Raw genomic sequence first — 57,671 nt, 5'->3', positions numbered from 1 at the left:
TCGAACGCGTCCTTCGACCGGGCGAACATCGTCTTGTTGTCGAGGAATCCGAACCTGCCCAGGATTCCGGCTGCGGGCAGCTCGCGCCCGAGGAACATGTTCTGGACCGGGTTCAGGTGAGGTGCGAGCGCGAGGTCCTGGTGAACGGTCTCGATGCCCAGACGGCTTGCCGCAGAGGGCGAGTCGAGGTTCACTTGCTCCCCGTGGAAGAGCACCTCGCCCGAGTCGAGGGCGAGGTTGCCGGAGAGCGCTTTGACAAGGGTGGACTTGCCGGCGCCGTTGTCGCCGATGAGCGCTACCACCTCGCCGGAGTGCACGTCGAAGTCGGCGGCGGCCAGTGCCTGGACGGCGCCGAAGCTCCTGGTGAGGCCGCGCGCTTCGAGCACGGGTGTTGATGAGGTCACTGCACCGCTCCTTCATCTGCGGAAGCTGTCGGGATGGAATCGGTCGCGCTCGGCGACGGGTCGATATGGACGATCAGGTCCGCCCGCTCGCGGGTGCCGTCGACGACCGCCGCGTTGACCTCGTCGACGCGGCAGACCCACGCCTCCGCCTGGTCGAGGGAGTCCCCGTGCGACCGCCGCCTGTGGACCAGGCGCCGCCGCCGTTCGTCCGCGGGGACGTCGAGAAACCACACCTCGTCGAGGTGGCCTGCGATGGCGTCCCACCCGCACCGGTCGTAGAGCAGGTAGTTTCCCTCGGTGATCACCAGGGGTGTGTCGCGGCGCACCGCCACGGCGCCGCCGATCGACGCCTCGAGTGACCTGTCGAACTCCGGCGCGTAGACCACGTCCGACGTCTGCCCGCGCAGACGCTCCAACAGTGCCGCGTAGCCGCCGACGTCGAATGTGTCGGGTGCGCCCTTCCGATCCCGGCGCCCCAGACGGCGCAGCTCGTCGTCCGCCAGGTGGAACCCGTCCATTCCGACCAGCACCGACTGATCGCCCAGTTCTCGGGTCAGAACAGCGCAGATCGTCGACTTGCCGGCGCCCGGGGCGCCGACGATGCCCAGGATCCGCCGTCCGTTCGCGGTGGCGAGGGACCGAGCGCGCTGTACCAGCTCGTCGACGGTCGTCGGGCTCGGTCCGGTCGGGTGGGCGGACGCGGTGCGCGGTTGACCAATCACGTTGGTGCCAGTCCTTTGCGAGCGAGGTCTGTGCGCCTTCGACCTGGTCGTCGGCGACTGTGGTCGTCAGAAGGTATGTGACTCGTGTCACCGGTGTCAAGCGTCTGGATCATATTCGTGACACCGGTGACATGCGGGCCGGTACCGTGTCAGACTGCTGGGGCGCCATCGCGTGCGGCGCTTTCCCGGACCCCCGGTTCCATGTGCCGATTGCGACACAAAATTCATTACAACACAGGAGATTTCGAGATCAATGACAGACTTCGATGGGCGGATGGTTCTGGTCACCGGTGCCAGTGGTGGCATCGGAGGTGCTACCGTGCGCCGGCTCGTCGCGGCGGGTGCCGACGTGGTTGCGGCGGGCCGCAACGCCGAGGTCCTGGACGCGCTCGCAGCCGAGACCGGCGCGCGTCCGCTCGCATTCGACCTGGAGTCCGAGGACGCCGTCCGCGACGCCCTCGCGGGTCTGGCGCTGTACGGCGTGGTGAACTGCGGCGGGTTCGGCGGTGAGATCGCCACGCCGATGGAGACCGACATCGCGGTGTTCGACAAGGTGATCAGTGTCAACGCACGCGGAGCACTGCTGGTGACGAAGTACGCGTCGCGGGGGATGGTCGAACGGGGCGCGCCGGGGGCGATCGTCAACGTGTCGAGTCAGGCCGGTCTGGTCGCGCTCGCGGGGCACATCTCGTACGGCTCGTCGAAAGCCGCGCTGGACAACATCACCCGCGTCTCGGCCCTCGAGCTCGGCAAGTATGGTATCCGCGTCAACAGCGTGAACCCCACGGTCGTGATGACCCCGATGTCCGCCTGGTATTGGGGACGGCCCGAGATCGAGGGACCGTTCCTGGAGCAGATGCCGCTCGGCAGGTGGGCGACGGCAGAGGACATCGCCGGCCCCATCGTCTTCCTGCTCAGCGATGCGGCCGGGATGATCTCCGGCGTCTCGTTGGCGATCGACGGCGGATACTCGATCCGCTGACGTCCGTCGTCGGGACCCGATGGGATGGCATGATGACCGGAAGACGTGACGGCAATAGGCCTTCGAGGTCGGTGACACAGATGACGACGATGCGCGACGTCGCCGCGATCGCGGACGTGAGCGTCAAGACCGTGTCCCGGGTGTTCAACGGGGATCCACACGTGACCCCCGAGACCCGGGCTCGGGTCGAGGCCGTGCTCCGCGAACTCAACTATGTACCGAACACTCTCGCCACTGCTTTCCGGTCGGGTCGAGCCCCGGTGATCGGTATCGCAGTCCCCGACATCGTGGACCCGTTCTTCGCGGCGATCGCGCAGGCTATCGAAGCACAGGCCGCGGCGAGTGGTATGTCCGTGCTGGTCACGAGCGTGGGTGCGGACCCCGACCGGGAGGCCACCGTGGTCGAGGCACTGCTCAAGCACAGCTTGAGCGGTCTGGTGATCGCGCCGATCACCACCGACCAGTCCTATCTCAAACCGTGGACGGCCAATACCCCGATAGTGTTCGTGGACCGCGCTCCCACCCGGTTGGTCGCCGACTCCTTCACCGAGGACGACACGGGGGGTGCATTCGATGCGACCTCCCATATCATCGGTCACGGCCACTCCCGGATCGCCTTCCTCGGCGACACGAACGAGATCCCCACCACGCAGGGCCGGATCGCCGGATACGAGGCGGCGCTGGCCTGCCACGGGATTCCGGTGCGCGACGAGCTGGTCGCGATGGGCGTCCGCGATCGCAGGTCCGCGGCCGACGCGATCGCGGGGCTCGCGTCGCTGCCCACGCCGCCGACGGCGGTGTTCTGCTCGAACGCGCGCTGCACGATGGCGGCGATTCCGGCCCTGAAGCCTCTGGGCTGGGCCGTCGTCGGGTTCGGCGACTTCCCGATGGCAGACCTCTTGACCCCGTCGATCACGGTCGTCGACCAGGATCCGTCCGCCCTGGGATCACTCGCGGCGGGCCGGATCCTCGACCGGATCGACCACCCCAACCGCCGGTACCGCAGGCGCACGGTCCTGCCGGTCACGCTGGTGACCCGCGATTCCTGCGCCGCACCGGCGGGCAGCTGCGCCGAACGGCGCGCCCTCGGCGCGTAGCCGCAGCACCGTCACCTCACGCCCGGGCGCCCAGCCGCGCTCACACCTCCACACCGATCGAAGGGACCGCGGACCCATGACCGCACTCAACGACTCCACGCTGTCTCGGCTCGCGGCCCGGGTGAGCGTCCCGGCCTACGACCGCGCCCGGGTCCGCCCCGCCGTCGTGCACATCGGCGTCGGCGCGTTCCATCGGGCACACCAGGCAGACTACCTCGACCGGGCGTTGCGGCAGGGCCACCTGGAGTGGGGGATTCGGGGCGTCGGCCTGCTTCCCGGCGACGCCGCCGTTCGCGACGCCCTCGCTCCCCAGGACCACCTCTACACGCTGGTCGACCTCGACCCCACCGGTGTGGCGCGGGCGCGCGTCGTCGGGTCCATCGTCGACTACCGCTACGGCCCCGACGCGCCGGAGGCGCTCTGCGAGGTCCTGGCCGGCCCGGAGACCCGGATCGTGTCGCTGACCATCACCGAGGGCGGCTACAGCCCACGGTCCGGTGCGGGCACGCCGCGCGGCGCGAACGTGTTCGCCTACATCGTGGACGCACTGCGCTGTCGCCGCGACCGCGGCCTCGCCCCGTTCACCGTGATGTCCTGCGACAACGTCGAGCACAACGGGGATGTGGCACGCCGCGCGGTCCTCGACCACGCCGCCACCGTCGAACCCGCGCTGGCCGACTGGATCGCTGGCCACGGGGCGTTCCCGAACTCGATGGTCGACCGGATCACGCCGTCGACGACGCCCGAGGTGATCGCCGCGGTCCGCGACGACTACGGGATCGACGACGCCTGGCCGGTCCGCTCGGAGTCGTTCACCCAGTGGGTGATCGAGGATCGCTTCACCTCCGGCCGGCCGCCGCTCGAGGACGTGGGCGTGAACATCGTCGGCGATGTCGCGCCCTACGAGATGATGAAGCTGCGGCTGCTCAACGCGTCCCACCAGATCATGAGTCATCTCGGGCTGCTCGCCGGCCACCGCTACGTACACGAGGTGATGGCCGACGACGTACTCGGCCCGTACGTGATGTCGTACATGCGGAACGAGGCGGTCTCCACGCTGCAACCCGTGCCGGGGATCGACCTCGACGCGTATATCGATCAGCTCGGCCGGCGGTTCTCGAGCAGCGCGATCAGCGACACCCTCGAGCGCCAGGTGGTCGACGCGTCGGTCCGGATCCCGAAGTTCGTGTTACCGGTCATCCGGGATCGGCTTGCCGCGGGTGCTCCCGTCGGGCATGCAGCACTCACCCTCGCCGCGTGGTGCGCGGCGTGCGAGAGCAACGACCACGCCATGCCGGACCGGCTCGGCGCGACGCTGCGACGCCTGTCCTGGGCGGACCACGATGCCCCCGGCGCCTTCCTCGAAAACCGCGAGGTATTCGGCGATCTCGCCACTACGACGGTGCGGCTCCGGGTCGCCTACCAGCAGGCCAAGCGTGATCTGCAGGATCTCGGTCCCCGCGGCGCGGCGCGGGCACTGCTCGCGGGCACAGCGGTCGGGAGGGTCTGAGGTGCCGACGTTCGCCGTCGACGCGCTCCTGTTCGACGCGGACGGCGTGCTGGTCGACTCGGTCGACGCGGCGGCGCGGGCGTGGAACGGTTGGGCGCGGCGCTGGGTCCCGGGGTTCGATTTCCACCGCGACGTCGAGCACGGCCGGCGGCTCGCCGACTACGTCGCCGAGCTCGTGGGTGCCGAACGCGCCCCGGCGGCCACCGCGGAGCTGATCGAACTGGAAAGCCGCCCGCTGTGGCCGTCGATGAGGTCCCGGGAGCGGCCGCCCTCACCCGGTCACTGCCGATGGACCGATGGGCGATCGTCACGTCGGGTACGCGCGCCATCGCCGCAGCGAGACTCGCCGCCGCGGGAATCACGACCCCGCACGTCGTGGTCACCGCCGAGAACGTCGCGAACGGGAAGCCGGCGCCTGATCCCTACATGCTGGCGGCCGCCCGGCTGCAGCGCCCGCCGGCGATGTGCGCGGTGTTCGAGGACGCGCCGGCCGGGGTCACCGCGGCGCGCCGAGCCGGGGTGCGGACGGTGGTGGGCGTGGGCGCAGCGCTGAGCGGTACATGTGTCTCCGTGGTGGTGGACGACCTGCGCGGCATCGTCTTCGACGGCACTCACCTGCGCATCCCGGAGTAGGCGCGCGATCAGCCGGCCTCGAAAGCGGCGAGCACCAGATCCACCAATTCGTCCGTGCCGGTGGTGGCGTCGAGCTCGAGATGGGGGATTGCGGGCCGCCGGTCCGGGGAGGTGGCGGCCACGCGGTGACGGTCCCGCTCCGCTCCGCGCTGCCGGCGGCGCTGTTCGAACACCGTGGCGGGACCGGTGAGATACACGACTCGGACCTCGCGCGGCCACACCGAACCCATGAGCGCCGCCCACTCGTCGCCCCCGGCCAGCTCGCGGGTGAACGGCGCCACCAGCACCGGTCGCTGGCCGACGGACACCAGGTCGCTCGCGGCCGCGCGCAGCGACGCGTACCGGCCGCGCCTGATCCGCTCGGACATGGGGCCGGGGCTGTTCCAGTGCTCGGAGCCGAGTGCCGGCCCGAGCTCGTCGAGCAGTGGATTGGTCATGGAGTCGAGATCGATCAGTGGAGCCCGCAGCGCCCGTGCCAGCGCCCGACCCAGCGTGGACTTGCCGGATCCGGCGGCTCCGGTCACCACCAACACGGGGCTGTTCGCACCTGCCTGCATGTCGCGAGAATCCTTTCCTGACAGCGTCTTACCGGATGACAACGTTGCCATCGCCGCGCTCCCCATAGTACTATGACAACGTTGTCATCGAAGGTCGACTGTTCTGGCGGTAGGAGGTGCCTCAGGTGTCTGGTCGCGCCGGCATCAAGGACGTCGCGGCTCTCGCCGGGGTCAGCATCAAGACGGTGTCTCGTGTGGTGAACGCGGCCGAGACGGTGAGTCCCGAGCGGCGCGCGCGGGTCGAGGCCGCGATAGCCCAGTTGGGGTATGTGCCGAACTCGGCGGCGAGGTCGCTCAAGTCCGGTGCGGGCCAATGGATCGGCGTGCTGGTCGACTCCATCGACGACGTCTACTTCGCGTCGTTGGTCAGCGAGGTCGAGGAGTGTGCGCTCGAGCGTGGGCTGTCGGTGATCGTCGCGAGTACCGGCTTCGATACTGCCCGCGAGTCCGATCAGCTGCTCCGCATGGCCGGCCGCAACGTACGCGGCCTGATCCTCGCGCCCGTCGGTGACGACCAGACGTTCCTCGTCGAACAGGGGACGGCGCTTCCAGTCGTCACCGTCGACCGCTCCGTCGAGGAGTTCGACTCCGTGACCACCGACGACTACGCGGCCGCGGTGTCCGGTGTCGAGTGCCTCCTACGCTCGGGGCACCGCCGCCTCGCGTTCGTCGGACTGGACGACCGCCTGCAGACGTCGCGCCGACGCCATCGCGGATACCTCGATGCCCTCGCCGCGGCGGGGGTGCCGGCCGATCCGGCTCTGTCCCCGCAGGTGCCCCACCGCGCGGAGGCGGTCCGGCCGGTCGTCGATTCTCTTTTGGCGCTGGATGATCCACCCACCGCCCTGTTCGTCTCCAATGCGCGCCACGCCACCGCGGTGGTCGCGTTACTACACGCCATAGACCGAAAGGACCTCGCCATGGTGTCGTTCGGAAACTTCGATCTCGCCGATGCGGTGACTCCGGCGGTCACCTGCATCGACCAGCACCCCCGGTCGATCGGTCGGCGCGCTTTCGAGCGCCTGACCGCGCACTTCGTCGACGCCGATCTTCCCGTTCTCCATCAGGTCGTCGAATCCACACTGGTGCAGCGTGATTCGGACTCGATTCCGGCGGCGCCGGGAACCGTGTCGATCCGGGGCCGGTCGACCCGGTGAGCGAATTCCACACCCTTGGAATCGATATCGGCAGCACCGGCATCAAAGCCCTCGTGGTCCACGACGGCCGCGAGGTCTTCGTCGCACAGTCACCCACTCCGTGGCGGCACGGGCCGGGCGGCACGACGGAGATGGATGCCGACCACCTCATCGACACCGTCCGCGGGTTGCTGTCACAGGTGGATGTGTGGCTCGAATCCTGTACTCCCCCCGCGCACGTCGCCGCCATCGGGATGGCCGGGATGGGCGAGACCGGATTCGTGCTCGACGCCGGTGCGACCGCGGTGGCGCCCGCGTTCGCCTGGTTCGACCCTCGCGGGGGCGACCGGGTGGCCGCGATGCCGGGCTGGTTGCGCAGTGAGTTCCCCGGCCGCACAGGGCTTCCTGTGGGTGTTCAGGTATCGGCGACCAAGATCGGACTGCTCGCCGACGGGGGCGTGACACTCGCCGGACGAGTCTGGGCGAACCTGCCGGAGTTCGTGGCACATGTGCTGGGCGGCACCCTGGTGAGTGACTACTCGCTCGCATCCCGAACCGGGATCCTCGATCAGGACTCCGGTCTCGCGTGGCCCGAGATGTTGGAGTACCTAGGAGCGCCCCAGGACTTCCTGCCGCAGCTCACCGACAGTGGCACAGATCTCGGCACGGCGCGGGCGTCGTGGCTGCCCCGCTCACTCGCCGGTGCGCGGCTGACGGTTGCCGGCCACGACCACCTGGTGTCGGCTGCAGCGAACGGCGCCACGATCGCCGACCGGTACCACGTCTCGATGGGCACGGCGGAGGTGTTGCTACGCATCCTCGACGGTCCGCCGGACGCCGACGCCCGAGCACGACTCGCCGAGTACTTCATCAACTCGGTCCGACACGTGGTGCCCGGGCAGCACGTCCTGGTCGCAGGCGTGAAGACCGGGCTGTTGATGCGCAGAGCGCTGCAACTGTGCGGCATCTCGGACCGCGCGGGCCGAGACGGGCTCGACGCGCGGGTGTGCGAGGTCGTCGACGCGGACCCCGACGCATCCCACGGGATCGACATCACAGGCGCGCGGAACGACGACGGGGTACTCGGCATGACGATCCGCAGCGACGGAATCGGACCGGCCGAGATGTTCCACGCGATCCTCGACCACGGGAACGACGAGATCAAGATCCTCGTCGACGCTCTCGACAAGGAGATCCCCCCGGCTCGCAGCACCCTCCTCACCGGGGGCTGGGCGAGCATGCGCTGCGTGCAGCGCGCCCGCGGCGCGGTGCTTCCCGACGTGCAGGTGTCCACGCGCAGCCAGGACACCGCCTACGGCGCCGCGATCTTCGCAGCGCGACTTCTCGACGACCACCCGAACTCGACGACCATCCGCTCGACAGGAGAAGAACAATGAACGAACTCACCACCCGTGAGAAGCGTGGGCTAGCCGCGATCTCGACCGCCGACGGCCACATGCTGATCGTCGCCGCCGACCAGCGCAACGGAATGAAGGCGGTGATGAACGACGCGCCCGGCGGCGCGAGCTCGGTCACCGCGGATCAGCTCGCGGACGCCAAGTCCGACCTCGTCCGCTACCTGGGCAACGCCGCGCCCGCGATCCTGCTCGATCCGCAGGTCGCAGTGCCCCGCATCGTCGACGACGGGACCCTGGCGCGCAACACCGCGCTCGTCGTGGCGCTGGACGCATCGGGCTTCGAGGAGGTCGACGGTCTGCGCTACACCCGCTTCGTCGAGGGCGCGACGCCGCGCGCACTTCGCCGACTCGGCGCCGACGCCGCCAAGATGCTCTGGTACCTGCGGGCGGATCGCCAGGACGCCGGTTCCCGGGTCGCGAGCGAGATCCGTGACCTCGTCGCCGCAAGTAGCGAAGAGGGCCTGCTGCTGATCGTCGAGATCCTCGTCTACCAGCTCGACGGCGAGTCCGACGCCGACTACGCAGCCGCCTTCCCCGGGCTGGTCGCCGGTGCCGCGCGTCTGTCCGTCGAATGCGGCGCAAAGGTTCTCAAGCTCCAATACCCCGGATCTGCCGAGGCCTGCGCTGCGGTCACCGAGGCGGCCGCAGGCGTGCCGTGGGCCGTGCTCTCCGCCGGCGTCGATCACGCGACCTTCATCGAGCAGGTGCGCACGGCGGTCGCCAACGGCGCCAGCGGCGCCATGGCCGGACGGTCACTGTGGAAGGACTGCCTCGGCATCTCGGCGGACACCCGCCGAAGCCTCCTCACCGAGCGCGCCCGTCCGCGGCTGCAGGAGCTCGCAGCCGCCGTCGACCGGGCGTGATCCGCCGCCGGCGCGTAGACCCGCACGGGTCGATCTGAGGACGCTGGTGTTGCGGGGCCGGCGCGCAGCCGGCGTTCGAATCCAGCCGAGCACAAGGCTCGTATAGCTGCCGCGGTGCTGGCATCGTGCCGGGTGGGCGGATGTCGCCCTGGAAACCGGACAGCGTTGCAAGGAGCCCGAGTGGACGAGTGGGATCTGACCGCCGACGTACTGGTGGTCGGTGGTGGGCCGGCCGCCACGTGGGCCGCCCTCGCGGCGGCGCGCAGTGGTGTGGACGTGGTGTTGGCAGACAAGGGGTACTGCGGGACCAGTGGCGCGACCGCGTCTGCCGGCACGGGGGTCTGGTATGTCGCGCCGGACCCGGCCGCGCGGGAGGCGGCCATCGCGGATCGGGAGGCCCGCGGTGGGTATCTGGCCGACCGCCGGTGGTCCGCGCGCGTGCTCGACGAGACGTACCGCCGGATCAACGAATTCGCGGAGATCTCGCGGTACCCGTTCCCCGTCGGGCCCGACGGGCGCCAGCTGCGCAACGGCCTGCAGGGACCGGAGTACATGCGGCGCATGCGGATCCTGATCCGCCGGGCCGGTGTCCGGATCCTCGACCACAGCCCGGTGACCGGGCTGCTCGTCGGGAACGACGGCGCCGTGGCCGGCGCGGTCGGGCACCGTCGGCGGGAGGGGCGGGACTTCCGCGTCCGGGCGGGCGCCGTAGTCCTCGCGACCGGGGGCTGCGCCTTCCTGTCGAAGGCGCTGGGGTGCGACGTGAACACCGGTGACGGAACGCTGTTCGCCGTCGAGGCGGGTGCCGAACTGTCCGGCATGGAGTTCTCCAACGCCTACGGCATCGCGCCCGAGGGCACCTCCGTCACCAAGACCGCCTTCTACGGGTTCGCCACGTTCTACACGCAGGAGGGCGCCGTGCTCGCCGGGGCGAGCGGCCAGAGCAGGTCGCCGATCGCCGCGGAGCTGTTGCGCGGCAGGGTCTTCTGCACATTGGACCGCGCCGATGAGGCCGCCCGCGCGGCGATGCGGCTCGCGCAGCCCAACTTCTTCCTGCCGTTCGACCGGCTGGGGATCGATCCGTTCACGGAGCGCTTCCCGGTGACGCTGATCGCCGAGGGGACGGTGCGGGGTACGGGCGGGATCAGGGTCGTGTCGGACGACTGTGCGACGACGGTGCCCGGCCTGTTCGCGGCCGGAGACGCCGCGACCCGGGAGCTGATCTGCGGCGGCTTCACGGGCGGCGGCAGCCACAACGCCGCCTGGGCGATCGCGTCCGGCAACTGGGCGGGCTCGGGAGCGGCGCGGCACGTCAGGTCGGTTCACGGCGCGGATCAGGGGCCGGCGCGGCGCGAGGTGCACGTCGCCGGGGACGCCGGGGTCCGTCCCGCCGGCCGGGGCGGCCTCGATCATCGCGACGTCGTGGCGGCGGTGCAGGGGCAGGTGCTGCCCTACGACAAGAACTATCTCCGCACCGGAGACGTCCTCGAGGCGTCGGTGGCCGAGCTGGACCGCGTGTGGGAGGCGGTCCGGGGGGCGCTCGGCGGTCAGGGGATCGACGCCGTGCGGTCCCGACAGGCGGCCGCGATGACCGCGCACGCCCGGTGGATGTACCGGGCGGCGTTGGCGCGCACCGAGACCCGGGGGATGGCGAAGCGGCTCGACCACCCCGGTGAGGACCCGCGACAGCATCACCGGCTCACCGTCGGCGGCCTCGATCGGATCTGGGTGCGTCCGGAACCCGTGGCATTCCCCGAGGCGGTCGCCTCGTGATCGAGCTCGTCGCGGCCGAGCGGTGCATCGCCTGCGACAAGTGCATCGACGTGTGCCCCACCGACGTGTTCGACCGCGGAGTCGACGGCGTGCCTGTGCTCGCACGACACCAGGACTGCCAGACCTGCTTCCAATGTGAGGCGAACTGCCCCGTCGATGCGCTCTTCGTCTCGCCGCTCACCACGCGCGACCCGGGGGTGGGTGACATCGAATCAGTGACGCGCAGTGGACTTCTCGGCAGCTATCGCGCGCGAATCGGGTGGGGAGCCGGACGGACTCCCGGTGCGCGGGTCGGCGTCGGTCCGGCGCTCGGCCCCGATTCCGTCGCGATCATCAGTTGAGCACTGACAGTCGATCGAACAGCGCGTCACCACAGGAGGTTTCATGACCGGTCAGCTGCATCTGAACGCCTTCCTCATGGGCGTCGGACACCACGAGGCGGCGTGGCGGCATCCGGCCACCGAGCCCGCGGATCTCGGCTCGGTAGCGCACTTCCAGCGGCTCGCGCAGATCGCTGAGCGCGGGACGTTCGACTCGGTGTTCCTCGCCGACAGCGTGCAGGTGGCAGGGGACGTCGAACACACCGCGGCGGAACGGTTCGAGCCGCTCACCCTGCTGTCGGCGATCGCCGCAGCGACCTCTCGGATCGGGCTGATCGGCACCGTGTCGACGGGGTACAGCGAGCCGTACAACCTGGCCCGACAGTTCGCGTCGCTCGACCACATCAGCGGCGGCCGCGCGGGATGGAACATCGTGACGACGGCCGGTGATCGTTCGGCGCAGAACTTCGGGCTCGACGGTGCCCGGGCGCACGCCGACAGGTACCGGCGTGCCACGGAGTTCGTGGACGTCGCCACGGCGCTGTGGGACAGCTGGGAGGACGAGGCGCCCGTGCGCGACCGCGCCTCCGGCCGCTACGTGGATCCGGAGCGGGTGCACGAGATCTCGCACGACGGCGAGTTCTTCCGCGTCCGTGGCCCACTCAACTCGATCCGCAGCCGGCAGGGGCGCCCCGTGCTCGTGCAGGCGGGATCGTCGGAGGACGGGAAGGCCTTCGCCGCCGCGCACGCGGAGGCGGTGTTCACCGCGCAGCAGACGCTCGGGGACGCGCGCGACTTCTACCGGGACCTGAAGGCGCGCGCCGTCGCCGCGGGTCGCGCACCGTCGTCGATCGCGGTGCTGCCGGGCATCGTCCCCGTGCTCGGGGCCACTGCGGCCGAGGCCGACCGGCTGGCGGCCGAGCTCGACGACCTGATCGTCCCCGCGCGGGCGGTCGCGCAACTGTCGGAGATGATCGGCGTGGACCTGTCAGGCCGCCCGCTGGACGCCCCGCTGCCGCCGCTGCCCTCGGTGGAGCGGATCAACGGTGCCAAGAGCAGGTTCGAGCTGGTGCGTGATCTGGCGGCTCGGGAGCGACTCACCCTGCGCCAGTTGCTCGGTCGGCTCGGCGGCGGCCGCGGCCACCAGGTGGTGGTGGGCACTCCCGAGCGGATCGCCGACCACATCGAGCAGTGGTACGCGGCGGGAGCGGCGGACGGCTTCAACGTGATGCCGCCGCTGCTGCCGTCCGGACTCGAGGCGTTCGTCGACAACGTCGTTCCCGAACTGCGGCGGCGCGGCCTGTTCCGCACCGAGTACGCCGGCACCACCCTGCGCGACCATCTCGGATTCGCCCGACCGGAGAATCGTTTCGCCCACGCGCAGGAGGGCGAGGGGCGCTCTGTCAGCGCCTGACGTGCTGTAGTCCAGTCGGACTATTTGAACGTGCGGGTGGTTTGTGCTGAAATCGCCGGATGGGCGATTTGTGGAGAAGGTCCGCTTGTGTGGCGGCGAAGGCTATCGCCGTGACTCTGGGGGTGTCGGTGGTCGCGTGCGGCGTCGCCGGCGCCGACGGAGCGTCGTCGTCGGGCCTGCCGTCGATCGGAATCGGCCCGCAGACGGTGCCCGGCGGCGGCTACACGGTCGTGCAGCCGGGTGACCCGACCCGCCCGCCGGTGATACTGATCCCGCCGTCGAGCGACTCGGACGGGTCACAGGTGCTCGCGCACCTCGGGACCGGCTTCCCCGACAACCCACTCACGGTGGTGAACTACCCGGCCGCCATCGGCTTCGGCTTCCGCGGCGTCGTGGTCGTGGATCTCGTCGGCACGGGCACCTACCAGCAGTCCGTCTCTGCGGGCGTCGACGGCCTGCGCCAGGCGATCGCCGCGCGGGGCGCCGGTCCGGTGGAGGTCCTCGCGATGAGCCAGGGCGACGATGTCGCCTACCAGGCGGCGCTCGCCGGGGTCCTGCCCGCCGGCAGCCGGGTGGTGACGATGGGGGATCCGAACCTGCCCAACGGGATCAAGCAGTGGATTCCGATCGGTACCCCGGGGGCGCCCTCCGGGCCGGTGGACTACTCGGCGCTGCCCACCGACGTCACCTACGACGACATCGTCGTGGTGGGCGACGGCGTCGCGGACATGAACAACCCGTTCACCGACCCCGTGGGATTCCTCGTCAACGAGCCAGCCGGGCTGCTCGTCGTCCACGGCCTCGTGTACAACACCGATACCATCGACGCGCTGATGGCGACTGCACAGACGGTGCCGGTCCCCGGAGCGCCGACCATGGTGGAGACGGTTCTCACGCCCACACTGAACGGGCGGGTCGAGTCGCCGAACGTCCTTGCGGTACAGCTGGTGGCGAACTCTCTCGGCGCGCAGTACCTGGGGACCGCGAGCCTGGGCGACCGACTCGTGCAGAATCCGCCGGTGTACGCCGTCAACACCGCGCTGGTCACGGTGGCGCCGCCGCAGGACCCAGCCGTGTCCGGCGGCCCGACCCTCGTCGGTGTCCAGCAGCGGTTGTTCGGTTCGGCCAGGTCTCCCGCCGCGGGTGCGTCTGTCGTGGCGCCCGCTGCGGCGCGCTGGTCGTCCGGGGCTACTTCAGGCCCCGCGCCGTCGGGCTCCGGTTCGCCGTCGGGCAGCGGTTCGGCGGCGAGTGCGGGGTACCCGTCCGATCGCACTACGTCGGGGGGTGGCACGGTACGGTCGCGCGGTACCGCGGCCGTCGGCGGTACCGCGGCAGCGGTCCGAAACATGGTCGGGGCGGTGACCGGAGGTCGCGCGTCGCAGGGGTCCGACGGTGGCGGGCACGCCTCCTCGTCCGGGAGCTCGGCCGGCGGGAACATCCGCTAGTGGTCACGCCCGTAAGTTCGTCGGGGGTTCAAATCCAGGCTGTTGGGTCGTTGAGGTAGAGCCCGCATGCGGTGTCGAGGGCGTCTTCGGCGCTGCCGATGGGTGAGCCGGTGGGTAGGAACGAGTCGGTGTAGTCGTTGTGGCTGGCGCGGTAGATGGCGAATCCCCAGTCGTGGGCGGAGCCGGTGTAGCGCAGTCGGCACAGCTTCAGGGTCTGTCCGTTGCCGGTGACGCCGTCGACGTAGGCGAATCCGCCGCGGTGCCGGAGCTGCACGCGTTGCAGTTCGGGCCAGCGGTCTCGCGCGTGGGCGGCCACCCGGTGCTGCAGGGAACGCTTGGTCGATTCGGGTGTGTTGGGCACATCGCTCATCTTGTCGGTTCGTTCCGCGTGTCGCACCGGTGTGCTGGCTTCGCTGGGCGGACAACTGGATTCATGGCGATGTCGAGCGCGTTGATGATCGTGTTGTCCCCGGTCGAGGAAGCGGTGCTGACCGCACGCGCCCGATCCGCCCGGGCTGCCCATCGTGATGTCGTCCGCGCTCGGATCGTGCTCGGCGCCGCGGACGGGGCCTCGAACGCGCGGATCGCCGCCGGGCTGGGCATCGGCGACGACACGGTCCGCAAGTGGCGTGGACGGTTCGCCGCCGAAGGGTTGGCCGGGCTCGAGGACCGGCCCCGCTCGGGTCGGCCGCGTCGGTTCACGCCGGTGCAGCGGGCCGAGGTGAAAGCGCTGGCGTGCACGCTGCCCGCCGAGACCGGGCAGCCGTTGTCGCGGTGGTCGAGCACCGATCTGGCTGCCGAGGTCGTCGGGCGCGGTGTCGCCGCCTCGATCTCGGCGTCGACGGTGCGGCGGTGGCTGCGCGGCGACGCGATCAAACCGTGGCAGCACCGGTCGTGGATCTTCCCCCGCGACCCGGACTTCGCCGCCAAGGCCGGCCGTGTGCTGGACCTGTACGCCCGCACCTGGGAGGGTCGACCGCTCGGCGATGACGAGTACGTGATCAGCGCCGACGAGAAGTCCCAACTCCAGGCCCTGCAGCGGCGCCACCGCGGCACGCCCGCAACTTCCGGTCGTGCCCGCCGTGTCGAGTTCGAGTACCGCCGCGGCGGTACCTTGGCGTACTTCGCCGCCTACGACGTCCACCGCGCCCGGGTGATCGGCCGGATCGCCCCCAAGACCGGTATCGCACCGTTCACCGAGTTGGTCGAGCAGGTGATGACCACCGAGCCGTACGCATCGGCGCGCCGGGTGTTCTGGGTCGTCGACAACGGCTCCTCCCACAGCGGATGGCGCTCGATCGAACGGATGCGCAGCGACTGGCCCACCGCCGAACTCGTCCACTTTCCCGTGCACGCGTCGTGGCTGAACCAGGTCGAGATCTACTTCTCGATCCTGCAACGAAAAGCGATCAGCCCCAACGACTTCGCCGACCTCGATGCCCTCGCCGCGCGGATCCTCCGATTCCAGGACCGCTACAACACCGCGGCCGAGCCCTTCACCTGGAGCTACACCCGCACCGACCTCAACAACTTCGTCAACAGCCTCGCCGAGCACGCAGCATGACCCCCGACGAACTTACGGGCGTGACCACTAGCCGAGCTGGGCGCGTAACGCGGCCAGCCAGGTCCGTGTCCCCTCCGCACGCCACTCAGGCTGCTCCCGCCCGTCGAGGTGGGCGTCGAGTCAGGTGAGCACCGGTCGGCACCCCGGGCCGTCGGGAAGGAACTCGACCGTGGTCACCGACACCTTCGCGTGGCGGCCCTCGGCCGCGAGCCGCGACGAGTACACGATGCGCCGACCCGGGACGATGTCGTGATAGGTCGAGGTGAACGTCACCTCGCGGCCGTCTGTCTCGGTCGTCGGGTTCTTCCCTTCGGTCGTCCGCCGCGCCCGCTGGGCGCGTCGTCGAGATGGTCACCGAGGGCGTCGAGGGCCCTGTCCCACGGCGACCGCTGATCGCGCAGCTATGCCTCCAGCTCGCGGCGGGCCGCGGGTTCGAGCCGGTAGGTGCCGCACCCCACCAGCTTCTGCGAGCGGACGATCCCATTCGCCTCGAGCACGGCCAGGTGCTTCATCACCGCCGGCAACGACATCGGCATCGGCTCGGCGATCGTGCTCGCCGGCAGTGGAGACCGCGACAGCCGCTCCACGATCCGTCGGCGCCCGGCATCGGCCAGCGCCTGGAGGATCGGGTCGACGATTCGGTTGACCACGAAGTCGACCATCTCAGGACGCGACACGAGTAAACCCTGCGGTTGACTTATTGTTCGCCAGGCTCTCGTCAGGGTCTGCCAGCCCTACCGGAGGTCGTCGTCCCCACGCTGCGTCGCCGTCCCTAGCCGGCTCGCGCCGTCGGTGGGGCTCCGGACGCAGCGTGGGGAGACGCCCCACCCCAGGGCCCTAGGCGCGCGCGATCTCCACGGCGCGGGCGATGTCGATGATCAGCGGCGCGCCGTGGCCGGGCGCGAGGACGTCGGCGTCCAGCGCCGCGAGGGCGTCGAGCGTCCGGGTGGCCTCGGCCGGGTCGGTCGCGAAGAACTCAGGCAGCAGCTGCGGGGTCTTCTTGCCGCTCAACGGATGTCCGGTCACCAGTGCGTCGCCGGTGGCGACCACGCCCGTGTCCGGCAGGTGGAACGCGGTGTGGCCCGATGTGTGCCCGGTGACCAGCACGGGGACCGGGCGTCCCGGAAGATCCAGCGGCACCGGCTGATCGGCAACGGGGAACGCCTCCGCGTACGGCAGCGCGGCGTGCGTGAGCGCGCCCGCCCGCATGATGTCGATCGCCCAGCGCATCGTCTGCGGCTTGTACGTCCGCACCACCACGTCGAGCGGCCCGGCGGACTCCCTACGCTCGCCGCGGGCGTGCCCGACCTCGCGCGGATGCGCGAGGACGGGGGTGCCGTGTCGGTCGTGGAACGCCGCGGTGCCGCCGGCGTGGTCGATGTGGGCGTGTGTCAACAGGATCGCGCGCACGTCCTCGGGCCGGTGTCCGAGTGCGCCCAAGGCGCGCTCGACACCGTCGACGTCGCGGGGCCAGCCGGCGTCGATGAGCGTGATGTCGGCGCCCTCGCGCAGGATCAGGTAGTTGACGTGGGTCCCGCGCGCGGTGAACACGTCCTCCGCGATCTCGAGGACCTCCGGCGTGATCTGGCGCATGTTACGCGGGCCCGGCGCCGTCGGCCTCCGGTTCCGCACTCGCGTCTGCGGCGGTCCCGGCAGCGGACTCCACCGCGGCGGGTGCGTCACCGTCGTACGTGAGCCACAGCGCCGAGTTCGCACCCAGCACCACTTCGCACGACGCGGGGCGACCGTGCCATGAACGGGCCTCGGCCCGTACGCCGCCCAGGTTTCCGGCGCCCTGACCGACGTAGTCGGTGGAGTCGGAGTTGAGGATCTCCGTCCATCGCCCGGCGAACGGCACGCCCACCCGGTATCTGTCGTGCGTGCTGCCCGAGAAGTTGTACAGGCACAGCATCACGGAGCCGTCGGAGCCCCACCGGAGGAAGCTGAGCACGTTGTTCTGCGAGTCGTTCGCGTCCACCCACTCGTATCCCGACGGCGTCGCGTCCTGGCTCCACAGTGCCGGGTGCGCCCGGTAGGCGGCGTTGAGATCCCGCACCAGGGAACGGATCCCGGCGTGCAGCTCACCCTCCCAGCCGGTCAGCGAATCCCAGTCGAGGCTGCGCTCCTCGGACCACTCCCGGACCTGTCCGAACTCCTGCCCCATGAACAGCAGTTGCTTACCGGGATGGGCCCACTGGTACGCGAGCAGCGCCCGCACGCCGGCGGCCTTGGTACGCGCATCGCCGGGCATGCGGGTCCACAGCGTGCCCTTGCCGTGTACCACCTCGTCGTGGCTGATGGGCAGCAGGAAGTTCTCGCTCCACGCGTACATCAGCGAGAAGGTGATCTCGTGGTGGTGGAAGCTGCGATGTACCTGGTCTCGGCCGATGTAGCCGAGAGTGTCGTTCATCCAGCCCATGTTCCACTTCATGGTGAAGCCCAGGCCGCCCAGATTGGTGGGCCGCGTGACGCCGGGCCACGACGTCGACTCCTCCGCGACGGTCACCACGCCCGGGAACTGCTTGTGCACAGTGGCGTTCATCTCCTGCAGGAACTCGACCGCCTCGAGGTTCTCCCGCCCGCCGTACATGTTGGGGGTCCAGCCACCGTCGGGCCGCGAGTAGTCCAGGTACAGCATCGACGCGACCGCGTCGACGCGGAGCCCGTCGATGTGGAACTCGTCGATCCAGTAGAGCGCGTTGGCCACCAGGAAGTTGCGCACCTCGCGGCGACCGAAGTCGAACACGTATGTGCCCCAGTCGAGTTGCTCCCCGCGGCGGGGGTCGGCGTGCTCGTACAGTGGCGTGCCGTCGAATCGGGCCAGCGCCCACGCGTCCTTGGGGAAGTGAGCGGGCACCCAGTCGACGAGGACGCCGATCCCGGCGCGGTGCAGGTGGTCGACGAACTCGCGGAAGTCGTCGGGTGTGCCGAACCGCGATGTCGGCGCGTAGTACGAGGTGACCTGGTAGCCCCAGGAGCCGCCGAACGGGTGCTCGGCCACCGGCAGCAGCTCGACGTGCGTGAAGCCGGTCTCGAGCACGTAGTCGGCGAGTTGCTCGGCGAGCTCGCGGTAGCTCAGCCCCTGTCGCCACGAGCCGAGGTGTACCTCGTACACGCTCATCGGCCGCTGAACGGGGATCTCCTTGGCGCGCTGCGTGATCCACGCGTCGTCCCGCCAGGTGTAGCTGCTCTGCGTGACCACCGAGGCGGTGGCCGGCGGCACCTCGGTGCGGCGGGCCATCGGGTCGGCCTTCTCGACCGGGCCGCCCTCGGTGAACAGCCGGTACTTGTACGTGGCACCGTCGCCCACGCCGGGGACGAACACCTCCCACACACCGCTCGACCCCAGCTCCCGCATCGGGTACGACTCGCCGGCCCAATACTCGAAGTCGCCGATCACCGTGACGCCCTTGGCGTTCGGTGCCCACACCGCGAACGAGGTGCCGGTCACCTCGCCGTCCGGGGTGGTGTAACTGCGCAGGTGCGAGCCGAGTACGTCCCACAGCCGCTCGTGCCGGCCCTCGGAGAACAGGTGCTGGTCCAGCTCGCCCAGCGTGGGCAGGAACCGGTAACCGTCGGCGATCACCTGCGGTTCGGAGCCGGGATAGGTGACCTCGTAGCGATAGTCGGCCAGCTCGGCGATCGGTACGACGGTGCCGAACAGTGCGCCCTCGAGCCGCGCCAGGGGATACCGCTCACCGCCGATCAAAGCGGCCACGTCGGTCGCGCCGGGCTTGAGGGTGCGCAGGGCCGTGCCCCGCTCACCGTCGGCGCCGGTCACCTCGTGCGCGCCCAGGACCGCATGTGGGTCGTAGTGCATCCCCGACAACAGTCGGCGACTGGCCTCGGGCTCGACGGCTGCGTCGGTGCCTGCGGAGTCGGTGGTCATCAACCCTCACCTCTCGTACTCATCTCGTGCCCTGGTGCGCCGTGAGCGCCTCGATCGCCCGCAGCGGCAGGCCGACCCAACTGGGACGATTCTGCGCCTCGTATACCGTCTCGTAGACCGCTTTCTCGACCTCGAACGCCCGGAGCACGGCCGGCGTCGACCTGGGGTCGCGCCCTGCGACCTCGGCGTAGCCGGTGCAGAAGGCGTCGCGATTGCGGCGCGTCCACTCCGCGGCGCGGAAGCGCAGCTGCTGTGACGGTGTCGTCAGGTGCATCAGCGGGTGTTGGCCAGCGTAGTCGAGTGAGCGCAGCACGCCCGCCACATCGCGCAACGGATGGTCCAGGGCACGCCGCTCGGCCGGGGAGGCCGAGGGCTCGCCCTCGAAATCCACCAGGAGCCAGCCCGACGGTGTCCGAAGCGCCTGCCCGAGGTGCAGGTCGCCGTGGATCCGCTGCAGGGTCCCGACTTCGGCGGACGATTCGGCCTCGCGGGCGGCGGCCTCGGCGATCGCGGCGACCTCGGCGCGGACTCGCGCCAGCGCGGGTACGACGGTGGCGGCCTCGTCCAGTTGGCTCGGCAGGGCCGCGAACCGCGCCCGGGGGTCCGTGAGCGGCGCGGTGCCGAGCGCGGCGGCGAGATCGGCGTGCACGCGGGCGATCGCCTCTCCGAGCCGTTCGGTCTCGGCCGCGAAGTCCGAACCCACCTCCTCGGCGAGCAGGTCGCCTTCGGCCATCAGGTCGCGGACGCTGTTGAGCGCCATCTGCCAGCCGTCGGACGCGTTCGCCGCGAACTCCTGGACCATCGCGAGCGTGGTCGGGGCGTCGGGCGTGTCCGCGGGCCCGAACCCGGCGAGGTCCACCGAACCGAGCAGGGGCGCCACCGCCGGGCAGCCGGCAGTGGTGAGCGCGGCCGTCACCTCCACGTCGGGGTTGGGGCCGGGGAAGATGCGGCGGAACAGCTTGAGCAGCGTGTGGTCGTCGAGCACGACCGACGTGTTCGACTGCTCCACCCCGAGCGGGTGCACGCGCCGGATGTCCGTCGCCCACCCGAGGCGCAGGGACTGGAAGCCGATCGCGCCCTCCGCGCCACCCGCCGCGACCCGGCGGGCGACGGCCAGCGCGCCGTCGGGGTCGGCGAGGGCGTCGGTGAGGGTCACGTCCAGCGCGGCAGGCACCAGCGCGTGCTCGGCGTGCCGCGGCAACGCGCCGCGCACCAGCAGCGGAACCTGGTATATCTGCGCTGCGGCACCGTCGAGCTCGACCTCCACCAGCAGCCATACGATGGTGCCCGGCTCGGGGGCGGCGAAGTCTCGGCGCACCACGACGCGCGCCCCGGTGATCGCGTGCGTCTTCGCGCCGAACCACCGCTGGGCGGGCAGCCAGCGCGCCACGGCGTCGGCCAGCTCGGCGTCGGTCGGCAGATCGGGTCCGCTCACGGGGTCGCCTCCTCTCGTGGGTCCGGGCGCAGCGCCAGCCAGTAGAAGCCGTGCCCGGGCAGCGTGAGCATGTAGTCCGACTCGCCGACGGCCGGGAACGGCACCTGGCCGGTGAGCTCGACGGGGATCCGCCCGGCCCAGCGCGCGAGGTCGAGCAGCGCGGCCTGGGGGAACCGAGACAGGTTGTGCACGCATAGGATCGGGTCGTTCGCGTCGGACCGATGCAGGTCCGGGTCGCCGCGATGGCCCGGGATCGACCGCACGTACGCGAGGATCGACGGGTTCGCGCAGCCGAGCTCGAGGTAGTCGCCGAGGCCGAACGCCGGGTGCTGCCTACGGACGGCGATCAGGCGGCGCGTCCAGTGCAGGAGGCTGTTGGTGGAGCCGAGCTGGGCCTCGACGTTGACCGCCTGGTAACCGTAGGTGGGGTCCATGATGACGGGCAGGTACATCCGGCCGGGGTCGGCGCGGGAGAAGCCGGCGTTGCGATCGGGTGTCCACTGCATGGGCGTGCGGACCGCGTCGCGGTCACCCAGCCAGATGTTGTCGCCCATACCGATCTCGTCACCGTAGTACAGGACGGGCGACCCTGGGAGCGACAACAGCAGGGCGGTGAACAGCTCGAGCTGTGTGCGGTCGTTCTCGAGCAGTGGAGCGAGCCGGCGTCGGATCCCGATGTTGGCCTTCATCCGCGGGTCCGACGCGTACTCGGTGTACATGTAGTCGCGCTCGGTGTCGCTGACCATCTCGAGCGTGAGCTCGTCGTGGTTGCGCAGGAAGATGCCCCACTGGGCACCGTCGGGGATGGGCGGCGTCTGCGCCAGGATCTCCGAGATCGGGAACCGCGACTGGCGCCGGACGGCCATGAATATCCGCGGCATCAGGGGGAAGTGGAACGCCATGTGGCACTCGTCGCCGTCGCCGAAGTAGGCGACCACGTCGGACGGCCACTGGTTCGCCTCCGCCAGCAGCACCCGACCGGGGTACTCGGCGTCGATCACCCTGCGGCACTTCTTGAGGAATTCGTGGGTATCGGGCAGGTTCTCGCAGTTGGTGCCCTCCCGCGCGTACAGGTAGGGGACCGCGTCGAGGCGGAAGCCGTCGATGCCGCGGTCGAGCCAGAACCGGAGCACGTCCAGCATCGCCTCGTGCACTGCCGGGTTGTCGTAGTTCAGATCCGGCTGGTGGCTGAAGAATCGGTGCCAGAAGTATTGGCGCCGAACAGGATCGAAGGTCCAGTTGGACGGCTCGGTATCGACGAAGATCACCCGCGCGTCCGGGTAGCCCGTGTCGTCGTCGGCCCACATGTAGAAGTCGCCGAACGGCCCGTCCGGATCGGTCCGCGACGCCACGAACCACGGATGGGCGTCGCTGGTGTGGTTCATCACCAGGTCGCAGATCACCCGGATGCCGCGCTCGTGGGCCGCGGCCACCAGCGCCTCGAAGTCCGAGGTGGTGCCGAATTCGCTCAGTACGCTGCGGAAGTCGCGGATGTCGTAGCCGCCGTCGCGCAGCGGTGAGTCGTAGAACGGCGGCAGCCAGAGGCAGTCCACCCCCAGCCAGGCCAGGTAGTCGAGCCGCTCCAGCACGCCACGGAAGTCGCCCGTGCCGTCGCCGTTCGAGTCTGCGAACGCACGGACCAGCACCTCGTAGAACACGGCTCGCTTGAACCACTCCGGGTCGTCGGCCGTCGACACCACCGGGTGCGGCGAGCCGAGCGGCCCGCCACCGTCGGCGCCGGGCGGGGAGTCGTGCCCGGCGCGCCCGTCGGGGCCCGACGGTGTCGGTCCAGCCGGCCCGCCCGTCACGGCACCCGGTAGGCGAGCGCGGTCCGCGCCGCGGCCTCGATAGTGGGCAGGGCGACGATGTGGGCGACATTGCGCCACGGCTCGAGGCGGACGTAATTCGCCTGGCCCCAGTGGAACTGCTCGCCGGTCACCTCGTCGCGCACGGTGAACCGCTCGTGCCAGTCCTTGCCGATGGCGGGCAGGTCGATCCACAGCGTGCCCGACTCGGCGCCGAACGGGTTGAGGTTCACCACCACCAGCACCGCGTCGCCGGTGCGCGGATCGAACTTGCTGTAGGCGATCAGCGCGTCGTTGTCGATGTGGTGGAAGTGCAGGTAGCGCAGCTGCTGGAGCGCCGGGTGGGCGCGGCGGATGTCGTTGAGCCGGGTGATCCACGGCGCCAGCGACTGCCCGCGGCTCTCGGCGCCCTTGAAGTCCCGTGGCCGCAGCTGGTACTTCTCCGAGTCGACGTACTCCTCGCTGCCCTCGCGCACCGCCTGGCCCTCGTACAGCTCGTATCCCGAGTACACGCCCCACGACGGCGACAGTGTCGCGGCGAGCGCGGCCCGCAGGGCGAACATGCCGGGCCCGCCGTGCTGCAGGCTCTCGTGGAGGATGTCCGGCGTGTTGACGAACAGGTTGGGCCGGCACACGTCGGCCTTCGCGGCGTGCTCGGCACCGAACTCGGTCAGCTCCCACTTGGCGGTGCGCCACGTGAAATATGTGTAGCTCTGGGTGAATCCGAGCTTCGCGAGACCGTACATGCGGGCCGGACGCGTGAAGGCCTCGGCCAGGAACAGCACGTCGGGGTGCCGCCGCTTGATCTCGGTGATCAGCCACGCCCAGAAGTCCGGCGGCTTGGTGTGCGGGTTGTCGACCCGGAAGATCTTCACGCCCTGGTCCACCCAGTAGAGCGAGACCCGCAGCAGCTCCCGGTAGATGCCCACACGGTCGTCGTCGAAGTTGATCGGGTAGATGTCCTGGTACTTCTTCGGCGGGTTCTCGGCGTACGCGATGGTCCCGTCGGGCAGCACGGTGAACCACTCGGGATGCTCTGCGGCCCAAGGGTGGTCGGGTGCGGCCTGGAACGCGAGGTCGAGCGCGACCTCCATGCCGAGCTCGCGGGTGCGGGAGAGGAAGTAGGCGAAGTCGTCTACGGAGCCCAGCCGCGGGTGCACCGCGTCGTGCCCGCCCGCCGCCGCGCCGATCGCCCACGGCGAGCCCACGTCGTCGGGGCCCGGGTTCAGGGTGTTGTTGCGGCCCTTGCGGTTCACTGTGCCGATCGGGTGGATCGGTGGCAGGTACACGACGTCGAAGCCCATCTCGGCGATCCGGGGCAGGTCCTCGGCCGCGGTGAGGAAGGTTCCGTGGACGGGCCTGCCCTCGTTGTCCCAGCCGCCCGTGGAGCGGGGGAAGAACTCGTACCACGAGCCGAACAGCGCCCGGTCGCGGTCGACCCAGATCCGGTGGGTGCGCGACTTGGTCACCAGTTCGCGCAGCGGGTAGCCGTGCAGCAGCTCCGCGATATGCGGATGCAGTGCGGGACCGGTCCGCTCGGCGAGGCTGCGCTGGCGGTCCCGGAGGGCCGCCGCCACGCCGTGCAGGCGGTGCCGGTCGTGCGGCGGGACACCCTCCGCGGCGCGGTCGAACATCCGAGCGCCCAGCTCGAGGTCGTTCGCGAGCTCGGCGGCGCCCTGGCCGGCGGCCAGCTTCTTGCCCACGGCGCTGCGCCAGGTGGTCACGGGGTCCGACCATCCCTCGATGCGCAGCGACCAGTAGCCCTCGGCCTCCGGCGAGAACAGTGCGTTGAACACGTCCGGCTGGGAGCTGGGCGTCATCGCGATGTACTGCGGTCCGCGGCCGTCCGGCCCGGTGATCACCAGTGTCGCGGCGACCGCGTCGTGGCCCTCACGCCAGACGGTCGCCGACACCGGCACCACCTCGCCGATGGTCGCCTTACCCGGGTATTGCCCCCCGGAGATAACAGGTTCGATGTCGTCGATACCGATCCGACCGCTCACGGGCCCAACCGTATCCGACGGCGACCGGCTTCGTGCGGGGAGTACGAGACCGGACACAACCGGGCATCTCGCGGCCTGGGAGCCGACGGCGGCCGCTGCGCGTCAGGTGTCCAGACGGCGCAACGCGCCGAGTACGACGGCCTTGTCGGTGGTCTCCCAGAAGGGCGGGAGCGTCGCGCGCAGGAAGCCGCTGTAGCGCGCGGTGGCCAGGCGCGGGTCCAGTACCGCCACCACGCCGCGGTCGTCCACCGAGCGCAGCAGGCGCCCCACCCCCTGCGCCAACAGCAGCGCGGCATGGCTCGCGGCCACCGCGATGAAGCCGTTGCCGCCGCGTGACTCCACGGCGCGTTGCCGCGCGGTCAGCAGCGGGTCGTCGGGCCGCGGGAAGGGGATCCGGTCGATGATCACCAGCGACAGCGACGGGCCGGGAACGTCGACGCCCTGCCACAGGCTCAGCGTGCCGAACAGCGACGTCGCCGGGTCGGCGGCGAAGTCCCGCACCAGCTGCCCGGTGGCGCCCTCGCCCTGACACAGGATCGGCGTGTCCAGCTTCTCCCGCAGGGCGGCCGCCGCGGCCTTCGCGGCACGCGTCGAGCTGAACAGGCCCAGCGTGCGGCCGCCCGCGGCCCCGATCAGTTCGGCGATCTCGTCGAGCATCTGCGGTGCTGTGCCGTCCCGGCCGGGCGGCGGCATCGACTTCGCGACGTACAGGATCCCGGCGCGGGCATGATCGAACGGCGATCCGACGTCCAGGTGCGACCACTCCAGGGTGTGTTCCGGGGTCTTGCCCGACGCCAGGGCGGGGTCGCGGGCGGGCTCGGCACCGTCGTCACCCGAGCCGCTCCGCCGCGGCAGGCCCCACGCGCCCGCGGCGCCGTCGAACGTCCCGCCCACGGCGAGCGTCGCCGACGTCAGCACCACCGTCGACTCGCCGAACAGCCGGCTGCGCAAGAGCCCGCCCACCGAGAGCGGCGCCACCTGCAGCACCCGCCGGAAGCCGCCGCGGGTGGGCACGTCCGCCGTCCACACCACGTCGCGGCGCTTGGCGTCGTCGGGCTCGTCGAACGTCGTCAGCACCCGGACGGCTGTGTCGTGCACCTCGTCGAGGGCCGTGAGCGCGGCGCTGCGGGCGGCGGACGCGTCGGCGTCCAGGTTCGCGCCGCGCGCGGGTCCGACGGCCGTGCGCGTGACCCATGCGGCGTCGCGCACGGCGGCCAGGGCGGCGCCGGCACCGTCGGGCAGCGACAGCCACCGGCGTGTCCCCACGTCGTCGAGCAGGCTGCCGAGGTTCTCGCCCGCGGACACCAGCGCGTCGGCGATCTCGTCCTCGACCAGCTTGCCCGCGCGTCGCGCCGCGGCGGTGATGGTGCCGCTGGCCAGCTCGGCGGTGGCGACCGACGTGACCCGGTCGACCAGCTCGTGAGCCTCGTCGACCACCACGGCGTCGTGGTCTGGCAGCACGTTGACCTCGGTCATCGCGTCGATCGCCAGCAGCGCGTGGTTGGTGACCACCACGTCCACGCGGCCGGTCTGCCGGCGCGCCTCCTCGGCGAAGCAGTCCTGCCCGTACGTGCAGTTCCCGGCGCCGAGGCACTCGCGGGCGCCGACGCTCACCAGCCGCCACGCCTGATCGCTCACGCCGGGCTCGATCTCGTCGCGGTCGCCGGTCTCGGTGTCGGAGGACCACTCGCGCAGGCGCTTGATCTCGCGGCCCATGCGCGAGGCCGCGAACGGGTCGAACAGCTCCTCCGAGTCGGGTTCGGACGCCGCGGAGCTGTGCAGCTTGTTGAGGCACAGATAGTTGCCCCGACCCTTGAGGATCGCGAATGTGGGCTCGCGGCCGAGATCGGACTTCAGCGCCTTCGCGAGGCGCGGCAGGTCGCGGTCCACCAGTTGCCGCTGCAGCGCGATCGTCGCGGTCGACACCACCACCGTCTTGCCGGTGGTCACGGCGTGCCGCATCGCGGGTACCAGATACGCCAGGGACTTGCCGGTGCCGGTGCCGGCCTGCACTGCGAGGTGCTCGCCGGTATCGAGGGAGTGGGCCACCGCCGCGGCCATCCGCACCTGCCCGTCGCGTGTGGTGCCGCCCAGGGCCTCGACTGCGTTCTGCAGCAGCAGCGGAACGATGGGCGGCTCGGGCACCGGGTGAGTTTACCCGCCGGTCTCGGCGAGGTGGCGCAGCAGCGTGGCGGCCATCGCGTCCGCCGCCGCCGACGGTGCCGCGCGTGTCGCGAGCGATAGCTGGTTGTGCTGCGAGCCTGCGATGTCGATCACCACCACGCCCGGCCGCGCGGCCATCGCACGCGTGAGCACGGCGACGCCGGCGCCGCGCTCGGCCAGGGCGATCAGCGCCTCGGGGGAGTGCGCCTGCACCGTGGGGACGACGGTGACGCCGGCCCGCGCGCAGGTGGCGTCGAACGCAGCGCGCGCCCCGGTGCCGGCCGGCAGCGTGAGGACGGTGGCGTCGGCGAGCTCGGCCGGATCGATCGTCTCGCGATCCGCCCACGGGTGGGTCGGCGCGACCACCACCGTCAGTGGCTCGGTGATCAGTGTCCGCGCGGCGATCCCACCGGGCAGCGGCTCGGCGTGCGCCAGCAGGGCGACGTCGAGTGCGCCCTCTGCCAGCCCCGCCGCGAGGACATCGGAATCGGACTCGCTCGCCTCCACGGTCACTCCGGGGTGCATCGCGCGGAACTCGGCGAAGCCTGCGAGGAACCCGGGGATCGTGCAGCCGATGACGGTGCCCAGCCGCACGTGCCCGCGCTGCAGGCCGGAGAGTTCGTCGGCCGCGGTTCGCAGATCGTCGACGGTGCGAACGGCCGCCCGCGCATACGGCAGCAGCGCCTCACCCGCCGGCGTGAGGGTGACGGTGCGGACCCGGTATCTCTGCGGCCCGCTCGCTGCGCTCCCGGCGCCGGGGACATGCGGCCCGCTCGCTGCGCTCCCGGCGCCGGGGACATGCGGCCCGCTCGCTGCGCTCCCGGCGCCGGGGCGGTCCAGCAGGCGGTGGCCGAGCTCCCGTTCCAGCTTCCCGACCTGCGCGGACACACCCGACTGGCTGACGTGCAGCGCATCGGCGGCGGCCGTGAACGAGCCGTGGTCGCTGACGGCGACCAGGTAGCGCAGCTGATGCAGCTCCATAGTCAATGATGCTAGATCCAAGCAGTATCAGCTGTTGTACTTCTAGGGCCGATGGTCCGACGATGGACGCATGACCGAGATGAGCATGCCCCGACAGATCGCCGAGCTCTACCTGGACTGCTGGCGACGGAAGGACTTCGGGCCCCTGCGGCCGTACATCGCCGACGACGTGACGTTCGACGGCGTCTTCGGTTCGACCCGCGGCACCGACGACTTCCTGGCCGGGCTCGCCGGCATGGCCGCCGGGACGCGCGAGGTGACGCTGGTGAAACGGCTCGCCGACGAGACGGATGTCATCACGTGGTTCGACCTCACCATGGGCGCAGCGCCCGCGACGCCGACCGTCAACTGGACCCACGTCGAGAACGGGCTGATCACCGCCGCGCGGGCGGTGTTCGATCCCCGGGGGATCCTCGCGGCGGGATAGTCGCACGAGATGGTGCGACACATCGGTAGGTCACGTGAATCCGTGCGAGTAGGCGGTCACCCGCGCACGACCTCGATGCCCGCCGCGGCCATCTCGGCCAGTGCAGCGGAGGTGGACTCGGGCGCGACGCCGGCGGTGTAGTCCGCGAGCACCCTGACCGTCAACCCCGCGCGGGCGGCGTCCAGCGCGGTGGCCCGGACGCAGTAGTCGGTGGCGATCCCCACGACGTCGACCGACGTGATCGCGTGGGCCGCCAGCCAGTCGGCGAGCCCGACACCGTCGTCATCGCCCTCGAAGCCCGAGTACGCGGCGGAGTAGCGCCCCTTGGAGAACACCGCGGTGCCCTCCGGCAGCGTGAGCGCGGGATGGAAGTCGGCGCCCGGTGTGCCGACGCGGCAGTGCGGCGGCCACGAGTCCACGAAGTCCGGGGTGGAAGAGAAGTGCGCGCCCGGGGCGATGTGCCAGTCGCGGGTCGCCACGACCGTCGGATACTGCGTCGCCAGCCCGGTGACGGCCGCCGCGACCGCGGTGCCCCCCGCCACCGCGAGCGACCCGCCCTCGCAGAAGTCGTTCTGCACGTCGACGACGATCAGCGCCCTCATGCCGGCCCCTCGTATCGCGTCGGCACCGCGGGCTCGCCGTGCGAGAGGCCGAGGCCCTCCCAGGGGAGCGATACCAGCGCCGATCGCAGTTGCTCGCGGGCTGCCTCCAGGGTGGGTAGGTCTGCCACCCGCTCGCCCCCGCGGACCAGTGGGATCTGCAGCGGCCTGGCGGTCAGGTGCCCCCGCACCGTCGGCTGCGTGCCACGCGGGGTGAGCACCTCCTCGACGATCGTGCCGGTGGCGCGCGCCAGTCGCACGGCGCGCTTCTCGCCGCCGTGCGTCTCCTTGTGCGAGCTGCGCTTGGCGACGGGCACCCCGTCGACCTCCACGAGCTTGTACACCATCCCTGCGGTCGGTGCGCCCGAGCCGGTGACCAGGGAGGTCCCGACGCCGTACACGTCGATCGGCTCCGCGCGCAGCGCGCCGATCGCGTACTCGTCGAGATCGCCGGAGACCACGATCTTCGTCCCGGTCGCGCCGAGGGAGTCCAGCTGTGCCCGGACCTGCCGGGTGATGATGCCCAGATCCCCGGAGTCGATCCGCACGCCGCCCAGCGCCGGCCCCGCCACCTTGACGGCGCGGTTGACACCCTCGGTGATGTCGTATGTGTCGACGAGCAGCGTGGTGGCCGGGCCCTGCGCGGCGACCTGCGCGGCGAAGGCGGCCTCCTCGTCGGGGCCGTCGGGCCCCGTGTGGAGCAGGGTGAACGCGTGCGCCGCAGTACCGCCGGACGGGACTCCGAAGGTGCGGGCCGCCTCGAGGTTCGAGGTGCTGGTGAAGCCGGCGAGGTAGGCGGCGCGGGAGGCGGCGACGGCTGCGCGCTCGTGCGTGCGGCGGGTCCCCATCTCGATCAGCGGCCGGCCCGCGGCGGCCGAGACCATCCGCGCGGCCGCGGCGGCGACCGCGCTGTCGTGGTTGAGGATCGACAGCACCAGGGTCTCGAGCAGCACCGCCTCGGCGAACGTGCCGCGCACCGTCAGGATCGGCGACCCGGGGAAGTACAGGTCGCCCTCGCGGTAGCCGTCGATGTCGCCGCTGAACCGATAATCGGCCAGCCAGTCGAGGGTCTCGGCGTCGAGGAACGTGGCGACCGCGGCCAGCTCGTCCGCGCCGAACGTGAACCGCTCGAGCGCGTCCAACACGCGCCCGGTCCCCGCCACCACGCCGTACCGCCGGCCGTCGGGCAGACGCCGAGCGAACACCTCGAAGACGCACGGCTTGTCCGCGGTCCCGTCGCGCAGCGCCGCTGCGAGCATCGTGAGCTCGTAGTGGTCGGTGAGCAGTCCGGTGCCTCCGGGTTCCGCGCCGCCGGGGGACGGGTGGAACGGGGCTTTTTTGTCGGAGGTCACACTGGGTACCCTAGAACCATGAGCAATCGGGGCGAAGCCGTGCCGGGCTCGGGCAGCGGCGGACCGGGTGGTCCCAAGGCCACACCGGGCTCGGCAGCACTGCTCGAGCGCGACGAGGACCAGTCGACAGACAAGCCGTGGCAGACCGTGGTCTGGGACGACCCTGTCAACCTCATGTCGTACGTGACGTTCGTGTTCCGCAAGCTCTTCGGGTTCAGCACTTCCAAGGCCAAGGAACTGATGATGCAGGTGCACACGGAGGGCCGGGCGGTGGTGTCCACCGGCGACCGCGACAAGGTCGAGGGCGACGTTCGCAAGCTGCATGCTGCCGGCCTGTGGGCCACGATGCAGCGCGACTCATAGCGTGCGTAACTGGTCGGTCAAGCGCGGCGGCGACGGCCCCCGCTACGCCTCCAAGATGGATGCCGACGAGGTCGGCCTCGTCCGCTCTCTCACCACGTCCATGATCGAGCTCCTCGACGAGCGCGAGTCGTCGGCACCGCACGACGAGCTCGCCGAGCTCACCGGGCTGCGGACGGGCCACCCGGATCCGCCCACCGAGGGCGCCCTCGCCCGGCTGCTGCCCGACTTCTACCGCATCGACCAGGCGGGTCACGACGGTGTCGCGCCCGAGATCGCGTCCGACCTCAACGCCGCGCTGCGGTCCCTGAACGAGCCCGAGATCATCGACGCGAAGCGCGATGCGGCGCGTACCGTGCTCCGGACGCTGCCCGCCAAGTCGGGAGGGGTGTCGCTCACCCCGGCTGAGGCTGCGGACTGGCTGACATCGATCAACGATCTGCGGCTGGCGCTCGGCACGATGCTGGGGATCACCGCCGACCAGCCCGACGGGCCGCCCTCGAAGGGCCCCGCGCGCGCCGCGCACGTCGACATCTACCACTGGCTGTCGGCGATGCTGGACGTGCTGGTCAGTGTCATGCTCGACCACACCGCGGACTGAGGGTGGATTCCGCTCACGCGTGAGCGGAATCCGCCGGGGCGGAATAGGGGCCCCGACGGTCGTGTTGGCCAGGTCGGTGGTACGCGATGCGGAGGTGGCGATGCTGACGATCCGGCGAGAGCTGGCGGACGCGATGATCGCGCACGCGCGCCGTGACCATCCCGACGAGGCATGTGGTGTGATCGCCGGCCCCGAGGGCTCGGACCGCCCCGAACGGTTCATCGAGATGCTCAACGCGGAGCGGTCGCCCACCTTCTACCGGTTCGACTCGGGGGAGCAGCTTGCGGTGTGGCGCGATATGGACGCCCGCGACGAGGAGCCGGTGGTGATCTACCACTCGCACACCGCGACCGAGGCGTACCCGTCGCGCACCGACATCAGCTTCGCGTCCGAGCCCGCCGCGCACTACGTGCTGATATCCACGCGTGACCCCGACACCGCCGAGCTGCGCAGCTACCGCATCGTCGAGGGTGTCGTGACCGAAGAAGACGTCCAGATCCAGCCCAGCTAGAGGAGAACCGATGCCCGTCACCGTGTCCGTCCCCACCATCCTGCGTCCGTACACGGGCGGCGAGAAGCGCGTGCCCGCGGCAGGCGCGACGCTCGGCGCCGTCATCGACGATCTCGAGACCCGGCACGCCGGCCTCAAGGAGCGCCTGATCGCCGACGGCAAGCTGCACCGCTTCGTCAACGTGTACGTCGACGACGAGGACGTGCGGTTCTCGGGCGGACTCGACACCGTCGTCGCCGACGGTGGATCCGTGACGATCCTGCCGGCCGTCGCGGGCGGGTAGGCGCGTGGCGCGGTTCGATTCGCTGCTCGCCTCGCTCGGCGGAACGCCGCTGGTGGGACTGCCGCACCTCTCACCCCGTTGGGACGACGGCGTGGGGCAGGACGGCGTGGGGCAGGACGGCGTGGGGCAGGACGGCGTGGGGAAGGACGGCGTGGGGAAGGACGGGGCCGCCGTCCCGCACGCGCGGTTGTGGGCCAAGCTCGAGGACCGCAACCCGACCGGATCCATCAAGGACCGCCCGGCGCTGCGGATGATCGAGGAGGCCGAGCGCGACGGCCGGCTGCGGCCGGGTGCCACGATCCTCGAGCCCACCTCCGGCAACACCGGCATCAGCCTGGCGATGGCCGCGAAGCTCAAGGGCTACCACCTGATCTGCGTGATGCCGGAGAACACCAGCGCCGAGCGACGTCAGCTCCTGACGATGTACGGCGCCGAGATCATTCCGAGCCCGGCCGCCGGCGGCTCCAACCGTGCCGTGGCCGAGGCCAAGAAGCTCGCGGCTGCGCATCCGGACTGGGTGATGCTGTACCAGTACGGCAACCCCGCGAACGCGGCGGCGCACTACGACGGCACCGGACCCGAGCTCCTCGCCGACCTGCCGGAGATCACCCACTTCGTGGCGGGCCTCGGCACCACCGGCACGCTCATGGGCACCGGGCGCTACCTGCGCGAACACGTACCCGGCATCGTCGTGATCGCCGCCGAGCCGCGGTACGGCGAGCTCGTGTACGGGCTGCGCAATCTGGACGAGGGCTTCGTGCCCGAGCTGTACGACGAGTCGGTGCTCACCACGCGGTACTCGGTCGGCGCGTACGACGCGGTGCGGCGGATGCGGCAGCTGATCGACACCGAGGGGATCTTCGCCGGGGTCTCGACCGGAGGTGTCGTGCACGCGGCGCTGGCCGCGGCGAACAAGGCGATCCGGGCCGGGGAGCGCGCCGACGTGGCCTTCGTCGTCGCCGACGCCGGGTGGAAGTATCTGTCGACCGGCGCGTACGACGGTACCGTGGAAGACGCGGAGGAGGCCCTCGACGGCCAGCTCTGGGCCTGAGCCGCACCGAGCGAGAGAAGGCGCCCTCGATGAGCATCCAACAGAGTCCGCGACCGGCGACACCGTCGTCGGGCCGCCCGGGGCTGGTCGCCGTCCGGACGGCCCTGGTGACCTCCGTCCTGTTCGTGGCCGCGCTCTGGTTGATCGAGGGGATCAACGTCCTCGATCACAACGGCCTCGACAGCTGGGGCATCGTGCCGAGAAACACCGACGGTCTGCGCGGCATCGCGTTCGCACCGCTGCTGCACGCCGGGTGGGGGCACCTCATGGCGAACTCGGTGCCGGCGCTGGTCCTCGGATTCGTGGGCCTGGTCGCGGGCGCTGCCCGGTTCCTCTCCGCGACGGTCCTCGTGTGGGTGGTCTCCGGTATCGGCGTGTGGCTGACCGGAGGCTCGAACACCGTCGTGATCGGATTGTCCGGCGTGCTGTTCGGCTGGATGACGTACGTGGTGCTGCGCGGGTTCCTCAGCCGCGATCTGCTCTGGTCGCTGGTCGGCGTGGTGTTGCTGGTGCTCTACGGTGGCATGCTGTGGGGAGTCATCCCAGGTCAGGTGGGTATCTCGTGGCAGGCCCATCTGTGGGGCGCGATCGGCGGCGTGCTCGCCGCGGTGCTCCTGCGGCGCCGTCGGCCGGTCGAGCGCGCGAGTGCCTTGCCCGACATCCGCTGAGTTGACGCGATCGCCCACAGACGATGCGTGATCTGGCAGCATAGGCGACATGCGTCTGGAGATACTCGGGTGTTCCGGCAGTGTCGGCGGACCCGGTGCTGCATGTTCCGGGTATCTCCTCCAGGCGGACGGGCACGAGCCCGTGGTGATGGACTTCGGGCCCGGTGTCCTCGGGCAGCTGCAGGCGCTGGTCGACCCCAACTCCGTGACCGTCATGCTGTCGCACCTGCATGCCGATCACTGCCTCGACATGCCGTCGCTGCTGGTGTGGCGGAGGTATGCGCCGGTCCCCGCAGTCGGGCACGCGCCGCTCTACGGGCCCGTGGACACCGTCGAGCGCATCGGCCGCGCGTCCGCCGAGACCGCGACGATGTTCGACGACATCTCCGACACCTTCGACTTCACGCCGTGGCAGGAAGGGGTCGACTTCGAGATCGGCGGGTTCTCCGTACGGCCTTTTCGCATGTACCACCCGCCGGAGTCGTATGGGCTGCGGATCACGTCACCGTCGGGCGGCGTACTGGCGTTCAGCGGCGACACGGGTGTCTGCGACAACCTCGTCGAGGTGGCGCGGGACGCAGACCTCTTCCTGGCCGAGTCCAGCTGGACCCATGACCCCGAGAACCGGCCCGCCGGCGTGCACATCTCGGGCTACGAGGCGGGGGAGGCGGCGGCGAAGGCCGGCGCGAAGCGCCTTCTACTGACGCACATCCCACCGTGGACCGACCGCGATACCATGATCGCCGAGGCCCGGTCGAGCTTCGACGGGCCGGTCGATGCGGTGCGCGGAGGCGACCGGTTCGACTTCTGAGCGCGACGGTGCCGGATCCTCCGGCTGCGCCGGACCCGACACCGTAGGGTGGGAGCGTGAGTAGACGCGCAGACGGCAGGGCCGACGACGAACTCCGTCCCGTGAGCATCGTCCGCGGATTCACCCAGAATCCGGCGGGCTCGGTGCTGGTCGAGTTCGGCAACACCAAGGTGCTGTGCACCGCGAGCGTCGAGTTGGGCGTGCCGTCGTGGCGGCGCGGCTCCGGGCTCGGCTGGCTGACCGCGGAGTACGCGATGCTGCCGGGCGCGACGCACGAGCGGTCGCGGCGCGAGTCCACGAAGGGCAAGATCTCGGGGCGCACGCACGAGATCTCCCGGTTGGTCGGCCGGTCGCTGCGCGCCTGCATCGACCTCGCGGCGCTCGGCGAGAACACCATCGCCATCGACTGCGACGTACTGCAGGCCGACGGGGGCACGCGGACGGCGTCCATCACGGGCGCGTACGTCGCGCTGTGTGACGCCGTCACATACCTCGGCGCGGCCGGCAAGTTGAGCGACCCGCAGCCGATCTCGTGCGGGATCGCCGCGATCTCGGTGGGCGTGGTCGACGGCCGCGTGCGCCTCGACCTGCCGTACGAGGAGGACTCGCGCGCCGAGGTGGACATGAACGTGGTGGCCACCGACACGGGCACCCTGGTGGAGATCCAGGGAACCGGCGAGGGCGCGACGTTCGCGCGCACCACCTTCGACTGGATGCTCGACACCGCGCTCGCAGGCTGCGAGAAGTTGTTCGCCGTGCAGAAGGAGGCGCTCGCTGCGCCGTACCCCGGCGTGCTCCCCGAGTCGGACGGTGACGCCAAGAAGAAGTTCGGGTCCTAGGGCGGTGGCCCAGGTCCTGCTGGCATCGCGCAACGCGAAAAAGCTGCGTGAGCTGCGTGCCGTGGTCGAGCGTGCCGGGATCGTCGGGCTCGAAGTGGTCGGGCTCGACGACCTGCCCCCGTTCGAGGAGCTTCCCGAGGACGCGCCCGACTTCGCCGGCAACGCGCTGATCAAGGCGCGTCAGGGCTTCGCGATGACGGGGTTGCCCTGCCTCGCCGACGATTCCGGCATCTGCGTGGACGCCTTGAACGGTATGCCGGGGCTGCTGTCCGCGCGCTGGTCCGGACGGCACGGCGACGACCAGGCCAACCTGAGGCTGCTACTCGACCAGCTCTCCGATGTCCCCGACGCGCGGCGCGGGGCCCATTTCCTGTCGGTGTGCGCCCTCGTCGGCGACCCCGGTCGCGTGCCGGGCGGTGCCGTCACCGTCGAGGGCGTGTGGCGGGGGACGCTGCTGCGTGCGCCGCGGGGCGACGGTGGCTTCGGGTACGACCCGATCTTTCTGCCGGACGGTGCCGGGGCCGACGGTGCCGGGGCCGCCCGTCTGACGGCCGCCGAGATGACGCCGGAGGCCAAGAACGCCGTGAGCCACCGGGCCCGGGCGCTCGCGCAACTGGTGGAGCCGCTCCGCGCCCTGGCCGGATGAGGCGCTGTCCGGGTGGGATCGCGGTCTGGATCACATCGCACTCCTGAACGGGCCGGTTCGCCCGAATGCGGTCGGGCATACCGCGCGGGATCACGGATTCCGCAAAGTCCTCCGCTAATGTGGCGCCGTGGAACGTCGGTCATCTGGTCTCGGGATGGGGCGCGCGCTGCTCTCGGTGCTCGCTGTCATCGTGCTGGGCGTGACCGGATTCGCCTGGTGGAGCACAGGTCTGGTGGTCGGCGGCTTCAATGTGTCGGCCGCGCTCGCGGACCCGAAATTCGCGAAGTCTACCGGTGGTGCGACCAACATCCTGGTGATGGGCCTCGACACCCGAAAAGACCAGGACGGCAACCAGCTGCCCGAGGACGTGCTCGCGCAGCTGCACGCCGGCGACGGCAACGAGGGCGGTTACAACACCAACACCCTGATCCTGGTGCACGTCCCCGCCGACGGTAAGGACATCAAGGCGTTCTCGATCCCCCGCGACGACTACGTGCGTGTCTCCAACATCCAGGGGTACACCCACGCCAAGATCAAGGAGGCGTACGGCCTGAAGAAGGCCGAGGTCGAGGACCAGCTGGTGGCCCAGGGGATGACCGACCGCAAGGAGATCGAGACCGAGAGCCGCGAGGCGGCACGTAAAGAGTCCATCGCCACCGTCGAGTCCCTGGTCGGGGTGCCGATCGACCACTTCATCGAGGTCAGCCTGGTGGGCTTCTACGACCTCGCGAAGGCGCTGGGTGGCGTCGAGGTGTGCCTGAAGCACCGTGTGCACGACAGCTATTCGGGCGCGAACTTCCCCGCCGGGCGGCAGCATCTCAACGCATCGCAGGCGCTGGCCTTCGTGCGGCAACGGCACGGCCTGGACAACGGCGACCTCGACCGCACCCATCGGCAGCAGGCGTTCATCGCGTCCGTCGCGCTGTCGCTGCAGCAGCAGGGCGTGTTCAGCAACATCAACCAGCTGCGCAACATGATCGCGGTGGCGCAGAAGGACATCGTGATCTCGTCCGGGTGGGATGTCGAGGCGTTCGCGCAGCAGATCGGCGACATCGCCGGGACCAATCTGACGTTCACCACGCTCCCCGTGAAGGCCTACGGGGTGGTGGACGAGCAGGACGTGAACATCATCGACCCCGCCCTGATCCGCGCGACGGTGCAGAAGGCGTTCGGACAGTCGATCCCCGACGACGGCACGTACACGGATGACGATGCGTCGTCCGACGTGTCGCCCGTGGCGGCTGCGGCCGCGCTGCCTGGCCAGACGTCCGCACCGCACGCCGCGAGCCCGACGGACTCGGGCTCGGGGTCGGATTCCGGCTCGGACTCGGGTTCCGACTCCGACTCGGGGTCGGATTCGGGACCCTCGCCCGATGCGGGCAGTGTCGTGCGCGGCGGACAGGTGCCCTGCGTCGATTGACCGGCGCGGTAGGCGTCCATTCGACCGAGAGTGCCCGGAACACGCTGCTGAGCATTGTGTTCCGACAGATGCGGCGGCGTGATTCACTAGGGTATGGGATTCTTCTTTCGTAAGTCCGAGTCGTTCGGGCCGTTCCGGTTCACCCTGTCCAAGTCGGGCCTGTCCAGCAGCGTGAAGATCGGGAACACCCGCTTCACGAGGCGCGCGGACGGCCACACGACCAAGACGACGAAGCTGGGCAAGGGCACGTACCTGACCCGCCGCAACTGACGCCGTCCGTCGCCGGCATTGGCGCCGACCGGCGCACTAGATCCCGTCGTGATGTCGAGAACCGCACAGGATCCGGATCTCCCCACGCGATCCCGTGTGGTTCTCCGCACCAGGTGTGGCTTTCCGGATGTCCTGAGGTCAGCGGCGGCGGAGTCGCAGCGCAGCGGCGATCGCGCATCCGGACACCGTCGCCATGTACGTCCCAAAGGTTCCCGAACGGTTGCTGTGCTGGTGCGCCCGGGGGGACTCGAACCCCCACGTCCGTAGACACTGGAACCTAAATCCAGCGCGTCTGCCAATTCCGCCACGAGCGCTCGTACCGCAGGTCAGCCTACCTGCGGCGTGGACCACACGGCAGGGACGGGTACCGTTTAGGCGTGAGTTCCCCCCGCCAGCACCGTCCCGCCGTGATCCTCTTCGTGGTGATCGCGGCGATCGTGTGTCTGCTGATGGGCTGGTGGCAGTGGGACCGCTACCAGTCGTCGTCGGGAACGGGGCAGAATCTCGGGTACGCGCTGCAGTGGCCGCTGTTCGCCGTCGCCTGCATCTGGGGCTACCGCCGGTTCGTCCAGCTCGAGGCCGAACAGGCCGAGGAGGACGCCGTCCTCGCTGCGCACGCCGATCCAGAGACGGACCACGATGCCGCGGACGTCGCGACTCCCGCCCCGTCGGCGGTCGCCGACGACGCAGCGGTCAGGCGCGTCGCGATGCGCCGCGCACAGGCGCCGCTCAGCGAGATCCCCGCGGACTTCCTCCCTGGACGGGCGGCGCCGTCGGCGCCCGCCGATCCGGACCGCGGAGACGAGACCCAGGACGACTACAACCGGATGCTCGCCGAGCTGGCGGCGAGCGACGCACGTCAGGAGCGACAACGTTGACTCAGACCACTATCACGCCCGAGCAGCTGGCGCAGAAGAAGCGGAAGCGGGTGCGCGGTTCGTTCGGCCGCTACCGGTTCATGGCCTACTTCACCGGCGTGTTCCTGCTTCTGCTCACGGTCGAGGTGATCTACACGTACCTGATCATCGCGCACTCGTCGGACGCGCCGAAGTGGTTCTGGTATGTCTACGCGATCCACGGCTGGGGCTACATCGTGTACCTGCTCGTGACCGTCGACCTGGGGCTCAAGGCGCGCTGGAGGCCGATCCGGTTCCTGCTCACGCTGATCGCGGGCACCATTCCGTTCGCCTCGTTCTACTACGAGCACATCAACGCCCGGGAGATCCGGCAGCAGTTCGACTTCTGAGCATCAGCGAAGGCCCCGTCCGACGGACGGGGCCTTCGCTGTGCGCGGCTACGCGGCTGTCAGGCGAGCTGGGTGCGCAGGCTTTCGACCTCGGCATCCTTCTCGGCTTCGAGCGCGACGATCGCCGCCACTGCGGCCAGCACCTCGTCCACGCGGTGCGGCGGGATGACGATGGCGCCGTCACCGTCGCAGGCGACGATGTCGCCGGGGTTGACGACCACCCCGCCGATCGCGACGGGTTCGCCGATCGCGCCGGGGCCGTTCTTGAAGGGCCCGGCCGGTGTCAGCCCGCGGGCGAACACCGGGAACCCGAGGCTCTCGATGATGTCGCGGTCTCGGACGTAGCCGTCGACGACCGCGCCGACCGCGCCGAAGACGTCGAATCGCTGGGCGAGATTGTCGCCGATGATCGCCCGGCCGTCGTAGCCGAAGGCATTGATCACCATGATGTCGCCGGGTCGGATGTGGTCGAGCGCGGCGATGACCGCCTTGTTGTCGCCGGCGACGGTGAGGACCGGCAGTGCCGTACCGACGGCCTTGGCGCCGGGCCAGATCGGCGCGATGCCACCGTCGAGGATGTTGAGCCGGTCCAGGGCGTCGCCCAGGTTGGCCACGGAGTGGGCTCGGAGCTGCTCGAGCACCGATTCGTCCGGTCGGTCCCAACCAGCGGTCACGCGGACGTTGTCTGTGGTCATTCGTGCTCTCCTCGACGATGGGTAGAAGTAAGAATCCGTTCGCACTTCGGTGACCCAGTGTGCGCCGTGTCGCGGTTGCGCGCAAGCGTCGCTCGACGACGAACGCGCGGGCGACACCACGGCTGACGTGCCGATTCTTTACTCGATGCATAGACGTTAGGGGCCCTCCAGGCGGCTCGACGGAACCCCTTGACGGACCTAAAGTGTGACGATATTCTCATTTGAGATTCACCTCGCACCAGACTCGTAGTGCCTCCCGCGAGCTCCGGTCGTCCCCCTGTCGAACAGCCACAGAGCGCGTCCACACGGCGCACGCTGTTGTTGCAGTCTCGATCGCCGGATCCGAACCCCTGAGAGAAGACCAATGACTGCTCCGGAACGCCTCGACACGGCCGAGGTCAAGATCATCACCGCGGACGGCTCCGTCGTCCGAAGAGCCACGCTTGCGGGTACGGTCGGCTCGTTCGTCGAGTGGTACGACTACGGCGTATACGGCCTGCTCACCACGTATCTCGCCATCAGCCTCATGGGCGGAGCCTCGGCCAGCGGGTTGCTCGCCACCAACGTGGGCTTCCTCGTGAGCTTCATCGCGCGCCCGTTCGGCAGCGTCATCTGCGGCTACCTCGGCGACCGACTCGGTCGTCGATCGCTGCTGGCCGCCCTGCTGTTGCTGATCTCCGGTTCGACGGCCGCCACCGGCCTCATCCCCTCCAGTGCGGCGATCGGGGTCGCCGCCCCGATCCTCCTCATCGCGCTCCGCATCCTGCAGGGCGTCTCCGCGGGGGGCGAGGTCGCCGGCGCGATGTCCTTCGTCGGCGAATACGCCCACAACGCCCGGCGCAACTTCGCGATGAGCTTCATCGCGGTCGGCTCGTTCGCCGCGCTCCTGTTCGGCAGTGCGTTCTCGGCGGTCCTCATCACCGCCCTCGGTGACAAGGGCATGACCGCGTGGGCGTGGCGCATCCCGTTCCTCCTGGCGGCGCCGCTCGGCTACATCGGCTTCTACATCCGCCGGAAGATGGAGGAGACGCCGTATTTCGAGGCGCTGCGCACGCGAAACATCGTCCAGCGAAACCCCCTCGCGGCGGTGTTCACGTCGAAGCGGCACCTCAAGGCGATCGCGATCACCATCTTCCTGCCCGCGCTCAACGGACCCGGGTACTACCTGCTGTTCGCGTACATGCCCACATACCTGAAGACCTCGCTCGGCGCCGAGCACAACTTCACGATGGTCCAGGCGTTCGTCGTCACGGGGTTCAGCCTCGTGTGCATCATCATCGCGATCCCCCTGATGGCGCGACTGTCGGACCGCATCGGACGCCGGCCGGTCCTCGCGATCTCGTCGATCGCCGTCGCCGTCGTCTCGTTCCCGATGTTCCTGCTCATCACCACCGGCAGGTTCTGGCTCGCTTGTCTCGGTACGAGCGTGCTCGCGATCGCATTCGCCGGCCACGCAGCGGTGGTGCACACCGTCCTCACCGAGATGTTCCCGACGACGGTGCGGTACAGCGCCTACAGCATCGGCTTCAGCATCTCGACGATCATCTTCGGCGGCAGCGCGCCCCTGGTGATGACGGCCATCATCCACGCCACCGGGAGCAGTCTGGTTCCTGCCTTCGCGTCCGTGATCACCGCGATAATGACACTCGTCACGCTGGCCTTCGTGAAGGAACGCAAGGGCATGCCGCTCGAGTCCTACTGACCGTTCCACACCACCTGACCCGTTCCACACGACATCATCCGGGAGAGATCATGGGAATCAACTCAGTCGCCGTCGTCGCAGATCTCGGCGAGAGCTTCGGCAACTACACGATCGGCGACGACGCCGCGCTGCTGGGACTCGTCACCGCGTCCAACATCGCCTGTGGTTTCCACGCCGGAGATCCGCGGGTCATGGACGCGACGGTCGCCGAATGCGTCGCCCGCGGAATCGAACTCGGCGCACACCCCGGCTACCCCGATCTCGTCGGGTTCGGTCGGCGTCTGATCGAGGCGAGCGAGGAAGAGATCCGCACCGACGTGATCTACCAGATCGGCGCGCTCGACGCGTTCGCCCGCATCCACGGCGGCAAGATCAGCCACGTCGCACCCCACGGCCGGATGGGCAGCATCGCCCAGTCCGACGCCAAGCACGCTCGCGCGATCACCGATGCGGTCGCCGCCTACGACCCGTCGTACATCGTCATCTGCCAGCGGGGCCTGCTGGCAGCGGAGGCGCAGAAGCGCGGCCTCGCGGTCGGATACGTGTTCCTGGCCGACCGTGGATACGGCGACGACGGCATGCCGGTGCCTCGCTCGCACGAGGGCGGCCTCATCTACGACCCGGAGCTCATCGGCGAACGCTCGGTGCAGGTGGTCACCGAGGGCACGGTCCGTACCGTCGGCGGGAATGTGGTGCCGCTGGGGCACGACGCCGATGTGCTGCTCCTGCACGGTGACCACCCGACTGTTCTGGCGAACGGCACCGCGCTGCGGGCCGCACTCGGCGACGCCGGCGTCCGCGTCACCGGACTGCAGGATGTCCTCGCCGAGAAGGCCGCCGCCGCCGTCAGCCACTGAGGGGCGGATCGACGATGACATCGAATCCACGATGAAGGCGAATCCTGTGCCGATCGCCGTCGAGTCGTACGGCGACTCGGCGGTGATGGTCACCGTCGACCACGACCGTCCGGCGACCCGCCGAGCCGGAATCGTCGACTTCCGTGCTCGGTTCCTCGCCCGTCGGCCGCCGGGCGTACTCGACGTGATCTCGGGGCTGGAATCGCTGCTCGTCGAGTACGACCCCCTGGTCACCGGTCCGGGGCACATCGAGTACGCCGCCCGGCTGATCGACGACCTGCCGCCGGAGCCGCGATCGAGCGGCGCTCCCGCGCCCGCCCGGTTCCGGATCCCCGTCGTCTTCGACGCCGAGACCGGACCCGACCTCGCGAACGTCGCCGACGAACTCGGGCTGACGACCGCTGAAGTCATCGACACGATGGTCTCCTCGACCTTCACCATCGCGTTGCTGGGCGCGGCGACGGCGCCGATGATGGACGGCCTGGCGGTGCCGAAGCCCGTGCGTCGCAGGGCCGAACCCCGCACCGACGTCGTCCCCGGCTCGATCATGATCGCCGGAACCAACGCCATCATCCAGCCGTTCCCCGGCCCTACCGGGTGGCGAGTGGTGGGGCGGACGCCGCACGTCATCGTGGACATCACCCGCAGCCGCCCGATGTCGTATTCGACGGGCGATGTGGTCCGCTTCGTCCCGATCACCGCCGACGAGGCACTCGCGCTCGACGGCACCTTCCTGCTGCCCGAGGGGGGCGACGCGTGAGTCCGATCGAACTCCGGGTCACCGCCGCCGGGTGGCTCTCGACGTTCCAGGACCTCGGCCGAGCCGACACCGAGCGGCTCGGCGTCCCGACCGGCGGCGCCGCCGACCAGTACTCCGCAACGGTGGCCAACCTACTGGTGGGGAACGCCCGTGGCGCCACGCTGATCGAGAGCCTCGGGGGCGAGTTCGCATTCGTGCCCGACGCCGCCGTCCTGGTAGCCGTGACCGGGGCACCTGCACGGGTCACCGTGGCAGACGCCCCCGTCGACGGCTGGGCACCCGTCGTGGTGCCCGCCGGACATGAACTGCGGGTCCGTGACATCCGCGTCGGCGCCCGCATCTACGTCGCGGTCAACGGCGCGCTGGTGGCGGAGACGTTCCTCGGCAGCTCGGCACCAGACGCTCGAATGGGATTCGAGCAGAAGGTGATCCGCGGCGCCGTGCTATCCGTGCGTTCGCGGTTCCGGACCTTTCCCCGGTACTCCTTCGGCCATCCGCTGTTCCGGTTGCGGACGCCCCGCCTCCGACTCGCGGAGGGGCCCTGGGACATCGACGTGGTGGAGAGTCGGGCAACGAACACGGTGCCCGGGCTCAGAGACCTCATCGCGGAGTCGACGTACACGGTGACCGACCGCTCGAACCACGTGGGCCTGCGGCTGAGCGGACCGGTACTGCACCCCGACGGCGACGCGGAGATCGTCTCGCACGGCGTGCCGATCGGGGCCCTGGAGATCCCGCATGCCGACGAGTTGATCGTGCTCGGTCGCTACCGCAGCCTGACGGCCGGGTATCCGATCGTCGGGTTCGCGTCCCGCGCATCGCTCTCCCTGCTCGGGCAGGCCGGACCGGGTCGCGAGCTCAGGTTCCGATGGGTCGATCGCGAAGCGGCGGTGCGGAGGCACGCACAGCGCGAAAGGGAACTCCTCGCGCTCGAGCGGACCGCCGGTGCCGCTTTCGAAGCCCGGGGATTCACCCCGGGCCCACTACCCGGATCACGTACGACGAAGGAAAGCGAACGGTGACCACCTTGGACGGAAAGACCTCGGCTGGAAAGGGTTTGGCCGGTAAGATCGCCCTCGTCACAGGGGCGGGGAGCGGCATGGGGCTCGAGACGGCGCGCGCACTCGCGGGCGACGGGGCCACGGTGGTCCTCGTGGGCCGCCGTCAGGACGCACTCGACGCGGTCCGGACAGCCATCGCCGCCGACGGCGGGACCGCTCACGCCCGCGCCGCAGACATCACCGACGGCGCCGATGTGGAGCGCGTGATCGACTGGGTCCACCGGGAACTCGGACCTGTCGACATCCTGATCAACAACGCGGGCAGCGCGTCCACCGTGCCCAACCCGCTGTGGATGCCGATGGACGAATGGCGCCAGGTTCTGGAGGTCAACCTCACGGCGGTCTTCCGGCTCACGCAGGCGGTGCTCCCCGACATGCTCGACAGGCAGACCGGCACCGTGGTCACCGTCTCGTCGCTCGCCGCGGTGACTCCGAACCTGCTCGGCGGGGCCGCCTACGGTGCCGCGAAGGCCGGTGTCCGCAACTTCATGAGCTTCCTGCATACGACGTTCCGCAACCAGGGGTTGCGGGCGATCACCGTGCTGCCGGGGGAGGCGGACACTCCGATCCTCGACTCCCGGTCGCGGCCACCGACGCCCGCCGAGCGAGCGAACATGCTGCAGCCGGAAGATGTCGCCGACGCCATCCGACTCGCGGTGACGCTGCCGCAGCGGATCGCACTCCAGGAGATCGTGGTCGCCCCCACCCGGCAGCGCGACGTATCCCTCGACCTCGATGTCGCCCGCTGGGTCGGAGCGCCCGAGAACAAGCTGCCGCAGGCATAACGAAACCGACGAATACCTAAGGAACGCAATGACACTCACCACGAATGCCGCGTTGGACGTCGCACCGTCGGCAGCCGTTGCGCGCGTCGTCGCCGCCTCGCGCCGTGTGCAGCAGCCGCAGTCCTCGGGTGAGCTCGTGTCGCTCGCGATGGGGGAGCCCGACTTCGATACCCCTGAGCGGGTCACCGAAGCGGCGATCGCGTCGTTGCGCAGCGGCCGCACCCACTACTCGCCGCTGTACGGCGAGAACGATCTTCGCGAGGCCCTGGCCGAGCGGCTGAACGCGTCGGGTGCCGAGGGCGCCTCGGCCGCGGACGTCCTGATCACACAGGGCGGAACTGCGGGGCTCGCTGCGGCGATCCTGAGCATCGTCGACCCGGGGGACCGGGTCGTGATCCCCGACCCGACCTACTCGCTGTACGCCGACCTGGTGAGCATGGCGGGCGGGGTGACCGTGGGGGTGCCGCTTGCGGACGACCTGCACTGGGATCTCGAAGCACTGGCGGACGCTCTCAGCGGGGCGAAGCTCTTCGTGTTCTGCAACCCGAGCAACCCGACGGGGATCGCCCACACTCGCGAGGAACTCGAGGCACTCGGTGCGATGCTGGACGGAACCGACACCGTGGTCATCTCCGACGAGGCGTACGCCAGTCTCACGTTCACCGACCGGCGGTTCACCTCGGCGGTCGAGATCGACGGCCTACGGCTGCGGACGATCTATTGCCAGACGTTCTCGAAGAGCTACGCGATGACCGGATGGCGGGTCGGATACCTGTGGGGCCCTAAGGCGCTCATCAGCGCGGCCGCACGGGTCCACAACACCTTCAACGGCTCGGTCAACACCTTCGTTCAGGACGCCGCGCTGGCCGCGGTACAGACCTGCGACGCCGACATCGCTCGGATGCGCGACGCGTACCGCCGTCGGGGCGAGATCATGCGCGCCGGCCTCGCGGCGATCCCCGGCCTGACGCTCAGCGTCCCGGAGGGCGCGTTCTACCAGTTCCCCGGCTACGACCTCGACATGTCGTCCGCTCAGCTCGTCGCGCGGCTTCGCGAACACGGCGTGGCGGTGCGGCCTGGCGGCGAGTTCGGTGCGCACGGCGAACGGCACCTGCGGCTCTCGTACGCCGCAAGCGACGACGCGATCCGCACCGGCGTAGCGCGCCTCGCCGAGGGCCTTGCGGCACTACGCTCGTAGTCGCAACGGGCAGAGCTCACCACCTCAACGGGGCAGAGATATCGAGGAGGGTCGTGGTGCGTAGCGACACCGAACGGAACCGCAAACGGCTCATCAAGTCTGCGGGACATCTGGTCGCCCGCAAGGGCGCGGCGGTGAAGATGACGGATGTCGCCGAGCGCGCAGAGGTCTCGACGGCCACCGCATACCGCCACTTCTCGTCCGTCGACGAGATCCTCGCGGAGTTCCGATACAGCGTCGGGCTCAGCCTGCTCCAGTTCAGCCTGAAGCAGGAGACCCACGGTGTGGAGTTGCTCGCCACCGTCAGCCGGGAGTGGGTTCGCCTGGTCGTGAAGCACGGCACCGCGATGGTCCACACGCGGTCCCAGGAGGGCTACCTGGCCCGTCTCCGCTCGGGCGTCCGCTACCTGACGGTGCAGGCGGAGGCACTAGAGCGTCCGATCGCGGAGGCCGCAGCTGAGATGGGCCTGCCCGACCCCGGCGACGAAGGACTGTTCCTGTGGAACATCCTGTTCGATCCACGAGAGATCTTCGACCTCCTCGCGACCCTCGGGCTCACCGAAGACGACGTGGCGCGGCGGTTGACAGCGGCCCTGTGCGCCGCGATCGGAGGCTGGACGAACGAGCGCATCGATTAGACCGCTTACGCCTGTGGTCGCCTACTCGCGGAATGCGCGCGTAGGCGACCACAGGTGAGATCAGGATCGGTAGAGCGCCTCGACGTCGCCGGCGCGGTCGGCCATGATCACGTTGCGCTTGAGCTTCAGCGTCGGGGTGAGCAGGCCGTTCTCGACGGTGAAGTCGTCGGTCACCAGACGCCACTTACGCACCTGCTCGGCCTTGGACACCAGCGTGTTGGCGGTGGCGACGGCGGAGTCGATCTCGGCCCGCAGGTCGGCGTTCTCGGCGAGCTGCTCGACGGTGGTCGACGCCGCCAGTCCGTGAGCCGCCAGCCAGCCGGGCACAGCCTCCTCGTCCAGGGTGATCAGCGCGCCGACGAACGGCCGCCGGTCGCCGACCAGCATCGCCTGGGACACCAGCGGATTCTGCCGGATCGCGTCCTCGGTCCCGGCGGGCGCCACGTTCTTACCGGCCGCGGTCACCAGGATCTCCTTCTTGCGTCCGGTGATGGACAGGTATCCCTCGGCATCGAGTGTGCCCAGGTCCCCCGTGTGGAACCAGCTGTCCGCGAGGGCCTCGGCGGTGGCGTCGGGCAGCTTCCAATAGCCGGAGAACACCACCGGGCCGCGCAACAGCACCTCGCCGTCGTCGGCGATCGCCACCTCCTGGCCGGGCAGCGGCCGCCCGACGGTGCCGACCCGCTGCTCTCCCGGCGTGTTGCATGTGATGGCCGCGGTGGTCTCGGAGAGTCCGTAGCCCTCGTACACGGTCACGCCCGCGCCGCGGAAGAAATGCCCGAGCCGGGCTCCGAGTGGCGCGCCGCCGGACACCGCGCACCGGCACCGACCGCCGAGCACCTCCCGCAGCCTGGAGTACACGAGCCGGTCGAACACCAGGTACTTCGCCCGCAGGGCGATCGGCCGGCGACCGGTGTCGGCGGACTCGCTCCATGCGATCGCGGTGTCGACCGCAGCCTGGAACAGGCGGCCACGCCCCGAGTCCGCCGCCCGCTGGGCCATCGTGTTGTAGATCTTCTCGAACACCCGGGGCACGCTGAGTACGTACGACGGGTGCAGCTCGGCGAACAGGCCGGTCAAGTCGGACAGGTCGGCGGTGTGCGCCACCCGGATCCCGTAATGCAGCGTCGCCACCGACACCACCCGGGCGAAGATGTGCGCGAACGGCAGGAAGATCACCGTGGTGTCGCCGGGGGCCGCCATCTCGCTCAGGCCGACGTGGACCGCGTCGTACTCGGACAACAGGTTGTCGTGGGTCAGGACCACGCCCTTGGGCCGGCCCGTCGTTCCGGACGTGTACAGCAGCGTCGCCTCCGAGGCCGCCGTGACCTGCGCGACCCGCTTCGCGTACGCGGCATCCGGGACGGGCTCGCCGGCTCGGGTCAGGTCGGCGACCACGCCGGCGCCCTCGCCGTCGATCGTCAGCACCGGCACGCCCTGTGGCACGCCGGATCCGATGCGGTCGCGGGTCGCGGGGGTGTCGACGATCAGGATGGTCGCGCCCGAATCGATGAGGATGTGCCGCACCTGCTCGGGCGCCGACGACTCGTACACCGCCACCGTGGACCCGCCGATCGCCCAGTTCGCATAGTCGAGCTGTGCCCACTCGTAGCGGGTGGGGCTCATCAGCGCGATGCGCGTGCCCACCTCGACGCCGCGCGCCATGAGCCCCTTGCCGATCGCCACGATCTGCGCGTGGAACCGGGCGGCGGTCACGGGGTCCCACCCGGACGCCGACGGCCGCAGAAACAGCTCCCGCTCGGGCTCCTGAGTGGCGAGTGCCCGGAGCCGGGTGGTCAGGGTGTCCGACGGGGAATGGGCGCGGGTCGGGGGCGTGGACTCGATGCGCAAGCGTCCTCCTGCTGAGTGGGGCGGCGTGATAGTCATCGGGCCTTACGCTATCGGATCCGGGTCTGGCCAGCGGCGGAACCGTGCGGCAGGTTTCGCAACCACGGCTACCAGCGCATAAGCTGGGGACACGATGTCTGCAGATTCCGGTGCCGAGGGCACCCCACCCAGCGGGCCCTCCCACTACAGCGACGAGGCCCATATCCCCACCGACACGACTCAGCCCGATCAGATCACGTCCACCGACGCGTCCGACCAGGCTGCATCCGCCGGCGCGCCCGAGCCCGTCGTGGCCGACGCCCCGGCCGCCGAGGTCACCGCCGATGCCGAGGCCACCGCGGAGCCGGAGACGACTCCCGAGCCCGAGCCCACTCGTGCGCAGGAGGCACCCGAGGCGGCGCCCCCCGCACCTGAGGCGGCACCACCCGCGGCCATAACCGACGCGGCGGCGCCCGCGGTCGACGAGGCTGCGCCGGCACCGTCGGACTCCGACGGTGACCGGCCCGTCGCCGCTGGCGAGGATGCGTCTGCGGCGTCCGGCGACGCCGCCGGGCCGCAGGGCGAGACGTTCGCCGACCTCGGGATCGACGAGCGCGTGCTGCGCGCGCTGACCGAGGTGGGGTACGAGTCACCGTCGCCCATCCAGGCAGCCACCATCCCCGCCCTGCTCGACGGCAAGGACGTTGTCGGCCTCGCGCAGACCGGCACCGGCAAGACCGCGGCCTTCGCGGTCCCCGTGCTGTCGAAGATCGACCCCAAGGTGCGCAAGCCGCAGGCGCTGGTGCTGGCTCCCACGCGGGAGCTGGCGCTGCAGGTGGCGGAGGCGTTCAGCCGCTACTCGTCGCACATGCCCGACATCACGGTCCTGCCGATCTACGGCGGCCAGGCGTACGGCGTCCAGCTCAGCGGGCTGCGGCGCGGCGCACACATCATCGTGGGCACCCCCGGCCGCGTGATCGACCACCTGGAGAAGGGCACGCTCGATCTGAGCCACCTGGAGTACCTGGTGCTCGACGAGGCCGACGAGATGCTCACGATGGGCTTCCAGGAGGACGTCGAGCGGATCCTCGCCGACACCCCGGAGTTCAAGCAGGTGGCGCTGTTCTCGGCCACGATGCCGCCGGCGATCCGCAAGATCTCCAAGAAGTACCTGCACGACCCGGTCGAGGTCACCGTCAAGGCCAAGACCGCGACCGCCGCGAACATCACCCAGCGGTATATCCAGGTCGCGCACCAACGGAAGCTGGACGCGCTGACGCGGATGCTCGAGGTCGAGGACTTCGACGGGATGATCCTGTTCGTCCGCACCAAGCAGGCCACCGAGGAACTCGCGGAGAAGCTGCGGGCGCGCGGGCATGCGGCCGCCGCGATCAACGGCGACATAGTGCAGGCCCAGCGCGAACGAACGATCGGCCAGCTCAAGGACGGGGCGATCGACATCCTGGTCGCCACCGACGTCGCGGCCCGCGGTCTCGACGTGGAGCGCATCAGCCACGTGGTCAACTACGACATCCCGCACGACACCGAGTCGTACGTGCACCGGATCGGGCGCACGGGGCGCGCCGGCCGCAAGGGCGACGCGCTGCTGTTCGTGGCACCTCGCGAGCGCCACCTGCTGCGCGCGATCGAGCGCGCCACCCGGCAGCCGCTGGAGGAGATCGGCCTGCCGTCGGTCGAGGACGTCAACGCGCAGCGCGTGACGAAGTTCGGCGACTCGATCACCGAGAACCTCGGCTCCGATCACCTGCCGATGTTCCGCCGGTTGATCGAGAACTACGCGGGCGAGCACGACGTGCCGCTGATCGACATCGCGGCAGCGCTGGCGCTGCAGTCCCGCGACGGCGAGTCGTTCCTGCTGCGCCCGGATCCGCCCGAGCGCAAGGACCGGGACCGGGACCGCGACCGGGATCGCGACCGGAAGGACCGGGATCACGACCGGGATCGGGATCGCACTCCCTCGATCCACCGCGTCACCGGTCGGCCGATGACGCAGTACCGGATCTCGGTGGGCAAGCGCCATCGGGCCACGCCGGGCTCGATCGTGGGCGCGATCGCGAACGAGGGCGGCCTGCGCCGCAGCGACTTCGGGCACATCAGCATCCGAGGCGACCACAGCCTCGTCGAACTGCCCGACGACCTGCACCAGGACGTGTTCGACGCGCTGGCCAAGACGCGTATCTCGGGGCAGCTGATCAACCTCGAACCGGACTCGGGTGCACCGGCGGGCCGGCCGGCGGGCGGCAAGCCACGGTTCAGGGCGGGGCGAAAGCGCCCGTGACCGCGGGAACGGCACCCATCCTGTATTAACCTCTCCCTCAGGTGTAGCTCACGCGTCGGATGCGCGTGCCGCTTCCGGCCCCGTCGGGGCCGGCCGACAAGAGAGATATCGAGTGATGACCGACGCGGGCGACGGGCGCGAACCGGACGGTCGGCGTGCCCGGGCGGGGACAGCGGGACGTGCCGCCGATCCGGACCGCGCCGCCGCCGGTGGCGACCGTCACGGCGGCGATCGCCACGACAAGGTGCTGCGTCTGCTGCAGTACCTGCACGACCTCGCCCGCAGCCGCTCGGCGCTCGCCCGCGACCTCGACGACCAGCTCGGCGTCATCGAGCTCGCGGACCTGGGGGAGCGGTGGCGCGCCGACACGGCCCCCGGGGCGACCATCGTCACCGTCGGCAACCGGGATGCCGGCGACCCCGCGAGTCCGTATGCGCGCCTGCTGCGGATGTACGACGAGATCACCGAGCACCCGGAATCGCTCGAGCTGGTGTTGGCGTCGGGCCTGCTGACGGCCCGCTCGGGCGACACCAGGATCCGCGCGCACATCCTCACGCAGCCGGTGCTGCTCGAGCGCGACAAGCGCGGCAAGTCGATCTCGGTGGTGCTGCCGCGGGATTCGGCGCCCCGCTTCGAGGACGCGCTGCTGCTCGCGGGTCTCGACGGATTCGACCTGTCGGGCTCGGCGGAGCTGCAGGCCGAGCTGCGGGAGTCGGTGCGCACGGTGGTCGATCCCGCGTGCGCGCGGTTCACCGAGCGCTGGCGGTCGCGCGCCGTGACGCTCGACGGTGCGCGGATCAGCCCGTCGCCCGCGCTGGTGCTGCGGACGCGCGGCTCGTCGCCGCTGCTCGCGTTCTACGACGCCATGCTCGCGTGGGCGTCCGACGGTGACCGGCCCCTCCCGCCGGGGCTGGTGCAGCTGATCGACGCCGTGGAGGTCGACGAACGCCTGCAGATGCTGGCGGACTGCGGCGGGGCCCCGCCGCGGCAGCTCGTGCAGGATGCCTACTACGTGCTCCCGTCGAACGTGGAGCAGCGGGACATCTTGGCGCGCATGGGATCCGACTCCGGTGTGGTGGTCGAGGGGCCGCCCGGGACGGGTAAGACGCACACCATCGCCAACCTGTTGGCGGCACTGCTAGCCAAGGGGCAGCGGGTGCTGGTGGTGAGCGAGAAGGCGCACGCGCTCGCGGTGCTCGAGGACATGCTGCCGCCTGATCTGCGCAAGCTCGTGGTGTCGATGACCGACGTGACGCAGGACGGCGCCGCGTCGCTGGCCGCATCCGTCACCGAGATCGCCACCCGCAAGTCCACGTTCTCCGAACCGCTCATCGAGGCCGAGCTGAAAGACCTGCGTGGCAAGCGGGATCAGGCGATCGAGCGGCGCGAGGAGCTGATGCGTCAGGTGTGGCGACTGCGCAGCTCCGAGAGCGAGACGTCGGAGTGGATGGAGTCCGGCTACTCGGGACGGCCCGCCGAGGTGGTCGAGCGGGTCCGCGCCGACGCGCCGCGCTACTCCTGGTTGCCCGCCCCCGTGTCCGGGGCGGTTCCGCCGTTGGACACCAACGAGTTCGGCCGTCTGGTGTCCCTCCTGCGCCGCAACTCCGACCTGTTCGCCCGGCGCCTCTCGCACAACCTCCCCGACCTCGGCTCCGCCGTACCCGGATTCGACCGGATCGAGCAGCTGTGTGCGGTCGTGGACCGCGCACCGTCGGGTGGCGACGAGAGCGGGTTCGCCGAGCTGCGCGGCGCCGTGGATCCCGCGGCGCTGGCCGAGATCCGTGCGCGCGCCGACGCGGCGGCCGAGCGCCTCGAGGTGGTGCGTCGCTACCCGGACGAGGCGCGCCGGCTCGCGGAGGACAACCTGCTGGGCGAGCGCGGCCACGTCGCCGGCCGGCTCGCCGGGCTCGATGACGTTCTCGCCGCCGCGGTGGCCGACGACGAGGTGCTGGGCGGTACGCGCGTGCAGTTCTCCGAGGTACCCGGGGCCCCCGCCCGCGCGGCGCTGGACCGCTATGCGGCGCATCTCGAGAGTGGCGCGACACCGAGGCGGCGGTTCCGCCGGCCGGAACAGAAGGACTTCGAGGCGACCGGCCTCGAAGTGCGTGTCGACGGTACGGCGCTGACCGGCGACACCGCCGACAGCGCCGGGTTACGCGCCGCGGCACGCCATCTGGCGGTCGAGGATGCGATCGAGCGGATCGGTGGCGCGCTCTCGGGCGTGGGTCTCCCGGCGCCCGAGGCAGACCCGCGCGGCGAGTCCGGACAGTCGCGCTCCGCGCGCCTCAGCGCCGCCGGCGACCAGCTGCGCCGCGCCCAGAACGCGCTGGCGCTCGTGGCCGACCGCGACAGGCTGCTCGCCGCGCTGTCCCCGGTAGCCTCACACGTCACCAGTCCCCGTGATCTACAGCAGCTCTCGGACCTCGTCCGGGGTGTCCGCCGAAGCAGCGGCGCGTCCGGCGCACGGGATGCGCTGGGCGAGCTCGCCGATATCCGCACCCGCGTCGTCGACATCGTCGAGCGTGGCCCGTCGCCCGAGGGCGATGCGTTGGTCGCCGCGCTGTCCGGTCACGACTACGGCCGCATCCAGGCGGCTCGCCGGGCATGGGACGTCGCCCGCCGTGAGCGCGACGACCGCGGCGCCCTGGACCTGCTGGCGCTGCGGCTGCGTACCAAGGCCCCCGCGCTGCTCGACCTGGTGGCGTCGACCGCGCGAGATCAGGTGTGGAACAGCCGGATCCCGGAGTTCTCCAACGCGTGGGCGTGGCGCCGCGCGTCCGACTGGGTGGCCGAGCGGGCCAAGCCGGACGACGACGCGCGCATCGAGGACGAACTGCACGCCGCCGAGCAGGACGTGGCGCACTACACCACCCGGATCGCTACCGCCGAGGCGTGGCAGCGCTGCCTGTACCGCATCACCTACGACGAGATCCGGGCGTTGCACGCCTACCGCGACCACATCGCCAACATCGGGCGTGGTTCGGGTCGGCATGCCGAGCGGTTCCGTGTCGCGGCGCGCGAGGCGATGCGGCAGGCCCAAGGGGCGATTCCCGCCTGGATCATGCCCATCTCCCAGGTGGTGGCCACCCTGCCGCCGGAGCTGGGGCTGTTCGACGTCGTGATCGTTGACGAGGCCAGCCAGGCCGAGGTCACCAGCGCGTTCCTGCTGTGGCTGGCGCCGCGGATCATCGTGGTGGGCGACGAGAACCAGTGCGCCCCCTCGAGTTCCATCGGGGCGGATCTCGACGAGGTGTTCGCCCGCCTGGACGCGCAGCTGCCGGACGTGCCTCCGTACCTGCGCGACGGCCTGACCCCGCGGTCGAGCCTGTTCACGTTGTTGCGCACCAGGTTCGGGTCTACGATCCGCCTGCGCGAGCACTTCCGGTGCATGCCGGAGATCATCGACTTCAGTTCGCGACAGTTCTATTCGGCCGCGCCGCTGATCCCGGTGCGGCACTACGGCGCCGACCGCCCCGTGCCGCTGCGCGTCACCCGGGTGGCGGGCGGCCAGGCCGAGGGTGTCGGCTCGAAACTGATCAATCCCAAAGAGGCGCAGGCGATTGCGGATGCCGTTGCGGGTATGGTGGCCGATCCCGTGTACGCCGGCCGCTCGATCGGCGTGATCGTGCTGCAGGGGCAGGCGCAGGTCGACGAGCTGTACCGGCGGCTGCGCGCCACCGTCGACCCCGACGAGTGGGATGCGCGCCGGCTGCGTGTGGGCACACCGCCCGACTTCCAGGGCGACGAGCGCGACGTGGTGTTGCTGTCGATGGTGGTGTCGTCTGGGCACCGGTTCGTCTCGCTCACCGGCCGCGACTTCCAGCGCCGGTTCAACGTGGCCGCCTCCCGCGCGCGGGATCAGATGTGGCTCTTCACATCCGTGGACGCCGACGAGCTGCGCGAGACCGACCTGCGGCGCTCGCTGCTCGAGTACATCAGCCGCGCGGACGTCGAGATCGCGCCGCCGATGCCCACCGGTGTCCCCACCGACCGTCGTGTCGAGCCCTTCGGCAGCCTCTTCGAGCAGCAGGTGTTCGTGCGGCTGGCGGACATGGGCTACCACGTCAACCCCAAGGTCACGGTGAACAACCGCGTCGTCGACCTGGTGGTGACGGGGGAACACGCCCGGCTCGCGGTGGAGTGCGACGGTGCCGACTTCGTCTCGACCCCCGAGCAGGCGCGCTCGGACCTCGAACGCGAGCGCGAACTCCGTAGGTGCGGTTGGGAGTTCGTGCGGGTCCGGGAGTCCGTGTTCCGGATCGACCCCGATGCTGCGATAGCCGTGGTGGTCGCCGCGCTGCAGCGACGCGGCGTGGCGCCGTTGACGCTACAGCGGGCGATCACGACCGGCGACCGTGACGGTGGATGGCGGCCCGTGGGGCTCGACATCGACAACGACTGAGACGCGCCCCGAGAAGGACCCGATCGCCGCCGCGAGCGCTCATGTGGCGTCGGCGGCGGTGACGGGGTCGGTCTCCGGAACCGTGGGCTTACGCCAAACCGGCGGCCCACTCGTCGGCGGTGGTCACCGTCGCCTGCCGGGGGAACACCTTCTCGGTGAGCACCCGGTGTACCTCGGGGTCGAAGTCGGCGCACGCGTCGGCGAGCACCGTGAGGCGGAAGTCGAGGTCGGCGGCCTGCCGCAGGGTCGATAGCACCACGCCGCTGGTGCTGATCCCGGCGAGCACCAGGGTGTCGGCGTCCAGCCCGCGGAGCAGCACGTCCAGCCCGCTACCCGTGAATGCGCTGACGCGCCGCTTGACCAGCACCACCTCGCCCGGCAGGGGTGCGACGGCCTCGTGCACGGCGGTGGCCGGGTCGTCCTCGGTCATCCCGCCGCCGCTCGCGGCGAGGGCGCTGAACGAGAGATTCGAGGCCGCGACCTCGGGGTAGCCGGGGCGGAACGCGACGCGCACGAACACCACGGGGATCGAGTGGCTCCGGGCGGCGGCGACCGCGCGGGCGGCTGTGGCGAGCACATCCGGGGCTCCGGCACGCTCGACGATGCCGTTCTGGAAGTCCATGACGAGGAGGGCAGTGGTCATGGAGACCAAGATAGTCAGTCTTGGCTTATCAGTCCAAACTTACAATCAGCTGCGCGAGAACTCCGAGGCTCGGCGCACCAACTCGGCGTCGGGCGTGATGCCGGTGTACAGCGCGAACTGCTCGGCGGCCTGCAGTGCGATCACCTCGGCGCCGGTGACGACAGGCGCGCCCGCAGTCCGCGCAGCCCGGATCAGGGGGGTGTCGGGGGGCATCGCCACCACGTCGAAGACGGCCGCGGCGGACGCGATGAGCTCGGCGGGGAACGACAGATCGCCGGCGGCCGGTGCGCCGGCCATCCCGATGGGCGTGACGTTGACCAGCACCCGCGTCCCGGTCGGTGCCTCGGCGGCGTAGCGGAAGCCGTAGGCGTCCGCGAGCGCGGTGCCGGTCGCGGCGTTCCGCGCCACCACCGTCACGTCGGCGAACCCCGAGTCGCGCAGCGCCGCGACCACCGCCTTGGCCATGCCGCCGGAGCCGTGCACGGCGGTCGGGAGCGCCGGGTCCACGGCGTGCGAGCGCAGCAGCGACGCGACGGCCGAGTAGTCCGTGTTGTAGGCGTGCAGCACGCCCAGCTCGTTGACGATCGTGTTCACCGACTCGATCGCCGCAGCCGATGGCTCCATGACGTCCACCAGATCGATCACGGCCTCCTTGAACGGCATCGACACCGCGCAGCCGCGGATCCCCAGACCCCGCACACCCGCGATCGCGGCCGGCAGGTCGGTGGTCGTGAACGCCTTGTACAGGTAGTCGAGGCCCAGCTCCCGGTAGATGTAGTTGTGGAACCGGGTCCCGATGTCGCTCGGGCGGCCGGACAGGGAGATACACAGCGTGGTACCGCGATTGGGCATCCGGATCAGCGCATCGTCGGTCACCGGATCAGCTTAGCCGTGGCCAGGCGCGCACGATTCGGGAACCGCGGAGCGCGCTCGTGCGTCCAATTGGTATGGGGCGGGACTGATATGGGGTTCACGGGGGTCGAGTACACGGATTTCAGCGGGTGGTCGACGGCGGAGGTGTGCGCGTTCGCGCGGTCGCTGGACGGCGAGGCTGTGGCGGCCGACGGCCGCGCGGTGGCCGCTGCGGCGGAACGGCTCGCCGACAGCCTCGCGGAGCTCGAGGCGGACGTGGGGCGACTTCGCGATCGCTGGCAGGGCGAGGCGGCCGACGGTGCCTTCGACCGGATCGCGCGGTTCGTCGCCGCGTCGTACGACGCGGGGGCGTCGGCGGGCACCCTGGCCGGCGCCGTCGACGACCTGGCCGGGATCGCCGCCCGCACCCGCACCGAGTTCGCCGATCCGCCCACGTCGACCGACATGTGGAACAGGGCGGCCGAGCGGGCCGCAGTGGCGGCCGCGCTGCGCAGCCGGTACTCCGAGCCGATCGCCGCCGCGAACGGCGGGCTGTCCGAGCATCCCGTCGCCGCCGCACCGGTCTTCACTTGGATCCTGCCGATGGATCTCACCAAGCGCGATGCCGCGGACGGCGAGTCGGTGGCCGACACCGCCTCGTCGGGGGAGACGGCCGGGACGGGGGCGGACGGGACGGAGGGGGCCGGGTCGGGGGCGGCCGACCGGGCTGCCGACGCGGGCGGCGCCGGCGCCG

53 protein-coding genes, 1 tRNA gene and 2 pseudogenes (1 of these 56 running past the window's edge) are annotated in these 57,671 nt (G+C 70.4%); 36 read left to right on the top strand and 20 right to left on the bottom strand.

Going from position 1 to position 57,671, the window contains the following annotated elements:
* Together ABD908_RS05585 and ABD908_RS05580 are read right to left on the bottom strand one after the other, a co-directional pair.
* On the bottom strand, positions 1-404 hold the 5' portion of the coding sequence (locus tag ABD908_RS05585; protein ID WP_344992082.1) for an ATP-binding cassette domain-containing protein. 361 nt of this gene lie to the left of the window's left edge; 404 of the gene's 765 nt are visible here — the first part of the coding sequence; the start codon lies at positions 402-404; the stop codon falls past the left edge of the window.
* Positions 401-1,126, bottom strand: coding sequence for a nucleoside/nucleotide kinase family protein (locus tag ABD908_RS05580; RefSeq protein WP_344992080.1), 726 nt, complete (start codon positions 1,124-1,126; stop codon positions 401-403). The genes ABD908_RS05585 and ABD908_RS05580 overlap by 4 nt, the downstream gene beginning before the upstream one ends.
* Positions 1,127-1,379: 253 nt before the next feature.
* On the opposite strand from ABD908_RS05580, the gene ABD908_RS05575 reads away from it, so the two are divergent.
* The 4 genes from ABD908_RS05575 to ABD908_RS05560 all read left to right on the top strand — a co-directional run bounded on the left by ABD908_RS05575 (position 1,380) and on the right by ABD908_RS05560 (position 5,348).
* Positions 1,380-2,108 carry an SDR family oxidoreductase gene (locus tag ABD908_RS05575; protein WP_344992078.1) on the top strand — a complete coding sequence of 243 codons (729 nt, stop codon included), beginning with the start codon at positions 1,380-1,382 and terminating at the stop codon, positions 2,106-2,108.
* Between the two features lie 80 nt (positions 2,109-2,188).
* Entirely contained in the window at positions 2,189-3,205 is a 1,017-nt protein-coding gene (locus ABD908_RS05570; RefSeq protein ID WP_344992075.1) for a LacI family DNA-binding transcriptional regulator, read from the top strand.
* 76 nt (positions 3,206-3,281) lie between these two features.
* Positions 3,282-4,715: a mannitol dehydrogenase family protein gene (locus ABD908_RS05565; protein WP_344992072.1), complete on the top strand. Its 1,434-nt coding sequence runs from the start codon at positions 3,282-3,284 to the stop codon at positions 4,713-4,715.
* A 237-nt stretch (positions 4,716-4,952) separates the two neighbouring features.
* Positions 4,953-5,348: an HAD-IA family hydrolase gene (locus tag ABD908_RS05560; RefSeq protein WP_344992069.1), complete on the top strand. Its 396-nt coding sequence runs from the start codon at positions 4,953-4,955 to the stop codon at positions 5,346-5,348.
* Between the two features lie 8 nt (positions 5,349-5,356).
* Here ABD908_RS05560 and ABD908_RS05555 read toward each other — a convergent pair whose 3' ends face one another.
* Positions 5,357-5,905, bottom strand: coding sequence for a P-loop nucleotide/nucleoside kinase family protein (locus tag ABD908_RS05555; RefSeq protein ID WP_344992066.1), 549 nt, complete (start codon positions 5,903-5,905; stop codon positions 5,357-5,359).
* Between the two features lie 125 nt (positions 5,906-6,030).
* On the opposite strand from ABD908_RS05555, the gene ABD908_RS05550 reads away from it, so the two are divergent.
* The 7 genes from ABD908_RS05550 (at position 6,031) to ABD908_RS05520 (ending at position 14,274) form a co-directional block, all read left to right on the top strand.
* Positions 6,031-7,062, top strand: coding sequence for a LacI family DNA-binding transcriptional regulator (locus ABD908_RS05550; RefSeq protein WP_344992063.1), 1,032 nt, complete (start codon positions 6,031-6,033; stop codon positions 7,060-7,062).
* Positions 7,059-8,438 (top strand): FGGY-family carbohydrate kinase, encoded by a 1,380-nt coding sequence (locus tag ABD908_RS05545; protein ID WP_344992060.1) that lies wholly within the window; start codon positions 7,059-7,061, stop codon positions 8,436-8,438. The genes ABD908_RS05550 and ABD908_RS05545 overlap by 4 nt, the downstream gene beginning before the upstream one ends.
* Positions 8,435-9,322, top strand: a complete 888-nt coding sequence (locus tag ABD908_RS05540) for a hypothetical protein (RefSeq protein WP_344992057.1) — start codon at positions 8,435-8,437, stop codon at positions 9,320-9,322. Before ABD908_RS05545 ends, ABD908_RS05540 begins: the two co-directional genes overlap by 4 nt.
* 180 nt (positions 9,323-9,502) lie before the next feature.
* Positions 9,503-11,095: an FAD-binding protein gene (locus tag ABD908_RS05535; protein ID WP_344992055.1), complete on the top strand. Its 1,593-nt coding sequence runs from the start codon at positions 9,503-9,505 to the stop codon at positions 11,093-11,095.
* Positions 11,092-11,436 carry a 4Fe-4S dicluster domain-containing protein gene (locus ABD908_RS05530; RefSeq protein WP_344992053.1) on the top strand — a complete coding sequence of 115 codons (345 nt, stop codon included), beginning with the start codon at positions 11,092-11,094 and terminating at the stop codon, positions 11,434-11,436. Before ABD908_RS05535 ends, ABD908_RS05530 begins: the two co-directional genes overlap by 4 nt.
* Positions 11,437-11,479: 43 nt before the next feature.
* On the top strand, positions 11,480-12,829 hold the full coding sequence (locus ABD908_RS05525; RefSeq protein WP_344992050.1) for an LLM class flavin-dependent oxidoreductase: 1,350 nt from the start codon (positions 11,480-11,482) through the stop codon (positions 12,827-12,829).
* 89 nt (positions 12,830-12,918) lie between these two features.
* Complete coding sequence (locus ABD908_RS05520) at positions 12,919-14,274, top strand: PE-PPE domain-containing protein (protein WP_344992046.1); 1,356 nt, start codon at positions 12,919-12,921, stop codon at positions 14,272-14,274.
* A gap of 28 nt (positions 14,275-14,302) precedes the next feature.
* Here ABD908_RS05520 and ABD908_RS05515 read toward each other — a convergent pair whose 3' ends face one another.
* Positions 14,303-14,644, bottom strand: coding sequence for a hypothetical protein (locus ABD908_RS05515; RefSeq protein WP_344992043.1), 342 nt, complete (start codon positions 14,642-14,644; stop codon positions 14,303-14,305).
* A 69-nt stretch (positions 14,645-14,713) separates the two neighbouring features.
* On the opposite strand from ABD908_RS05515, the gene ABD908_RS05510 reads away from it, so the two are divergent.
* Complete coding sequence (locus ABD908_RS05510; RefSeq protein ID WP_344992040.1) at positions 14,714-15,838, top strand: IS630 family transposase; 1,125 nt, start codon at positions 14,714-14,716, stop codon at positions 15,836-15,838.
* 120 nt (positions 15,839-15,958) lie between these two features.
* Here ABD908_RS05510 and ABD908_RS05505 read toward each other — a convergent pair.
* The 9 genes and pseudogenes from ABD908_RS05505 to ABD908_RS05465 form a co-directional block, all read right to left on the bottom strand.
* A pseudogene (locus tag ABD908_RS05505) lies at positions 15,959-16,123 on the bottom strand (SRPBCC domain-containing protein); the annotation flags it as partial.
* Positions 16,124-16,239: 116 nt separating this feature from the next.
* Positions 16,240-16,515, bottom strand: a complete 276-nt coding sequence (locus ABD908_RS05500) for an ArsR/SmtB family transcription factor (RefSeq protein ID WP_344992037.1) — start codon at positions 16,513-16,515, stop codon at positions 16,240-16,242.
* A gap of 160 nt (positions 16,516-16,675) precedes the next feature.
* On the bottom strand, positions 16,676-17,431 hold the full coding sequence (locus ABD908_RS05495; protein ID WP_344992035.1) for an MBL fold metallo-hydrolase: 756 nt from the start codon (positions 17,429-17,431) through the stop codon (positions 16,676-16,678).
* Position 17,432: 1 nt separating this feature from the next.
* A complete protein-coding gene (gene glgB / locus ABD908_RS05490; protein ID WP_344992032.1) occupies positions 17,433-19,727 on the bottom strand; it encodes a 1,4-alpha-glucan branching protein GlgB in 2,295 nt (764 codons plus the stop codon).
* 19 nt (positions 19,728-19,746) lie between these two features.
* Entirely contained in the window at positions 19,747-21,162 is a 1,416-nt protein-coding gene (locus tag ABD908_RS05485; RefSeq protein ID WP_344992029.1) for a maltokinase N-terminal cap-like domain-containing protein, read from the bottom strand.
* A complete protein-coding gene (gene treS / locus ABD908_RS05480; protein WP_344992147.1) occupies positions 21,159-22,862 on the bottom strand; it encodes a maltose alpha-D-glucosyltransferase in 1,704 nt (567 codons plus the stop codon). Before treS ends, ABD908_RS05485 begins: the two co-directional genes overlap by 4 nt.
* A gap of 104 nt (positions 22,863-22,966) precedes the next feature.
* Positions 22,967-24,970 carry a maltotransferase domain-containing protein gene (locus ABD908_RS05475; protein ID WP_344992026.1) on the bottom strand — a complete coding sequence of 668 codons (2,004 nt, stop codon included), beginning with the start codon at positions 24,968-24,970 and terminating at the stop codon, positions 22,967-22,969.
* Positions 24,971-25,072: 102 nt separating this feature from the next.
* Positions 25,073-27,115, bottom strand: a complete 2,043-nt coding sequence (locus tag ABD908_RS05470) for an ATP-dependent DNA helicase (protein ID WP_344992023.1) — start codon at positions 27,113-27,115, stop codon at positions 25,073-25,075.
* 9 nt (positions 27,116-27,124) lie between these two features.
* Positions 27,125-28,114 (bottom strand): LysR family transcriptional regulator, encoded by a 990-nt coding sequence (locus ABD908_RS05465; protein ID WP_344992020.1) that lies wholly within the window; start codon positions 28,112-28,114, stop codon positions 27,125-27,127.
* A 70-nt stretch (positions 28,115-28,184) separates the two neighbouring features.
* On the opposite strand from ABD908_RS05465, the gene ABD908_RS05460 reads away from it, so the two are divergent.
* Positions 28,185-28,541, top strand: a complete 357-nt coding sequence (locus ABD908_RS05460) for a nuclear transport factor 2 family protein (RefSeq protein ID WP_344992017.1) — start codon at positions 28,185-28,187, stop codon at positions 28,539-28,541.
* Between the two features lie 56 nt (positions 28,542-28,597).
* Here ABD908_RS05460 and ABD908_RS05455 read toward each other — a convergent pair whose 3' ends face one another.
* Both ABD908_RS05455 and ABD908_RS05450 read right to left on the bottom strand, forming a co-directional pair.
* A complete protein-coding gene (locus ABD908_RS05455) occupies positions 28,598-29,143 on the bottom strand; it encodes an isochorismatase family protein (protein ID WP_344992014.1) in 546 nt (181 codons plus the stop codon).
* On the bottom strand, positions 29,140-30,492 hold the full coding sequence (locus ABD908_RS05450) for a nicotinate phosphoribosyltransferase (protein ID WP_385923905.1): 1,353 nt from the start codon (positions 30,490-30,492) through the stop codon (positions 29,140-29,142). The genes ABD908_RS05455 and ABD908_RS05450 overlap by 4 nt, the downstream gene beginning before the upstream one ends.
* Positions 30,493-30,510: 18 nt before the next feature.
* Between ABD908_RS05450 and clpS the strand changes: the two genes are divergently transcribed.
* The 11 genes from clpS (at position 30,511) to ABD908_RS05395 (ending at position 37,952) form a co-directional block, all read left to right on the top strand.
* Positions 30,511-30,855, top strand: a complete 345-nt coding sequence (gene clpS, locus ABD908_RS05445; protein WP_344992011.1) for an ATP-dependent Clp protease adapter ClpS — start codon at positions 30,511-30,513, stop codon at positions 30,853-30,855.
* A gap of 1 nt (position 30,856) precedes the next feature.
* A complete protein-coding gene (locus ABD908_RS05440; RefSeq protein ID WP_344992008.1) occupies positions 30,857-31,453 on the top strand; it encodes a DUF2017 domain-containing protein in 597 nt (198 codons plus the stop codon).
* Positions 31,454-31,553: 100 nt separating this feature from the next.
* Positions 31,554-31,964, top strand: coding sequence for a M67 family metallopeptidase (locus ABD908_RS05435; protein ID WP_344992141.1), 411 nt, complete (start codon positions 31,554-31,556; stop codon positions 31,962-31,964).
* Between the two features lie 10 nt (positions 31,965-31,974).
* Positions 31,975-32,247 carry a MoaD/ThiS family protein gene (locus ABD908_RS05430; protein WP_344992005.1) on the top strand — a complete coding sequence of 91 codons (273 nt, stop codon included), beginning with the start codon at positions 31,975-31,977 and terminating at the stop codon, positions 32,245-32,247.
* A gap of 4 nt (positions 32,248-32,251) precedes the next feature.
* Complete coding sequence (locus ABD908_RS05425; RefSeq protein ID WP_344992002.1) at positions 32,252-33,298, top strand: PLP-dependent cysteine synthase family protein; 1,047 nt, start codon at positions 32,252-32,254, stop codon at positions 33,296-33,298.
* A gap of 29 nt (positions 33,299-33,327) precedes the next feature.
* Entirely contained in the window at positions 33,328-33,966 is a 639-nt protein-coding gene (locus ABD908_RS05420) for a rhomboid family intramembrane serine protease (protein ID WP_344991999.1), read from the top strand.
* A gap of 49 nt (positions 33,967-34,015) precedes the next feature.
* Positions 34,016-34,777: a cyclic nucleotide-degrading phosphodiesterase gene (locus ABD908_RS05415; RefSeq protein ID WP_344991996.1), complete on the top strand. Its 762-nt coding sequence runs from the start codon at positions 34,016-34,018 to the stop codon at positions 34,775-34,777.
* Positions 34,778-34,833: 56 nt separating this feature from the next.
* Positions 34,834-35,616, top strand: coding sequence for a ribonuclease PH (gene rph / locus ABD908_RS05410; protein WP_344991993.1), 783 nt, complete (start codon positions 34,834-34,836; stop codon positions 35,614-35,616).
* Between the two features lie 4 nt (positions 35,617-35,620).
* A complete protein-coding gene (locus tag ABD908_RS05405; protein ID WP_344991990.1) occupies positions 35,621-36,262 on the top strand; it encodes a non-canonical purine NTP pyrophosphatase in 642 nt (213 codons plus the stop codon).
* A 127-nt stretch (positions 36,263-36,389) separates the two neighbouring features.
* Entirely contained in the window at positions 36,390-37,682 is a 1,293-nt protein-coding gene (locus tag ABD908_RS05400; protein WP_344991988.1) for an LCP family protein, read from the top strand.
* Between the two features lie 93 nt (positions 37,683-37,775).
* Positions 37,776-37,952, top strand: a complete 177-nt coding sequence (locus ABD908_RS05395; RefSeq protein ID WP_344991985.1) for a DUF4236 domain-containing protein — start codon at positions 37,776-37,778, stop codon at positions 37,950-37,952.
* Positions 37,953-38,181: 229 nt separating this feature from the next.
* On the opposite strand, the gene ABD908_RS05390 is transcribed toward ABD908_RS05395, so the two are convergent.
* A tRNA-Leu gene (locus tag ABD908_RS05390) sits at positions 38,182-38,266 on the bottom strand.
* 63 nt (positions 38,267-38,329) lie between these two features.
* On the opposite strand from ABD908_RS05390, the gene ABD908_RS05385 reads away from it, so the two are divergent.
* Together ABD908_RS05385 and ABD908_RS05380 are read left to right on the top strand one after the other, a co-directional pair.
* A complete protein-coding gene (locus tag ABD908_RS05385) occupies positions 38,330-38,830 on the top strand; it encodes a transcriptional regulator (protein ID WP_344991983.1) in 501 nt (166 codons plus the stop codon).
* The gene (locus tag ABD908_RS05380) at positions 38,827-39,198 is read left to right on the top strand and encodes a DUF3817 domain-containing protein (RefSeq protein WP_344991981.1); all 372 of its coding nucleotides are present in this window, start codon (positions 38,827-38,829) and stop codon (positions 39,196-39,198) included. Before ABD908_RS05385 ends, ABD908_RS05380 begins: the two co-directional genes overlap by 4 nt.
* Before the next feature lie 59 nt (positions 39,199-39,257).
* On the opposite strand, the gene ABD908_RS05375 is transcribed toward ABD908_RS05380, so the two are convergent.
* The gene (locus ABD908_RS05375; RefSeq protein WP_344991978.1) at positions 39,258-39,893 is read right to left on the bottom strand and encodes an RraA family protein; all 636 of its coding nucleotides are present in this window, start codon (positions 39,891-39,893) and stop codon (positions 39,258-39,260) included.
* Between the two features lie 364 nt (positions 39,894-40,257).
* On the opposite strand from ABD908_RS05375, the gene ABD908_RS05370 reads away from it, so the two are divergent.
* Genes ABD908_RS05370 through ABD908_RS05340 form a run of 7 tightly spaced genes read left to right on the top strand, consistent with a single transcriptional unit; the run spans position 40,258 to position 46,894 of the window.
* Positions 40,258-41,595 (top strand): MFS transporter, encoded by a 1,338-nt coding sequence (locus ABD908_RS05370; protein WP_344991975.1) that lies wholly within the window; start codon positions 40,258-40,260, stop codon positions 41,593-41,595.
* Positions 41,596-41,645: 50 nt separating this feature from the next.
* Entirely contained in the window at positions 41,646-42,452 is an 807-nt protein-coding gene (locus tag ABD908_RS05365; RefSeq protein WP_344991972.1) for a LamB/YcsF family protein, read from the top strand.
* A gap of 31 nt (positions 42,453-42,483) precedes the next feature.
* The gene (locus tag ABD908_RS05360; RefSeq protein WP_344991969.1) at positions 42,484-43,212 is read left to right on the top strand and encodes a 5-oxoprolinase subunit B family protein; all 729 of its coding nucleotides are present in this window, start codon (positions 42,484-42,486) and stop codon (positions 43,210-43,212) included.
* On the top strand, positions 43,209-44,234 hold the full coding sequence (locus ABD908_RS05355; protein WP_344991967.1) for a 5-oxoprolinase subunit C family protein: 1,026 nt from the start codon (positions 43,209-43,211) through the stop codon (positions 44,232-44,234). The genes ABD908_RS05360 and ABD908_RS05355 overlap by 4 nt, the downstream gene beginning before the upstream one ends.
* Positions 44,231-45,058: an SDR family oxidoreductase gene (locus tag ABD908_RS05350; RefSeq protein ID WP_344991964.1), complete on the top strand. Its 828-nt coding sequence runs from the start codon at positions 44,231-44,233 to the stop codon at positions 45,056-45,058. Before ABD908_RS05355 ends, ABD908_RS05350 begins: the two co-directional genes overlap by 4 nt.
* 28 nt (positions 45,059-45,086) lie before the next feature.
* Positions 45,087-46,256: a pyridoxal phosphate-dependent aminotransferase gene (locus tag ABD908_RS05345; RefSeq protein WP_344991961.1), complete on the top strand. Its 1,170-nt coding sequence runs from the start codon at positions 45,087-45,089 to the stop codon at positions 46,254-46,256.
* Between the two features lie 56 nt (positions 46,257-46,312).
* Entirely contained in the window at positions 46,313-46,894 is a 582-nt protein-coding gene (locus ABD908_RS05340; RefSeq protein ID WP_344991958.1) for a TetR/AcrR family transcriptional regulator, read from the top strand.
* 60 nt (positions 46,895-46,954) lie between these two features.
* Here ABD908_RS05340 and ABD908_RS05335 read toward each other — a convergent pair whose 3' ends face one another.
* Positions 46,955-48,745 carry an AMP-dependent synthetase/ligase gene (locus ABD908_RS05335; RefSeq protein ID WP_344991955.1) on the bottom strand — a complete coding sequence of 597 codons (1,791 nt, stop codon included), beginning with the start codon at positions 48,743-48,745 and terminating at the stop codon, positions 46,955-46,957.
* Between the two features lie 130 nt (positions 48,746-48,875).
* On the opposite strand from ABD908_RS05335, the gene ABD908_RS05330 reads away from it, so the two are divergent.
* Together ABD908_RS05330 and ABD908_RS05325 are read left to right on the top strand one after the other, a co-directional pair.
* Positions 48,876-51,020, top strand: coding sequence for a DEAD/DEAH box helicase (locus ABD908_RS05330; RefSeq protein WP_344991952.1), 2,145 nt, complete (start codon positions 48,876-48,878; stop codon positions 51,018-51,020).
* Positions 51,021-51,135: 115 nt separating this feature from the next.
* Entirely contained in the window at positions 51,136-55,422 is a 4,287-nt protein-coding gene (locus ABD908_RS05325) for an AAA domain-containing protein (protein WP_344991950.1), read from the top strand.
* A gap of 88 nt (positions 55,423-55,510) precedes the next feature.
* Here ABD908_RS05325 and ABD908_RS05320 read toward each other — a convergent pair whose 3' ends face one another.
* Complete coding sequence (locus ABD908_RS05320; protein WP_344991947.1) at positions 55,511-56,065, bottom strand: cysteine hydrolase family protein; 555 nt, start codon at positions 56,063-56,065, stop codon at positions 55,511-55,513.
* Between the two features lie 45 nt (positions 56,066-56,110).
* Positions 56,111-56,917, bottom strand: coding sequence for a shikimate 5-dehydrogenase (locus ABD908_RS05315; RefSeq protein ID WP_344992138.1), 807 nt, complete (start codon positions 56,915-56,917; stop codon positions 56,111-56,113).
* 111 nt (positions 56,918-57,028) lie between these two features.
* Here ABD908_RS05315 and ABD908_RS05310 point away from each other — a divergent pair.
* Positions 57,029-57,671, top strand: a pseudogene (locus ABD908_RS05310) (hypothetical protein); the annotation flags it as partial.

This window comes from Tsukamurella soli (assembly GCF_039541155.1).
Lineage (GTDB): Bacteria > Actinomycetota > Actinomycetes > Mycobacteriales > Mycobacteriaceae > Tsukamurella > Tsukamurella soli.
This window is presented reverse-complemented; position numbering and strand designations above follow the sequence as displayed.

Coding starts and splice junctions, on each gene's coding strand:
- ABD908_RS05420 (WP_344991999.1), top strand. CDS start 33,328: ATGAGCATCCAACAGAGTCCGCGACCGGCGACACCGTCGTCGGGCCGC.
- ABD908_RS05465 (WP_344992020.1), bottom strand. CDS start 28,114: ATGGAGCTGCATCAGCTGCGCTACCTGGTCGCCGTCAGCGACCACGGC.
- ABD908_RS05315 (WP_344992138.1), bottom strand. CDS start 56,917: ATGCCCAATCGCGGTACCACGCTGTGTATCTCCCTGTCCGGCCGCCCG.
- ABD908_RS05345 (WP_344991961.1), top strand. CDS start 45,087: ATGACACTCACCACGAATGCCGCGTTGGACGTCGCACCGTCGGCAGCC.
- ABD908_RS05430 (WP_344992005.1), top strand. CDS start 31,975: ATGCCCGTCACCGTGTCCGTCCCCACCATCCTGCGTCCGTACACGGGC.
- ABD908_RS05525 (WP_344992050.1), top strand. CDS start 11,480: ATGACCGGTCAGCTGCATCTGAACGCCTTCCTCATGGGCGTCGGACAC.
- ABD908_RS05375 (WP_344991978.1), bottom strand. CDS start 39,893: ATGACCACAGACAACGTCCGCGTGACCGCTGGTTGGGACCGACCGGAC.
- ABD908_RS05565 (WP_344992072.1), top strand. CDS start 3,282: ATGACCGCACTCAACGACTCCACGCTGTCTCGGCTCGCGGCCCGGGTG.
- ABD908_RS05570 (WP_344992075.1), top strand. CDS start 2,189: ATGACGACGATGCGCGACGTCGCCGCGATCGCGGACGTGAGCGTCAAG.
- ABD908_RS05395 (WP_344991985.1), top strand. CDS start 37,776: ATGGGATTCTTCTTTCGTAAGTCCGAGTCGTTCGGGCCGTTCCGGTTC.
- ABD908_RS05330 (WP_344991952.1), top strand. CDS start 48,876: ATGTCTGCAGATTCCGGTGCCGAGGGCACCCCACCCAGCGGGCCCTCC.
- ABD908_RS05575 (WP_344992078.1), top strand. CDS start 1,380: ATGACAGACTTCGATGGGCGGATGGTTCTGGTCACCGGTGCCAGTGGT.
- ABD908_RS05555 (WP_344992066.1), bottom strand. CDS start 5,905: ATGCAGGCAGGTGCGAACAGCCCCGTGTTGGTGGTGACCGGAGCCGCC.
- ABD908_RS05415 (WP_344991996.1), top strand. CDS start 34,016: ATGCGTCTGGAGATACTCGGGTGTTCCGGCAGTGTCGGCGGACCCGGT.
- ABD908_RS05540 (WP_344992057.1), top strand. CDS start 8,435: ATGAACGAACTCACCACCCGTGAGAAGCGTGGGCTAGCCGCGATCTCG.
- glgB (WP_344992032.1), bottom strand. CDS start 19,727: ATGACCACCGACTCCGCAGGCACCGACGCAGCCGTCGAGCCCGAGGCC.
- ABD908_RS05365 (WP_344991972.1), top strand. CDS start 41,646: ATGGGAATCAACTCAGTCGCCGTCGTCGCAGATCTCGGCGAGAGCTTC.
- ABD908_RS05515 (WP_344992043.1), bottom strand. CDS start 14,644: ATGAGCGATGTGCCCAACACACCCGAATCGACCAAGCGTTCCCTGCAG.
- ABD908_RS05510 (WP_344992040.1), top strand. CDS start 14,714: ATGTCGAGCGCGTTGATGATCGTGTTGTCCCCGGTCGAGGAAGCGGTG.
- ABD908_RS05325 (WP_344991950.1), top strand. CDS start 51,136: ATGACCGACGCGGGCGACGGGCGCGAACCGGACGGTCGGCGTGCCCGG.
- clpS (WP_344992011.1), top strand. CDS start 30,511: ATGAGCAATCGGGGCGAAGCCGTGCCGGGCTCGGGCAGCGGCGGACCG.
- ABD908_RS05320 (WP_344991947.1), bottom strand. CDS start 56,065: ATGACCACTGCCCTCCTCGTCATGGACTTCCAGAACGGCATCGTCGAG.
- ABD908_RS05495 (WP_344992035.1), bottom strand. CDS start 17,431: ATGCGCCAGATCACGCCGGAGGTCCTCGAGATCGCGGAGGACGTGTTC.
- ABD908_RS05435 (WP_344992141.1), top strand. CDS start 31,554: ATGCTGACGATCCGGCGAGAGCTGGCGGACGCGATGATCGCGCACGCG.
- ABD908_RS05360 (WP_344991969.1), top strand. CDS start 42,484: ATGAAGGCGAATCCTGTGCCGATCGCCGTCGAGTCGTACGGCGACTCG.
- ABD908_RS05460 (WP_344992017.1), top strand. CDS start 28,185: ATGACCGAGATGAGCATGCCCCGACAGATCGCCGAGCTCTACCTGGAC.
- ABD908_RS05455 (WP_344992014.1), bottom strand. CDS start 29,143: ATGAGGGCGCTGATCGTCGTCGACGTGCAGAACGACTTCTGCGAGGGC.
- ABD908_RS05370 (WP_344991975.1), top strand. CDS start 40,258: ATGACTGCTCCGGAACGCCTCGACACGGCCGAGGTCAAGATCATCACC.